The 57,671-nt window shown below is 52.0% G+C and carries 49 protein-coding genes (2 of these 49 cut by a window edge); 24 read left to right on the top strand and 25 right to left on the bottom strand.

What is annotated here, in order from left to right; all coding sequences use genetic code 11:
• Positions 1-244, bottom strand: the start of a protein-coding gene (gene aat, locus Q0796_RS03300; protein WP_298440266.1) for a leucyl/phenylalanyl-tRNA--protein transferase. The gene continues 470 nt to the left of window position 1, outside the view; only the first 244 of its 714 coding nucleotides appear in the window; the start codon lies at positions 242-244; the stop codon falls past the left edge of the window.
• A 46-nt stretch (positions 245-290) separates the two neighbouring features.
• Between aat and Q0796_RS03295 the strand changes: the two genes are divergently transcribed.
• Positions 291-764 carry a glycine zipper 2TM domain-containing protein gene (locus Q0796_RS03295; RefSeq protein WP_298440264.1) on the top strand — a complete coding sequence of 158 codons (474 nt, stop codon included), beginning with the start codon at positions 291-293 and terminating at the stop codon, positions 762-764.
• Here the strand turns inward: Q0796_RS03295 and cydC are convergent, their stop codons facing one another.
• The 4 genes from cydC to ald all read right to left on the bottom strand — a co-directional run bounded on the left by cydC (position 765) and on the right by ald (position 6,373).
• Positions 765-2,426 carry a cysteine/glutathione ABC transporter ATP-binding protein/permease CydC gene (gene cydC, locus Q0796_RS03290; protein ID WP_298440262.1) on the bottom strand — a complete coding sequence of 554 codons (1,662 nt, stop codon included), beginning with the start codon at positions 2,424-2,426 and terminating at the stop codon, positions 765-767.
• Complete coding sequence (gene cydD, locus Q0796_RS03285) at positions 2,419-4,113, bottom strand: cysteine/glutathione ABC transporter permease/ATP-binding protein CydD (RefSeq protein WP_298440259.1); 1,695 nt, start codon at positions 4,111-4,113, stop codon at positions 2,419-2,421. The genes cydC and cydD overlap by 8 nt, the downstream gene beginning before the upstream one ends.
• Positions 4,114-4,184: 71 nt before the next feature.
• Positions 4,185-5,144 carry a thioredoxin-disulfide reductase gene (trxB, locus tag Q0796_RS03280; RefSeq protein ID WP_298440258.1) on the bottom strand — a complete coding sequence of 320 codons (960 nt, stop codon included), beginning with the start codon at positions 5,142-5,144 and terminating at the stop codon, positions 4,185-4,187.
• A gap of 110 nt (positions 5,145-5,254) precedes the next feature.
• Positions 5,255-6,373, bottom strand: a complete 1,119-nt coding sequence (gene ald, locus Q0796_RS03275) for an alanine dehydrogenase (protein ID WP_298440256.1) — start codon at positions 6,371-6,373, stop codon at positions 5,255-5,257.
• Positions 6,374-6,553: 180 nt separating this feature from the next.
• On the opposite strand from ald, the gene lrp reads away from it, so the two are divergent.
• From lrp to Q0796_RS03220, 11 genes are all read left to right on the top strand, one after another.
• Positions 6,554-7,057: a leucine-responsive transcriptional regulator Lrp gene (gene lrp / locus Q0796_RS03270; RefSeq protein WP_298440254.1), complete on the top strand. Its 504-nt coding sequence runs from the start codon at positions 6,554-6,556 to the stop codon at positions 7,055-7,057.
• Between the two features lie 182 nt (positions 7,058-7,239).
• Positions 7,240-9,804, top strand: coding sequence for a DNA translocase FtsK (locus tag Q0796_RS03265; protein ID WP_298440252.1), 2,565 nt, complete (start codon positions 7,240-7,242; stop codon positions 9,802-9,804).
• Positions 9,797-10,393, top strand: a complete 597-nt coding sequence (gene lolA, locus Q0796_RS03260) for an outer membrane lipoprotein chaperone LolA (RefSeq protein ID WP_298440250.1) — start codon at positions 9,797-9,799, stop codon at positions 10,391-10,393. The genes Q0796_RS03265 and lolA overlap by 8 nt, the downstream gene beginning before the upstream one ends.
• Complete coding sequence (locus Q0796_RS03255; RefSeq protein ID WP_298440248.1) at positions 10,390-11,718, top strand: replication-associated recombination protein A; 1,329 nt, start codon at positions 10,390-10,392, stop codon at positions 11,716-11,718. Before lolA ends, Q0796_RS03255 begins: the two co-directional genes overlap by 4 nt.
• Complete coding sequence (gene crcB, locus Q0796_RS03250; protein WP_298440246.1) at positions 11,711-12,085, top strand: fluoride efflux transporter CrcB; 375 nt, start codon at positions 11,711-11,713, stop codon at positions 12,083-12,085. The genes Q0796_RS03255 and crcB overlap by 8 nt, the downstream gene beginning before the upstream one ends.
• 13 nt (positions 12,086-12,098) lie before the next feature.
• Positions 12,099-13,388, top strand: a complete 1,290-nt coding sequence (serS, locus tag Q0796_RS03245) for a serine--tRNA ligase (RefSeq protein WP_298440244.1) — start codon at positions 12,099-12,101, stop codon at positions 13,386-13,388.
• A 118-nt stretch (positions 13,389-13,506) separates the two neighbouring features.
• Entirely contained in the window at positions 13,507-15,693 is a 2,187-nt protein-coding gene (locus Q0796_RS03240; RefSeq protein ID WP_298440242.1) for a sugar-binding domain-containing protein, read from the top strand.
• The gene (locus Q0796_RS03235) at positions 15,683-17,341 is read left to right on the top strand and encodes a glycoside hydrolase family 9 protein (RefSeq protein WP_298440241.1); all 1,659 of its coding nucleotides are present in this window, start codon (positions 15,683-15,685) and stop codon (positions 17,339-17,341) included. The genes Q0796_RS03240 and Q0796_RS03235 overlap by 11 nt, the downstream gene beginning before the upstream one ends.
• A complete protein-coding gene (locus tag Q0796_RS03230) occupies positions 17,338-17,820 on the top strand; it encodes a hypothetical protein (RefSeq protein WP_298440239.1) in 483 nt (160 codons plus the stop codon). The genes Q0796_RS03235 and Q0796_RS03230 overlap by 4 nt, the downstream gene beginning before the upstream one ends.
• Before the next feature lie 529 nt (positions 17,821-18,349).
• Complete coding sequence (locus tag Q0796_RS03225) at positions 18,350-18,724, top strand: HAMP domain-containing protein (RefSeq protein ID WP_298440237.1); 375 nt, start codon at positions 18,350-18,352, stop codon at positions 18,722-18,724.
• A complete protein-coding gene (locus Q0796_RS03220; RefSeq protein WP_298440235.1) occupies positions 18,705-20,981 on the top strand; it encodes a hypothetical protein in 2,277 nt (758 codons plus the stop codon). The genes Q0796_RS03225 and Q0796_RS03220 overlap by 20 nt, the downstream gene beginning before the upstream one ends.
• A gap of 10 nt (positions 20,982-20,991) precedes the next feature.
• Here Q0796_RS03220 and Q0796_RS03215 read toward each other — a convergent pair whose 3' ends face one another.
• The 8 genes from Q0796_RS03215 to Q0796_RS03180 all read right to left on the bottom strand — a co-directional run bounded on the left by Q0796_RS03215 (position 20,992) and on the right by Q0796_RS03180 (position 30,211).
• On the bottom strand, positions 20,992-22,263 hold the full coding sequence (locus Q0796_RS03215; RefSeq protein ID WP_298440233.1) for a DUF3131 domain-containing protein: 1,272 nt from the start codon (positions 22,261-22,263) through the stop codon (positions 20,992-20,994).
• A gap of 76 nt (positions 22,264-22,339) precedes the next feature.
• Positions 22,340-23,788 (bottom strand): DUF3131 domain-containing protein, encoded by a 1,449-nt coding sequence (locus tag Q0796_RS03210; RefSeq protein ID WP_298440231.1) that lies wholly within the window; start codon positions 23,786-23,788, stop codon positions 22,340-22,342.
• Positions 23,789-23,791: 3 nt separating this feature from the next.
• Positions 23,792-25,144, bottom strand: a complete 1,353-nt coding sequence (locus Q0796_RS03205) for a DUF3131 domain-containing protein (RefSeq protein ID WP_298440229.1) — start codon at positions 25,142-25,144, stop codon at positions 23,792-23,794.
• Positions 25,145-25,158: 14 nt separating this feature from the next.
• Positions 25,159-27,015, bottom strand: coding sequence for a cellulose synthase catalytic subunit (locus Q0796_RS03200; protein WP_298440226.1), 1,857 nt, complete (start codon positions 27,013-27,015; stop codon positions 25,159-25,161).
• A 25-nt stretch (positions 27,016-27,040) separates the two neighbouring features.
• Positions 27,041-27,481 carry an ATP-binding protein gene (locus Q0796_RS03195; protein ID WP_298440224.1) on the bottom strand — a complete coding sequence of 147 codons (441 nt, stop codon included), beginning with the start codon at positions 27,479-27,481 and terminating at the stop codon, positions 27,041-27,043.
• Positions 27,481-28,668 (bottom strand): NDP-sugar synthase, encoded by a 1,188-nt coding sequence (locus Q0796_RS03190; RefSeq protein WP_298440222.1) that lies wholly within the window; start codon positions 28,666-28,668, stop codon positions 27,481-27,483. The genes Q0796_RS03195 and Q0796_RS03190 overlap by 1 nt, the downstream gene beginning before the upstream one ends.
• A gap of 10 nt (positions 28,669-28,678) precedes the next feature.
• Positions 28,679-29,005, bottom strand: a complete 327-nt coding sequence (locus Q0796_RS03185) for an STAS domain-containing protein (RefSeq protein ID WP_298440220.1) — start codon at positions 29,003-29,005, stop codon at positions 28,679-28,681.
• Between the two features lie 12 nt (positions 29,006-29,017).
• Positions 29,018-30,211 carry a SpoIIE family protein phosphatase gene (locus Q0796_RS03180; RefSeq protein WP_298440218.1) on the bottom strand — a complete coding sequence of 398 codons (1,194 nt, stop codon included), beginning with the start codon at positions 30,209-30,211 and terminating at the stop codon, positions 29,018-29,020.
• A 176-nt stretch (positions 30,212-30,387) separates the two neighbouring features.
• Between Q0796_RS03180 and Q0796_RS03175 the strand changes: the two genes are divergently transcribed.
• Positions 30,388-31,218 carry a hypothetical protein gene (locus Q0796_RS03175; protein ID WP_298440216.1) on the top strand — a complete coding sequence of 277 codons (831 nt, stop codon included), beginning with the start codon at positions 30,388-30,390 and terminating at the stop codon, positions 31,216-31,218.
• Here Q0796_RS03175 and Q0796_RS03170 read toward each other — a convergent pair.
• Complete coding sequence (locus Q0796_RS03170) at positions 31,156-32,154, bottom strand: hypothetical protein (protein WP_298440214.1); 999 nt, start codon at positions 32,152-32,154, stop codon at positions 31,156-31,158. The genes Q0796_RS03175 and Q0796_RS03170 overlap by 63 nt on opposite strands.
• Before the next feature lie 214 nt (positions 32,155-32,368).
• Between Q0796_RS03170 and Q0796_RS03165 the strand changes: the two genes are divergently transcribed.
• The gene (locus tag Q0796_RS03165) at positions 32,369-33,547 is read left to right on the top strand and encodes a hypothetical protein (RefSeq protein WP_298440212.1); all 1,179 of its coding nucleotides are present in this window, start codon (positions 32,369-32,371) and stop codon (positions 33,545-33,547) included.
• Between the two features lie 53 nt (positions 33,548-33,600).
• Here Q0796_RS03165 and pyk read toward each other — a convergent pair whose 3' ends face one another.
• Together pyk and Q0796_RS03155 are read right to left on the bottom strand one after the other, a co-directional pair.
• Positions 33,601-35,037 (bottom strand): pyruvate kinase, encoded by a 1,437-nt coding sequence (pyk, locus tag Q0796_RS03160; protein WP_298440210.1) that lies wholly within the window; start codon positions 35,035-35,037, stop codon positions 33,601-33,603.
• Positions 35,038-35,223: 186 nt separating this feature from the next.
• Positions 35,224-36,078, bottom strand: a complete 855-nt coding sequence (locus tag Q0796_RS03155) for a MurR/RpiR family transcriptional regulator (RefSeq protein ID WP_298440208.1) — start codon at positions 36,076-36,078, stop codon at positions 35,224-35,226.
• Between the two features lie 255 nt (positions 36,079-36,333).
• On the opposite strand from Q0796_RS03155, the gene zwf reads away from it, so the two are divergent.
• The 5 genes from zwf to Q0796_RS03130 all read left to right on the top strand — a co-directional run bounded on the left by zwf (position 36,334) and on the right by Q0796_RS03130 (position 42,197).
• A complete protein-coding gene (zwf, locus tag Q0796_RS03150) occupies positions 36,334-37,797 on the top strand; it encodes a glucose-6-phosphate dehydrogenase (protein WP_298440381.1) in 1,464 nt (487 codons plus the stop codon).
• Between the two features lie 2 nt (positions 37,798-37,799).
• Positions 37,800-38,507 carry a 6-phosphogluconolactonase gene (gene pgl / locus Q0796_RS03145; RefSeq protein WP_298440206.1) on the top strand — a complete coding sequence of 236 codons (708 nt, stop codon included), beginning with the start codon at positions 37,800-37,802 and terminating at the stop codon, positions 38,505-38,507.
• A gap of 2 nt (positions 38,508-38,509) precedes the next feature.
• Entirely contained in the window at positions 38,510-40,315 is a 1,806-nt protein-coding gene (gene edd, locus Q0796_RS03140; protein ID WP_298440380.1) for a phosphogluconate dehydratase, read from the top strand.
• A 9-nt stretch (positions 40,316-40,324) separates the two neighbouring features.
• On the top strand, positions 40,325-40,957 hold the full coding sequence (locus tag Q0796_RS03135; RefSeq protein WP_298440204.1) for a bifunctional 4-hydroxy-2-oxoglutarate aldolase/2-dehydro-3-deoxy-phosphogluconate aldolase: 633 nt from the start codon (positions 40,325-40,327) through the stop codon (positions 40,955-40,957).
• Between the two features lie 145 nt (positions 40,958-41,102).
• A complete protein-coding gene (locus Q0796_RS03130) occupies positions 41,103-42,197 on the top strand; it encodes a hypothetical protein (protein WP_298440202.1) in 1,095 nt (364 codons plus the stop codon).
• Between the two features lie 61 nt (positions 42,198-42,258).
• On the opposite strand, the gene gap is transcribed toward Q0796_RS03130, so the two are convergent.
• Positions 42,259-43,263 (bottom strand): type I glyceraldehyde-3-phosphate dehydrogenase, encoded by a 1,005-nt coding sequence (gene gap / locus Q0796_RS03125; RefSeq protein WP_298440200.1) that lies wholly within the window; start codon positions 43,261-43,263, stop codon positions 42,259-42,261.
• 212 nt (positions 43,264-43,475) lie between these two features.
• Entirely contained in the window at positions 43,476-44,243 is a 768-nt protein-coding gene (locus tag Q0796_RS03120) for a DUF2989 domain-containing protein (RefSeq protein WP_298440198.1), read from the bottom strand.
• A gap of 250 nt (positions 44,244-44,493) precedes the next feature.
• On the opposite strand from Q0796_RS03120, the gene Q0796_RS03115 reads away from it, so the two are divergent.
• From Q0796_RS03115 to Q0796_RS03105, 3 genes are all read left to right on the top strand, one after another.
• Positions 44,494-45,918 carry a glyceraldehyde-3-phosphate dehydrogenase gene (locus Q0796_RS03115; protein ID WP_298440196.1) on the top strand — a complete coding sequence of 475 codons (1,425 nt, stop codon included), beginning with the start codon at positions 44,494-44,496 and terminating at the stop codon, positions 45,916-45,918.
• Positions 45,919-46,138: 220 nt separating this feature from the next.
• Positions 46,139-46,351 (top strand): hypothetical protein, encoded by a 213-nt coding sequence (locus Q0796_RS03110; RefSeq protein ID WP_298440194.1) that lies wholly within the window; start codon positions 46,139-46,141, stop codon positions 46,349-46,351.
• On the top strand, positions 46,351-46,620 hold the full coding sequence (locus Q0796_RS03105; RefSeq protein ID WP_298440193.1) for a DUF1315 family protein: 270 nt from the start codon (positions 46,351-46,353) through the stop codon (positions 46,618-46,620). Before Q0796_RS03110 ends, Q0796_RS03105 begins: the two co-directional genes overlap by 1 nt.
• 63 nt (positions 46,621-46,683) lie before the next feature.
• Here Q0796_RS03105 and ansA read toward each other — a convergent pair whose 3' ends face one another.
• Together ansA and sppA are read right to left on the bottom strand one after the other, a co-directional pair.
• A complete protein-coding gene (ansA, locus tag Q0796_RS03100) occupies positions 46,684-47,694 on the bottom strand; it encodes an asparaginase (protein ID WP_298440191.1) in 1,011 nt (336 codons plus the stop codon).
• A gap of 105 nt (positions 47,695-47,799) precedes the next feature.
• Positions 47,800-49,623, bottom strand: a complete 1,824-nt coding sequence (sppA, locus tag Q0796_RS03095; RefSeq protein WP_298440379.1) for a signal peptide peptidase SppA — start codon at positions 49,621-49,623, stop codon at positions 47,800-47,802.
• Positions 49,624-49,794: 171 nt separating this feature from the next.
• Between sppA and Q0796_RS03090 the strand changes: the two genes are divergently transcribed.
• Together Q0796_RS03090 and Q0796_RS03085 are read left to right on the top strand one after the other, a co-directional pair.
• Positions 49,795-51,819, top strand: a complete 2,025-nt coding sequence (locus tag Q0796_RS03090) for an NADPH-dependent 2,4-dienoyl-CoA reductase (RefSeq protein WP_298440189.1) — start codon at positions 49,795-49,797, stop codon at positions 51,817-51,819.
• 107 nt (positions 51,820-51,926) lie between these two features.
• Entirely contained in the window at positions 51,927-52,301 is a 375-nt protein-coding gene (locus Q0796_RS03085) for a VOC family protein (RefSeq protein ID WP_298440187.1), read from the top strand.
• Positions 52,302-52,357: 56 nt separating this feature from the next.
• Here Q0796_RS03085 and Q0796_RS03080 read toward each other — a convergent pair whose 3' ends face one another.
• The 5 genes from Q0796_RS03080 to ubiG form a co-directional block, all read right to left on the bottom strand.
• Positions 52,358-52,603 carry a 2Fe-2S iron-sulfur cluster-binding protein gene (locus Q0796_RS03080; protein ID WP_298440185.1) on the bottom strand — a complete coding sequence of 82 codons (246 nt, stop codon included), beginning with the start codon at positions 52,601-52,603 and terminating at the stop codon, positions 52,358-52,360.
• A complete protein-coding gene (nrdB, locus tag Q0796_RS03075; RefSeq protein ID WP_298440182.1) occupies positions 52,600-53,736 on the bottom strand; it encodes a class Ia ribonucleoside-diphosphate reductase subunit beta in 1,137 nt (378 codons plus the stop codon). The genes Q0796_RS03080 and nrdB overlap by 4 nt, the downstream gene beginning before the upstream one ends.
• A 10-nt stretch (positions 53,737-53,746) precedes the next feature.
• The gene (gene nrdA / locus Q0796_RS03070) at positions 53,747-56,020 is read right to left on the bottom strand and encodes a class 1a ribonucleoside-diphosphate reductase subunit alpha (protein ID WP_298440181.1); all 2,274 of its coding nucleotides are present in this window, start codon (positions 56,018-56,020) and stop codon (positions 53,747-53,749) included.
• Between the two features lie 331 nt (positions 56,021-56,351).
• Positions 56,352-57,011, bottom strand: coding sequence for an HAD-IA family hydrolase (locus tag Q0796_RS03065; protein WP_298440179.1), 660 nt, complete (start codon positions 57,009-57,011; stop codon positions 56,352-56,354).
• A protein-coding gene (gene ubiG, locus Q0796_RS03060; RefSeq protein WP_298440177.1) for a bifunctional 2-polyprenyl-6-hydroxyphenol methylase/3-demethylubiquinol 3-O-methyltransferase UbiG crosses the window boundary here: on the bottom strand, positions 57,011-57,671 show its 3' portion. Its footprint extends 56 nt past the window's final position; 661 of the gene's 717 nt are visible here — the last part of the coding sequence; its start codon lies beyond the right edge, outside the window — the gene reads right to left on this strand; its stop codon occupies positions 57,011-57,013. Before ubiG ends, Q0796_RS03065 begins: the two co-directional genes overlap by 1 nt.

The following is a 57,671-nucleotide window of genomic DNA, read 5'->3' as shown; positions in this document are numbered from 1 at the left end:
GGCGGGTCGAACGGGATAGGTGGATCTCGGCGGGGGTAAACACCGCTCGCTGCTTGGGGCACCACCACAGGATCGGATCTCCGGGATTGAACCAGGGAAAAATCCCATGTCGATAGGCGTCAACTAACCGAGCGGGCGCTAAATCTCCCCCCACGGCTAATAAGCCGTCAGGATCGGCAAGGGCGTAGTCTGGCGAGGGAAACCCCTCTTGGTGGTAGTCTAAGTATTGAATCGCATTAAGCATGATAGTGATGCAGACTGAGGTAACAACTGATGCATAAGGAGATGGTATGACATTCGTTTTACGGTCGATAGTATTAATCGCGTTATTGCTGCCTACCGTGACGCTGGCGGGTTATCAGCGCAATCAAGCGGTACCAGTACAGCAGGTGATTTATGGCGAAGTGATCTCGGTACGGCAGATCAGCACTCAAGAACTGCAGCAAGACAGGCATTCCGGCTGGAAAACCTTCGGCGGCGCTTTAATTGGTGGTGTGATTGGCCATCAGTTTGGCGGCGGTTCGGGCCAAGATGTTGCTACCGTATTGGGGGCGATTGCAGGCGCTGGATTGGCGGCGAATCGTTATCCTGATACGCGCATTATTGAACAGCAATTGATTGAGATGATGATCCGGTTAGAAGGGGATCAACAGCAGGTGATGGTGGTGCAGGATTGGGATCCAACCATGGCCTTCCAAGCAGGCAACACCGTACGGGTGGTGTACCTACAAGGAGGCCAAGTTCGAGTTGATAACGCGATGTAATTAACTGGCGCTTAAACGGCCGCTGTTCATGGTAAGTACGCGATCCATATGTTTCAGCGCCGCGGGTTTATGGGTAACGTACAGCAACGAACGTGTTGGACGATGCTGCAGCAACTGAGCAATGATGCTGGCTTCGGTTGCGTCGTCTAACCCCTCGGTGGGTTCATCCAATAACAGTAATGGCGCCGGATGCAACAGGGCTCGCGCAATGCCTAAACGGCGCTGTTCGCCACCACTGAGCAGACGCCCACCATCGCCAAGCCACTGGCCGAGCCCATCCCCTTGCAACAAAGCATCTAACTGCACCGCAAGCAGCACCTTTCGCAGTTCTTCATCGGTGGCACTGGGCTTAGCCAAACGCAGGTTGTTGGCTAAGGAATCGTTGAACACATGCACCCGCTGGCTTACCACACAGATCATCTCTCTGAGCGCAGCTTCACTGTATTGCTCCAGCGGTTGTTGATTCAGCATCAGCTGACCATGGCTCGGGCTTAATTCACGGGTAAGCAACTGCAACAAGGTCGATTTGCCGCAACCCGTTTGGCCAACCAGCGCGACTTTCTCGCCAGGCTTGAGCGTTAGGTCGATGTCGTTCAATACGGGTTCGGGGTTCGCGCCATACTGAAAACAGACACGATTCATTGTCAGCGTGATCTCATCTGCGGCAGGCAGATCACCAAAGCTCAGATCCGTTGGTTGTTGCAAGATTTCATTCAAGCGTTTGGCGGCACTGCGCGTTTGACCAAGGTGCTGAAACGCGCCAGCCACAGGGGCGACGGCTTCAAAGCTGGCCATGGTCGCAAACACCAACAGCGCTAAGATTGGGCCAACCTCACCCTGATTCAGCAGCACTTGATAACCCAACGCCAGCAACCCCAGTAACACCCAGCCATTAAACAACACCATTGCAGCCTGCGATGCGCCAGTCAGGTTCGCCATGGCTTTCTGATTGGCGAGCAACGCTTGTTCACTGGCTTTAATGGCGCGCTGTTGCTTGTTAATGGCGCCAAACACACGCAGTTCATTGTGGCCTTGCAAATACTCCAACATCTGTTGGCGCAAAGTCATCTGCTGCGCGGCGATCTGTTCCCCAGGGGATTTACCCAAGCGATAAAACAGCAGCGGCAACAGCAGCATCAGTGTCAGCAAGATAGCCCCAAGGGTGAATCCGGCCGCAGGGGCAAAGTAGCCAACCAGCAACGACACCACCACAACTGTAACGCTGCCAGCGACTACGGGGGTAATTAAGCGCAGGTAGACGTGATCAAGGCTATCGATGTCCGCCACCATGCGATTCAACAGATCCGCTTGGCGGATCCCCCGCAGTTGCTCACCCCGTAATGGCCCTAAGCGGCGGAAGAACCAACTGCGTAACGTTGCTAACAAGCGGAAGGTGGCGTCGTGGCTAACGACTCGTTCCGCCCAGCGGGCAACGGTACGGCCAATCGATAGGCCACGCACGGCACCCGCGGGCATCAGATAGTTGAAATCGGCACTGCGGGCGATCACCAGACCGGCCACGGCACTGGCACTGATAAACCAGCCGGAGATCGACAGCAGGCCAATAGAGGCTAATAGGGTTAACAGCGATAGGGATAAGCCCAGTGCTAAACGGCGCCACTGTTGTTGATACAGGTGCAAAAACGGCTTTAATTCATCCATTGTTTTGCTCCTTGATAGGGGTTAATTGCAGTACCTGATCGGCCAAGGCCAACTGCTCTTGGCGGTGGCTGATGGTGATCACGGTTTTGCCTTGGCTGAACTGATGCAGGCTTTGCTGTACCAGTTGCTCACTACGATGATCCAAGCTGGCGCTGGGTTCGTCCATCAATAGCAGTGGCGCCGGTTTCAGTAAGGCGCGGGCGAGGGCGATGCGCTGTGCTTGCCCAACAGAGAGACCCACGGCGTTGTCATTCAATGGGTAGTGCAACTGTTGCGGTAACTGCTGAACAAATTCACTGGCGTGTGCTTGCTCCAGTGCTTGCCATAGTTGCTCCTCGGTTGCATTCGGTGCAGCCAAACGCAGGTTCTCGGCAATGGATGCGGCAATCAAGAGCGGATTTTGCCCTAGCCAAGTGATGTGAGTTAACAGGTAGCTACTGTCGATATCGCGCACTTCATGGCCATTGATGGTTAAGCTGCCGTGGTAAGGCAACACGCCCATAAGCGCTTGCATCAACGAGGTTTTACCGCAACCGGTAGGCCCTGCGATGGCCATCACTTGCTGCGCCTTGGCATCAAAATTAATGGGGTTGGTGAGCGCGGTGCCATTCAAGGCGCAGATCACCGCGTTAGTTGCGGTTAATTGCAACGGTTGACTCAGATCGGGAGCCGCCGCTTCACCTTGATCGGGTTCTGGGGTCTGCAAGAAGTGCTGGATCGCATCGGCTGCGCCAACGGCTTCGGCTTTGGCGTGGTAGTAGGTGCCTAAATCACGAAACGGTTGGAAGAATTCCGGCGCTAAAAATAACACCAACAAACCGCTGAATAAGCTAACCCCACGGCCATAGTGGCCAAAGTCTAATTCGCCTAAATAGCTGAAACCGAAATAGACAGCGATGATGGCGATGGATACCGAGGCGAAGAACTCCAAAACCGCAGACGACATAAAGGCCATACGCAGCACTTCCATGGTGCGCTGACGGAACAGATCCGAGGCGTGATCCATTTTATCGGCTTCGGCATCAAGGCGGTGGTATTGCCGTATGGTGGCGATCCCCGCTAACCGATCTAAAAAATGGCCCGATAAACGCGCTAACGCTAAAAAGTTACGCTTGTTGGCGTCTGCTGCGCCCATGCCCACCAGCGCCATAAACAGCACGGTCAGTGGTGCGGTGACCACAAACACCACAACGGCAGCCCAGTTGGTGGGCAGGATCAGGGTGATAATGATGATTGGAATGATCATCACCAAGCGCATCTGCACCAGATAGCGGCTGTAGTAGTCGTTGATTTTTTCGACTTGCTCAAACAGCACACTGGTCCAACTGCCTGCAGCCTGCTGCTGAATATGAGCGGGCCCAAGGCGGGCAAACTTATCCAACAATTCGCTACGTAGGTGTTGGCGGATCATCGCCCCAGCGGTAAAACCAAAGCGTTCTTTGGCCCAGACACAGGCGGCGCGTAGCGGGCTAATCAAGATTAAGGCTGCGAAATGCGGTAGAAACAGATCAATGCTTTGTTGTTCAATGATCAAGCCATGCAGCATCGCCGCCAGCAGCCACGCTTGGATCACAATCATGAGCGCATTAGCAGAGCCTGCCAAGATGGCAAGATAGAGCCAGCGGCGGCTCAGGTAGGCGTATTGTCGCAACCATCGCAGGTTACGCTGTTCGGATCGTTTATCCATACAACTCAAATAAAAGTGGGGGCCGAAGCCCCCAGAAGAAAGAAGGTGTAACTGTTAGTACAACAGCTAGATTAGCTCTGCTGCAGCGCGTCGAGGTATTTTTCGGCGTCGAGCGCAGCCATGCAGCCGGTGCCGGCTGAGGTGATCGCTTGACGGTAGATGTGATCCATTACATCCCCGGCAGCAAAGATCCCTTTCACTGAGGTTTGTGTGGCGTTGCCTTCTAGGCCGCTTTCCACTTTTAGGTAGCCATCTTTCATCTCTAACTGGCCGTTAAAGATCTCGGTATTCGGGCTGTGGCCAATGGCGATGAACACCCCATCAACGGTCAGCTCTTCAACGGCATCGCTGTTGGTGTCTTTAATGCGAGCACCGGTTACGCCCATCTGATCGCCAACCACTTCATCCAGTGTGCGATCGGTGTGCAGAACGATGTTGCCGTTCTCCACTTTATCCATCAGGCGTTTCACTAAGATTTTTTCCGCGCGGAAGCTATCGCGGCGGTGCACCAAGTGAACTTCAGAAGCGATGTTGGACAGGTAGAGGGCTTCCTCTACGGCGGTGTTACCACCACCAACAACGGCAACCGGTTTATTGCGGTAGAAGAACCCATCACAGGTGGCACAGGCAGACACGCCGCGCCCCTTAAAGGCTTCTTCCGATTCCAACCCTAAGTAGCGCGCGCTGGCGCCGGTACAGATGATTAATGCGTCACAGGTGTACTCGCCGCTGTCACCTTTGAGGCGAAATGGACGGCTAGAGGTGTCCACTTCATTGATGTGATCGAACAGGATCTCAGTTTCAAAACGTTCCGCGTGCTGCTGCATGCGTTCCATCAATGCCGGGCCGGTTAGATCGGCGGCATCGCCGGGCCAGTTTTCCACTTCCGTGGTGGTAGTGAGCTGACCGCCTTGCTGCATGCCGGTGATCAGTACCGGCTTAAGGTTGGCTCGGGCCGCATAAACGGCAGCAGTATAACCTGCAGGGCCGGAGCCAAGGATCAGTAGAGGGCTGTGTTTTACGTCGCTCATCGGTAACTCCATGATGTCGGATAAGGCGTTGGGGGGATTGTAAGGAAAACCCTTAATAAAAGAAACGGGAGCCTATGCTCCCGTTATATCGATTAAACCGATGAGGCTAATCAGGCTTTCACTAACGCTTCGGCGTTATGGCATTCGTAACCCAAGGCTTCGGCCACTTCAGGGCAGGTTACTTTACCGTCCATTACGTTTAAGCCCTTCATCAGGTGAGCGTCGTCCAGCAGGGCTTTTTTGTAGCCTTTCTCTGCTAATGCAATGATGTAAGGCAGGGTGGCGTTGTTCAGCGCAAAAGTGGAAGTGCGCGGTACCGCCCCTGGCATGTTGGCCACGCAGTAGTGCACTACGTCGTCAACAATGTATACCGGATCTTGGTGGGTGGTGGCCTTAGAGGTTTCCGCACAACCGCCTTGATCGATGGCAACGTCAACAATAGCAGCACCAGGCTTCATTTTGCTGATGTGATCACGGGTGATAAGTTTAGGAGCCGCAGCCCCTGGGATCAGCACGCCGCCGATAACCAGATCCGCTTCAATAATGTGTTTCTCTAACGCTTCTGCGGTGGAGTAAATCACTTTGGCGCGGTTTTCAAATTGTGCGTTCAGCGAGCGCAATACGTTTACGCTGCGATCTAAGATGGTCACGTCGGCTCCCATGCCAACGGCCATCAAGGCCGAGTTACGGCCAACCATGCCACCGCCAATAACCACAACCTTGGCCGGTTCAACACCGGGTACGCCGCCCAGCAACATGCCGCGACCTTGGTTGGATTTTTCCAGTGCCTGAGCGCCGGCTTGGATGGACATGCGACCAGCCACTTCAGACATTGGCGCCAACAGTGGCAAGCCACCGCGATCATCGGTAACGGTTTCGTAGGCGATGCACACGGCGCCACTGTTGATCAGATCTTCAGTTTGCGGCGCATCAGGGGCAAGGTGAAGGTAGGTGAATAAGATCTGGCCTTGACGCAACATCGCGCGTTCAACAGCTTGTGGCTCTTTTACCTTTACGATCATCTCGGCTTCAGCAAATACCGCTGGTGCGTCCGCGAGGATCTGTGCACCGGCATCAATGTAATCTTGGTCGGTACAACCAATGCCGATCCCGGCTTGAGTTTGAACAATTACTCGATGGCCGCGTTGGGTCAATTCACGCACGCTCGCGGGCACCATGCCAACACGATATTCGTGGTTTTTGATCTCTTTTGGAACGCCTACAATCATCTGCATCCTGCCTTTTAACTATTCGTTATATTAATGTGACCGCTAATCACAAATTATGTGATGTTTTACTTGGTGTTAGCAGCAAAATCAGTATAATCTTCGTGTGGGAGTTTTTCTCGCAATATATTCGCGTATATATGGAATTTTATACTGCCGTTCGCAAAGCCTAAGGAAGTAAATATGGCATATAACAAGAAAAAGCCGTTGAAAGAACTTGATAGAATCGACAGAAACATCCTGAATGAACTACAGAAGGATGGGCGAATTTCCAATGTAGAGCTGTCCAAACGAGTTGGCCTAAGCCCAACACCATGTTTAGAGCGTGTTAAACGATTGGAACGACAGGGCTTCATCCTTGGCTACACGGCTCAGGTTAACCCGCACTACCTTGGTGCCTCATTGTTGGTTTACGTTGAGATCTCGCTGAACCGCGACAACCCAGAAGTATTTGACCAATTCAATCAGGCGGTAATGCTGCTAGAAGACGTGCAAGAATGTCATCTGGTCTCCGGGGATTTCGATTACCTGTTGAAGACCCGCGTAAGCGACATGACAGCCTACCGTCGCCTGTTGTCTGAGACCCTGCTGAAGCTGCCTTCCGTAAAAGACACCCGCACTTACGTGGTAATGGAAGAAGTAAAACAGACCAGTCGAGTTCAAATCTCCACGCCAACGCTGAACTAAGCGTACTGTGGTTTATAAAAAGCGCCCAATTGGGCGCTTTTTTGTTGCTTCAACCCGCAGCGAGCGGTGGCGTCGATGCAAGCTGCTGTTAGGTTTGGTAAAGTGAGTGTTCTGTATTTAGTTATTCGCTTGCGGGAAGACGTCATTATCCCCACCCAAGCCATAAAGGATAGGACCGCAACTTGTCAGATTCAAAACTCAACCCACTCAATTGGGTGCAACGGTTGTGCCATGTTGGGCTTATCACCACGTGGGTATCCTCTTGTTTTGTCTTAATTGCCTTAGCGACCTATTACCCCACCGATCCCGGCTGGAGCCAAGTGGCGTGGGGCACTCAAACCCTAAATGCCATGGGGCTGGCAGGTGCTTGGGTTGCGGATGTACTGCTGTTCACCTTTGGCCTTACGGCTTACATGATCCCCTTTGTGGTGGCCGCCATTGGTTGGTTAACCTTCCATCAGGTGCGTTATCTCGACAGTCTGGATTATTTCTCGATCAGCCTGCGCATCATCGGTTTTTTAATGGTGGCGTGCAGCGTGGCGGCTTTGGCGGCGTTAAATGCGGACGACATCCACTATTTTTCAGCCGGTGGTTTGATTGGCGATATCATTGCTGAAGCGATGCTGCCCATTTTTAATTTCATTGGTACCACGCTGATCTTAATCAGTTTCATTGCTTCGGGCTTTACCCTTGTTACCGGGATCTCGTGGGTTACGGTGGCCGAGGTGATTGGCGCCTTATGCATCGGTGCCGCGCTGTGGCTGTACCGCTTGCCTTCCCATTTTTCCAATGAGCAAGAAGACAGCGAAGACACCCAAGAGTTCTTGGATGTGGTGGAGGAGTTTCAAGCACCAAAGCCGATTGCTAAGCCAGCAGGGACCGCGGCTAAACCGGGGCAAAGTGCACCACCATCGCCGCTGGTAAAGGCCGATAATTTGGATGAACTGGACGGGCTGGCACAGCACAGTTCAATACAGTCCGATGCCCCAGCGGAAGCCTTTATCCCGCCTTGGGCGACAAACGATGCCGCCGAGTCCACGGCCATCGAGCCCAGTTTTAGTGCCATTGAACCGGAGCCTGAACTCGAGCCAACCACAGCCGTTCCGCCCGCCATTGATCCGATCGATGCGGCTATCGCCGATGAAGCGGTTGCTGCGACGGCTCCAGCGGCACCGGCAATTGAAAGCTATCTGGCCGACGCAATCGCTAAGCAGCACCCACAAGGGCAAAGTGCGCCATTGTCGGTACCAACGGCACCAATGCCAACCTTGGAGCTGCTAGACCGACCAAACAAAAGCTTAAATCCGATCAGCCGAGAAGAACTTGATGGCATTGCCCGTTTAGTGGAAGCGAAGCTGCTCGATTTTAACATTCAGGCCCACGTGGTGGATGTGCACCCCGGCCCTGTGATCACGCGCTTCGAGCTGGATTTGGCCCCCGGCATTAAGGTGTCCAAGATCTCTAACCTGGCTAAAGATCTGGCGCGAGCGTTATCGGCAGTCTCAGTGCGGGTGGTTGAAGTGATCCCGGGCAAATCGGTGATTGGTTTAGAGCTGCCGAATAAGCACCGTGAAATTGTCTACTTGCGTGATGTGATTGGTTCGCCTCGATTTGAAGATGCCGCCTCCAACTTAACCATGGTGCTTGGGCAAGACATTTCTGGCCAAGCGGTGGTTGTGGATCTGGCCAAGATGCCGCACTTATTGGTTGCTGGTACCACTGGCTCCGGTAAGTCGGTTGGCGTAAACGTGATGATCTTAAGTCTGTTGTATAAGTCGACGCCAGAAGACGTACGGCTGATCATGATCGATCCAAAAATGCTCGAACTTTCAGTGTACGAAGGGATCCCGCATCTGCTGTGTGAAGTGGTGACCGACATGAAGGAAGCGTCTAATGCCTTGCGTTGGTGTGTGGGCGAGATGGAACGACGCTACAAATTGATGTCGGCCTTAGGGGTGCGTAACCTCAATGGTTACAACGCCAAGGTACTTGCGGCCGCCGCCGCGGGTGAGCCGATTAAAGATCCGTTTTGGACGCCAGAACAATCGATGGAAACCGAAGCGCCGAACTTAGAAAAGCTGCCTGCGATTGTGGTTGTTGTCGATGAATTTGCCGACATGATGATGATTGTTGGTAAGAAAGTCGAAGAACTGATTGCCCGTATTGCTCAGAAAGCGCGAGCGGCGGGCATTCACCTGATTTTGGCCACCCAGCGACCATCGGTGGATGTGATCACCGGCTTGATTAAAGCCAACATCCCCACTCGGATTGCATTCCAAGTCTCCAGCCGCATCGATTCCCGCACTATTTTAGATCAGCAAGGTGCCGAACAGTTGCTGGGGCAGGGCGATATGTTGTACCTGCCGCCAGGCACCAGCGTACCAACGCGCGTTCACGGTGCCTTTGTCGATGATCACGAAGTGCATGCGGTGGTGGCCGACTGGAGCGCCCGCGCCAAGCCGGTGTACGTGGATGAGATCCTTAATGGCGAAAATGGCGGCGAAAGTGTCTTGCTGCCAGGCGAAAGTGCCGAAACCGACAGCGAACAAGATCCCCTTTATGATGAAGCCGTTGCCTTTGTGATTGAAAGCCGTAGAGCGTCGATCTCTAGCGTGCAGCGTAAATTAAAAGTTGGTTACAACCGCGCGGCGCGTTTGGTTGAACAAATGGAAACATCGGGCATCGTAAGTAAACCTGCCCACAACGGAAACCGCGAAGTGCTGGTTCCAGGAAGAAGTAATGATTAAAACTTTTGCCATTGCGGCGTTGCTCCCCCTTGCCGTCAATGCACAGCAGCCTTCGGAGCTGCTGCAACAAAAATTGGCCGCCGTGCCACAGTTTCAAGCAACATTTGACCAGCAAGCCTTTGATTTTGATGATCAGCTTGTGCAGCAAAGCCAAGGCACGGTGGCACTGAAAGCACCGCTGAAGTTCTCTTGGCTGCAACAAAGCCCCGATCAATTGTCGTTGGTGTCCGACGGGGTTGCCGTCTGGTACTACGATCCTTATGTCGAGCAAGTCACCATCAGTGCCATTGCCGATGTGCTGGAGCAAACCCCGCTGCCGTTGTTGTCGAGCCGAGATCCCGCCTTGTGGGCGCAGTGGCAAGTAAGCCAGCAGCAGCAATGCTTTGTGCTTAATCAACCACAGCAGCAAGGGGTAGAGATGCAAGTGTGCTTCAATGGTGACGCCATCAATAAACTGCAGCTGATTGATGCCCAAGGCAATCGCACCGTGATGACGTTAACGGATTTTAATCTGGCTGCGCTGGCCGACGATAACTTTAACTTCACGCCACCAGAAGGCACGTTCATTGATGATCAACGTCAGCAATGAGTAACCTCGGTTTTGATTTCTCCCCAGATTTTCGGCCTCTTGCGGCGCGGATGCGACCGCGAAACCTGAGTGAGTACATTGGCCAAAGCCACTTATTAGGCGACGGCAAGCCGTTACGCCGCGCCCTTGAAGCGGGCAAGCCGCATTCCATGCTGTTGTGGGGACCGCCTGGTACTGGCAAAACCACCTTGGCCGAGATTGTTGCCAGCAGTTGTAATGCCCATGTCGAGCGGATCTCTGCGGTCACCTCGGGAGTCAAAGAGATCCGTGCCGCGATTGACCAAGCTAAGCAAGTGGCGTCGATGCACGGTCGCCGCACCTTATTGTTTGTGGATGAAGTACATCGCTTCAATAAATCTCAACAAGATGCGTTTTTGCCTCACATTGAAGATGGCACCGTAATTTTCATTGGTGCCACAACTGAAAACCCCTCGTTTGAAGTAAACAATGCACTGTTATCGCGGGCGCGGGTGCACTTAATTAAAAAGCTAACGGTTACTGAGATTGTCAGCATCATTGAGCAAGCGTTGACCGACGGCGAGCGTGGCCTTGGTAAGCAACAACTGCAACTCAATGACGATGTCTGCCAAGCCTTGGCTAAGCACGTTGACGGCGATGCCCGTCGAGCGTTGAACCTGTTAGAGATGATGGCTGAGCTAAGCGATGATCAACAGCTCAGCCTTGAGCACCTTGCCGAAGTGGCGGGCGAGCCCGTGGCTCGGTTTGATAACAAAGGCGATCACTATTACGACCTGATCTCTGCGGTGCACAAATCCGTTCGGGGCAGCGATCCCGATGCGGCGCTGTACTGGTTTGCCCGCATTCTTGCCGGTGGCGGCGATCCCCTTTATGTGGCACGGCGCTTACTGGCCATCGCCTCTGAAGATATCGGCAATGCCGATCCACGCGCGATGGAAGTGGCACTGAATGCATGGGACTGCTTCCATCGAGTTGGCGCGGGCGAAGGCGAACGCGCCATTGCTCAAGCGGTACTGTATTTGGCGTGCGCACCGAAAAGCAATGCGGTCTATACCGCTTTTTCGGCAGCAAAACAGCTGGCCAAAGAAACCTTGGATCTTGAGGTGCCGGTGCATCTGCGTAATGCGCCAACGTCGTTATTGAAAGAGATGGGGCACGGTGCCGAATACCGTTATGCCCATGATGAACCCAATGCGTATGCCGCTGGCGAAGTTTACCTGCCAGAGCCACTGGCTGGGGTACGGATCTACCAACCAAGCGAGCGTGGCTTGGAAAAGAAGATCAGTGAAAAACTTAGGTTTTTAGCGCAGGTCAATCTAAATAGTGAGATAAAACGGTATGAATAATCTGCTGGCAGTTGCCTGCGGTGGTGCCATAGGCGCAAGTTTGCGATATGGCGCTTCTTTATTAGCGGTTCGGCTATTCGGAACTGGCTTTCCGTTTGGTACACTGCTAGTTAACAGTGTTGGTTCCTTCTGTATGGGAGCCTTATACGCATTTACCATGGCTGCCGATGTACCACCGAGTGTGAAAGCTTTGGTTGGGGTAGGCATGTTAGGCGCGTTAACCACTTTTTCCACTTTTGCCAATGAATCCGTGTTGCTGATGCAGCAGGGCGAGTGGGGCAAAGCGACGTTAAACATATTGTTGAATGTGGTTGTGTGTCTGGGCATGGTTATGCTCGGTCAGCAAGCTATTTCGACAAACAGTTAATTAAAAGAGCGATATGTTAGATAGCAAATTTTTGCGTGCCGACCTGGCGCAAACCGCTGAGCGATTGGCCACCCGTGGCTTTATCTTGGATGTTACCCGTCTGACCGAATTGGAAGAGCGCCGTAAGTCGCTGCAGGTGGAAACCGAGCAGCTTCAAGCCGATCGCAACAGTCGCTCCAAGTCGATTGGCCAAGCCAAAGCCCGTGGCGAAGATATCGCTCCACTGTTGGCCGAAGTGTCCAACATGGGTGAACAACTGGATCAAAAGAAAGCCGATTTGAACACGCTGATTGCTGAGATTGAAGAGGTGGCTGCGGCCGTACCGAATCTGCCAGCAGAAGATGTGCCAGTGGGTGCCGATGAAGACGAAAACGTTGAAGTACTGACCTGGGGTACCCCAAAACAGTACGACTTCGAAGTAAAAGATCACGTTGATCTAGGTGAAACGCTGAATGGCTTAGATTTCGCCATGGGCGCGAAACTGTCCGGCGCTCGTTTTACCGTAATGCGTGGCCAAATTGCTCGCATGCATCGTGCCTTGGCAGCGTTCATGTTGGATCTGCACACCACCGAGCACGGCTACACCGAGATGTACGTGCCTTACTTGGTTAACCCAGATAGCCTGTACGGTACTGGCCAGCTGCCTAAGTTTGGTGAGGATCTGTTCCACACTGAAAAGCTGTCTGAAGATTCCGATCGTCGTTTATCGTTGATCCCTACCGCAGAAGTACCACTGACTAACTTTGCTCGTGATGAGATCATTGACGAAGCCCAGCTGCCAGTGAAGATGACGGCACATACCCCATGTTTCCGCTCCGAAGCGGGCAGCGGTGGCCGTGATACTCGTGGTTTGATCCGTCAGCATCAGTTCGACAAAGTGGAACTGGTTCAGTTGGTGAAGCCGGAAGACTCCATGGCGGCGTTAGAGCAGTTAACCGGCCAAGCAGAAAAAGTACTGCAACTGCTGGAACTGCCTTACCGCAAGGTGATCCTATGTACCGGTGACATGGGCTTCGGTTCAAGCAAAACCTACGATCTGGAAGTTTGGGTACCAAGCCAAAATAAATACCGTGAGATCTCTTCTTGCTCCAATATGGGCGATTTCCAAGCACGTCGTATGCAAGCTCGCTTCCGTCGTACTGGCGCGAAAAAGCCTGAATTGCTGCACACTCTGAATGGTTCTGGTTTGGCGGTTGGCCGTACCTTGGTTGCCATTATGGAGAACTACCAGTTGGAAGATGGTCGCATTGAAGTGCCACAGGCACTGCAAAGCTACATGGGTGGCCTTACCCACATCGGTTAATTCACGGCATCAACGTTGAATTACGACTAAAAAAGGGAGGCGCATTGCGTCTCCCTTTTTGCTATCTGCACCGGCTGAACTAGCTTTAAACATATCGTTTCTTTCGCTATGGATGGCTATGAAACCGTTGCAGTTATTGCTTGCATTACTTACTGCTGTTTTGCTTTTGAGCGGTTGCCAATCTGCGGTAACTCAGCCCGCGCAGGGGTTACCGGATCTGAATGGCCCGTGGCGTTTTCAAGTTGCACAGGCAGGGCTCGATGATCTCGATCCGGTTGCGCGTCATTTTGACGACAGCGGTTGGGCATCGATCACCGTTCCAGGCAATTGGTATCAGCAAGGCTACGATGTGGCTGGCAAGCACTGGTATCGCAAACAGTTTCAACTCGCTTCTCTTCCCTCGTCGGGCTTGCTGCTTAATTTTTCTGGAGTTGATTATCGAGCGCAGGTTTGGCTAAACGGCCAGTTTATTGGTTCCCATCAAGGCTATTTCAGCCAATTCCAATTTGATGTGTCTGATGTGGCCGTGATCGGCCGCAATACGCTTAGTGTGCGGGTTGATAGCCCCCTAGAGCAGCAGCAAGACGTGAGCTGGTCTTTGCATAAAACGCTGATCAAAGGGGTGCTGAGCCACCACGATACCCGCCCTGGCGGTGCGTGGACCGATCGTGGCCAAGAGCGCAATACCGGTGGCATTTGGGGGCAGGTCAGTTTGCAGGCGAAACCCTCGGTTATCGTCCAGCAGCTAAAATGGCGCAGCGAGATCAGTGGTGACAGCGCCCAAGGACAGTTGCAGTTTGATGTCGATGGGCTTGAACCAAGCCAGTGGCGAGTCACCTTAACGGGCATTGGTTTTGAGGATGAGCAGCAGTTTGAGTTTGACGCCAGTGCAGGCAGGCAAACCCTGACCTTACCGTGGCGAGCATGGCAGCTGTGGTGGCCACGGGAATATGGCTTGGCTAACCGTTATCAACTCAGCCTTGCCGCAATCAGCGGCAACCGCGAAGAAACCCTGTTAACCACCGAGGTTGGCTTTCGCCAGATCCATTACGATGGTCAGCTTGGCCAGTGGTACTTGAATCAACAACGGCTGTTTTTGCGTGGCACCAATTACATCCCATCGCTTTATATGGCGGATGTGGACGAGGCGATGATCCGCCGAGATCTGGCGTTAATGGCGGCGGCGAACGTGAACATTGTGCGGGTGCATGCCATGGTTCTGCCACAGCGCTTTTATCAGGTGGCCAATGAACTGGGAATGATGGTGTGGCAAGACTTCCCGTTGCAGTGGGGTTATATCGATACCAAGGCGTTTCAGCAAGAAGCGCAGCGGCAGATGACCCAAATGTTGAGCCAGTTTGGCCATCACCCCAGCATTGTGGCGTGGTCGGCTCATAATGAACCGCCGTGGGATGCGGATTGGATGAAGTGGAAATACCCCGATTACGATCCCAATCAAAACAAAGCGCTGGATATGGCGCTGTATCAAACCTTGCAAGACCATGACCGCAGCCGCCCCTCTTTTGTGGCCTCGTTGACCAAAGAGCACCCGTGGTTGGGTTGGTATAGCGGCAACTGGCGTGATTACGGCAAACCAAGTCAGCAATCGCTCATCACTGAATTTGGCGCTCAAGCCTTGCCGGATCTGCCGGTGTGGAGTTCAGTCGTTAACGTGAATGCGGATCTGTCGCTGCCACAAGACTTTGAGCAGTGGCAATTTCATAATTTCCAAGCCAAAGAGAGTTTCGAAATTGCTGGGGTGGACAAGGGCCGTAATGTGGTTGAGCTGATCCACAACAGCCAGCAATATCAGGCGCGCCTGATCCGTTATGCCGCAGAGAGCCTACGGCGGCAAAAGTACCACCCAGTTGGTGGGATCTTCCAGTTTATGATGGTGGAGCACTGGCCTTCAGCCAATTGGGGCATTTTGGATTTTAACCGTAATCCGAAACCCGGCTATCAAGCGCTACAGGTGGCTTATCAGCCGGTTATGCCAAGCATCATGCACGACCAAGACCGATTTACCCCCGATGAGTCGGTGTCGATCCCCATCTACCTGCTTAATGATCTGCCTGTCCCATACCCAGATGCGTCGTTGCAGTTGCAGCTTATGAACGCAGGTCGCTTGGTTGCATCGGATAAACGTCATTTCGATTTAGCCCCAGACAGCGTTGCCCAACTGGCACCGTTTCCAAGCCAGCCGCTAACGGCGGGTGGCTATCAGCTCTACGCCAAACTGTTTGCCAGCAATGGCGAGTTGCTTGGTGAATCACAATTTGTATTTGAGGTAAGCGATGAACAGTAAAGCAAGGATGCTGCCACTGGCACTACTTATTCCAACAGTGATGGCGGCAGACGCGCCACCCAGTGTGGCCGTTGATGGGGTGGTGCGAGTGAATCAAGCGGGCTATCTACCGGGGCAGACCAATATGGTGTTTCCGCAGTTTGCCGGAAAGCTTGAGCTGATTGATGTGGTAAGCGGCAAAACCGTAGCCCAATTGAAAGCAGAACAAGCCAATCAGCCGCTGCAATTGCCCACCTCGTTGCCGTCAGGCTGGTATCAGTTACAAAGCGAGCAACAGCGTTCAGTGGTGTTTGAAGTGAGCGACAGCGTACTTGATACCACCCTAGAAACGATGTTGCGTGCTTACCGCTACCAACACGCGGGTAAGCCGATCCGAGATCCGCACAGCGGCGTGCAACGGCCGCCAGCGCATCTGCAAGATGGGGTGATCGCCCATGATGATCCCTTTCATCAAGCCGGTGACAGCATTGATGGCAGTGGCGGTTGGTACGACGCTGGGGATTACGGCAAATACATAGCAACCACCGCGATCACTGCGGCACGGCTGATGGACGCCGCCGGCGATAAGCAACAGGGGCCAGAGCAATCGCCCTTGTTGCAAGAGGCACTGGTTGGCTTGAATTGGATGACGCAGATGCAGCGCCAAGATGGCGCCTTCTACCGCAAAATTGGGGCGAAGAAATGGCCGGATTTAGTGCCGCCACATCTTGATCGGCAAACGCGTTACGTTTACGGCGTGGCGACGCCCGATACGGCCAAAGCGGTGGCGGCATTAGCGCAAGCAGCACGAATTTACCAAGACTGGGATCAGCAACGAGCTGCGGAATTTTTAGAGCATGCCGAGCAAGGCTGGAAATGGTTAGAGCAGCAGCCGGTGCAAGCGATTAACTGGCACCCCGGGGACGATGGCGGCTCTGGCCCCTACATGTATAACAAATGGGACACTCAGGCGTCGTTGCAGCACGATGAAGACGACCGTTTCTGGGCAGCGGCAGAGCTTTACCTCACCACGTTAAAACCGCAATACCTCTCTTATGCTGTGGCGCACATGCCAGCCTCCGTTGGCATTTACGAATGGAAGGATCCATCGGTATTGGGAATGTGGCACCTGCTGCTGAGCGGCAATGTGGACGCCTTGAGTGACCAGATCCAGTTGAAGTTCGAATCCCATTGTCAGTTGTTGCGTAACAACGCTTACAACAGTGAGTTTCAAGTTTCCAATCAGCGCTTTATCTGGGGCTCGAACAAAATGGTTGCAGAAGAGGGGATCCTGTTTGGTTATTGCTACCGACTGACCCAAAACCGCGAATATTTGCAACTTGCTTGGAGTCAGTGGAACTACCTGTTTGGGGTGAACCCCTTCAATCTGAGTTACGTCACTGGTATTGGTCAGAATGCGGTGCAGAACTTACATCACATTTGGGGGCGAGCGGTTAATTTTGTGCCCCCAGGCATGATGGTTGGGGGGCCGAATCAAGATGCTCAAGCGGGTTTTGCGCCTAAAGCCCAAGGGATGCGCAGTTACATCGACGAAGCGAAAGATTACTCCGTGAATGAGTTTGCGATTGACTACAACGCTTCAGCCATCGGCTTGGCGGCGTTGTTGGCCAATCCCGATGCCGTGCAATTGGCAGCGGCTCAGCGGTGATCACGCTGCCAATGTTGGCGCTGTTATGGGGCTTGCCCTTAGCGCCAACCGAGCAAGCCTATCGTGGCTGGCAACAGCAACAACCTAGTGTCAGCCAGCAAGGTTGGTTGGCTATCTCTACCTTAGGCACCACCGAACAGCGGGCTTTAGCGTTGGTGATTGCCAGTGCCAGTAGCAATGGTGCAGAGGCGCGGGCGCTCTGGCAGCAAGCCACGTTATTGCTTGAACAACAGCAGCAAAGTTGGCCGAAACTGCAACGGCAGTTAGCGCAGGAATATCAGTCGCAACAACGTTGGTTAAGTGGCGGAGCCGGAACGCAACTGGGGCACAACGATCGCCAACGCTGGCTACTGATGGAGTGGCTGGTGGAGGAAGTTGGGTTATTACGATACCAAGGGCCACCGCAACATGCGGTAGCACCGGTGCCACGCACCCAAATCACGCCGCCAAAGTATCAGCCGCGTTGGGGGGGTTCCTAAAGGCGCAAACGACAGGTTTTATGTTCGCAGCGATGTGCGGTGCACTTTCGGCCTTGGGGCTGAGCAGCTAAAGAGATGGCACGGTTATCTTCCATCTTTTGCCACAAGGCATCTCGCTGAGTTTTGCTGATAGTCGGTTGGTCGTTACAACAGCAACAACCTTTTTTCGCGGTAGTAAACGGAGCGGATTGGCAGCCCGAAAGCAGTACAGCGCCAATCAGCAGGGCGGTTCCTTTGCCCAACAACATCATGATGACTTCTCCCATACATCGTTGGGGCAAGTATAGACAAGGAGCACAAGATGCAGCGTCGCTTACTGGGAACAATCACGCAGCTAAAGCAGGGCATGTCTCGTAGGTTATTGTTTCGTATTGTCGTTATCGCTTTTGTTGGCCTAATTGCCACCACGCTAATGTTTTATTTTTTTTATGATCGGCTATTGGCGATGCTGGCTGAAGCACTTTCGGTGCAACTATTGCCTGAGGAGCTGGCTGTGGTCTCGAGCAGCTTACCTTCTCTGCACGGAGCAATGGCCGGCTGGTTACTGACATTGGTGCTGATCCAAACCGCCATCACCTTAGTCGGCGCGATCTGGCTAACCAGTAAGTTATCTGGGCCGGTGTACGCGATCCACCGGGCATTAGAGCAGTTAGCCGAGGGCAACTTGTCGGCGGAAGTGGATCTGCGTGAAGGCGATGATATGCGTGAGTTGGCCGAATCAATCAACGATTGCAGCGCCCGGATTCAAATCATGGTGATGGGGTTGAAGGAAAATCTCTTGGCGCTGCAACAATCACAGCATCGTTTTCCCGATCCTGAGCTCTCTGCCCGCTTAGCGGTGATCCAACAAAATCTGGAGTGGTTTGACACCATCAGTGCCGATTATGAAGAACCGGTCAGTTAATGCCATTTGGCTGGCTGCATTATTAGGGCTGGGGCTGCCCATCATGGCGGATGAGTTTTCAGAGCTAATGGCAGCGGGTTTTGGCCAAGCGCTAACGGCGTCACAGCAACAACAGGTTAAGCGCAAGATCCCTCTGGCGGGCGACTGGCTCTATTTGGCGGCGTTAGTTGAACTGGATAAGGGCGATTATCGCCAAGCGCAAAAGCTACTGCGGCAATACTTGGCTCTGCCGGATGCCAATGTTCACCGCTTAAAGGCGCGTTCTGTATTTAACGTGGTGCGGCGTTATCAGCAGCTTGATGGCTTCAGGGAGTATCTACAGCTGCTGCGGATCCGCGATCGTGACCAACCGCTGCAGTTGCAGCAGGCGCTCATTCAGTTTCTTCGCTCAGATGCCGACGATGTGCTGATGAACAAGGCAAAGCTGCTGCAGGCGCATTCGTTATTGGAGTTGGAAAACAACCCCGAAGCGGCCTTGCAGCGCTATCAACAACAAGCGCAACAGCTTGAGCGCGGTGAGGATCTGTATTCCGCCCAATTGGGGGTTATCTATTGCTTACACCGTTTAGGACGATTAAGCCAAGCTCGGCAAGCGGCAACGGCAATGCAACAGAGTTTGTCCGGCGGACTGTTTGCCCGAGATGATCTCTTAAGCCGAGCGTGGCAGCTGCGGCTCGATGCAACCATGCCGTTACTGCAACCCTATGCTTCGGTGACAACGCCGTTGCTGTGGGGCAGTGGCTCTCGGCTTGATCTCGACCGACCCGTTGCCAGCGGCCAGAATCATCGGCCGTTGTGGCTGCAATCAGGATTAACGCAGCTGTCAGGGCAGAGTCTGACCCTGTGGATCACTCGCCAGTCGGATTGGCGCTGGTTACAGCCAGACATTCTCCGGATGGCCAGCCGTGCTGGTTACACCCCAATGATATCGCTTTGGTATTTCGGAGATGAGATCAGCCCTGAGTTTGTGGTGGCCAATTGGGACGCTTATGTGTCGATGGTGAACAACCAATTGATCCCGTTATTGCAGCACTTACCTCAGGCGTACCTGCTGTTAGAGCCGGAATACAACAAAAACGGCATCGAAAACTGGCCGGAATGGGATCAGCGGATGTCTCAGATCATCGATCTCGTGAAGCAGAAGCTGCCCAACGTGAAAGTGGGGCTGGTACTGGGTGACTGGGACCAAACGGGGCAGCGACCCAGTTATGAAACCTCGTTAAACGCCATCGGCAAGAGTGACTTTATCGGTTCGATGTTGATGATCGCCAATTACACCGAATCGATCCACAGCGATCCCGATTGGTCGCCGTGGATCCGCAGCTTACGTTTAGGCCGCAGCTTGCAGCAACGGTTTAATAAGCCGTGGATGTTGGCTTATGTTGCCATTGCTTCCCAGCCTTATTGGCAGCGACGGCAACAGGTTGAGCTGGCCAAGCTGGAGGCATATCTGCCGCAGATGAAGAGCTACGGTTTGTTTGCCCTTAATTGGTTTTCGGCGGTGGATGAACCGGCGCAAACCGGTTGGTTTGCGGATGCGGAAACCAGCTTTGGCTTGCTGCAGGCTGATTATCAGCCGAAACCGGTATTTCAGCAGTGGCAGCAGCTAGCACAGCAGCCATCAATCGCGGCCAACTTAGCGCAGTGGCAAGTGAATGGTGGCCGTAATAGCGCCTCGTTTCAATTTGCCTTTGAATATTGGACCCAATGGCAACTGAGCGTTCGCTACCAACAACGCTTGCTGTGGCGTCAAAGCGGCGCAGGCTCAGAGGCGCTATTGGAGTGGCAAAACTTCAGTGGGTTTGGTGGCCACTTTGAGGTTGAATTAACGTGGCAGGGGCAACGCCATCAAGACAGCTTTAATTTGAACATTGGTTTGCGTAGCGAGCAGCGTCCCGCCCCACCTATGGCAACCCTAGAGCAGTGGCAACAGCTGCACCTCACTGCTATCGAGCAGCAAACCCACGTCAGTTTGGTTTTCGATACAGACCGACCGATAGATGATGGTTTGCAGTTGGGGTTGGTGGACAGTAATGGCGCGTTTCGCACTGCGCGCTTAGCCGCTTACAGTCAGCCTCATCCTGAGGGGTATCAAGTTGAGTTTGCGTTGTCTGAACTGGCCGCTGGGTGGCGTCGTTATCAAAATGGCACCGGTTTTATCTGGCGAGAACAGCCAGTTGGGCCGGTGCAGTTAATGATCAGCAATAATACGGCCAAGCCCATCGCAATCACCACAAAACAAATAGAACTGCATTAGTGCCGTCTATTTAAAGCCGAGGTTGGCATTTGCCTGGGTGATTAAACTCGCTGTCGCGCACCACTTCAAGGCGGGCATTGGGGTAGGGCAGGCTGAGTAATTTGCCGTGTTTCTTATACAACAGGCTTTCTAAGACGGCCGCGTTAGTTGGTAACGATATCGCTTTTTCGTAACCGGCACTGCGTTCATAACGCCCCTCAAACCAACCTTTCTCTTCATCGTGTAATGGCTCAACTAAGATCATCAGTTCTTCGGTGTAGGGGGTGTCCCAGAGTGCCCACATCAAGAAGGTGCCTTTAACCGACACCAAGGCCAGTTCATCGTGGAAGGTGCCATCATCGGCGATGGAGGGAAATGGGCTGCCGTGACCCCAAATAGAATCGTATAAGAACCACGGTTCCGTGCTTAGGATGTGTTCTGAGCGAGCGGTATGCAGCGCGTCCTCTTTAAAGCGTGCTTCTTGCAAGGCGTACAACTGCACACTTTGCTGGGCTAAATCGGCTTGCGTATGAGTTAAATCATTACTGTCGGTGTCGCTGGCTTTATCCCAGTTAAATTCAAGCCCCGCTAAGAAAAAGGGCGTTGGCACCAGTGGGTTTGGTACCCCATCAACCCGAGGATCGTTGCCATCAACCAGAAAGGGCAAATCGTACAAGTTGAACATTTGATACGGCAGCAACAGATCGGCTTTGCCGGTATCAAAGCCCCACAATGAGTAACCATAGGCGGCGTACTCTTCGTAGCCTAAGCGCCCATCTTGGCGCACCGTGAGTTTATCGTCTTCTTTCACGCCGCTTTGAATGGTGCCGTTCGGCGCCAATAGGGCACAAAAATCCCAACGTAAAATGGCTTTGTCGATGTATTCGCCATAGGCCGGGTAGAATCGTTTAAACAGGTTGAGCCAAATCAGTAAGCGGCCAATGTCTAAGCCAGACCAGCCGATTTCGCCAGGCTCGCCGGTAAGGCTGACCATTTTTCCGGTTTGGGTATGATAGATGCGATTGGGCACTCGGTTTTCAAACAGTTCCATGGTGTTGAGGAAATGCAAAATTGCCGATAAGCGCCCATCAAACGATAGATCGTCCACCAACTCTAATTGATAGGCGACATGAAGACTGGCCAGTGTTTCTGCCACATTGGCCATGCTGGCCGTTGGGTAGCGGTCAACGCCACTGACTAAGCCAGTGGTGGGATCGGTATTATTTACCGAGTATTGCCATGCGGTTTCGGCCCAACCCAGTTCGACTTCGCTGAGTGGGCCATGACGGCCAAACCAAAACATCGACGAATTACGAAATGACTTCCAGCCGTTGTTGGTGGTCGTGGCTATGGTCCCGCAACCGCTCAGGCTAATTACACTAGCGACAGCTGCTGCAATTATGCCGTGACGGCAAGCATTGCTGCATGTGCGGGCTAAATTCGTCATTAATTACCGCTTCCCAGCGACTTGGTGGATGCCAAGGGTGTTCAACAACCAACTTACCCTGTTGTTTGTACAGCAACGCGGCCATCAAAATGCCGTTGTTGTTTGAGGTATAGGTGTTGATCAGGCCAGTACCATTTTCGTAGATCCCTTCATAAAACCCTTTCTCTGGATTGTAGAGATCGGCAACGTGCTCAAAAACGATGTCGGTGTATGGGGTATCCCACAGTGCCCACATACCAATTGCGCCCTTAATCGCCACGGCAGCGTACTGAGGCAGGTATTCGCCTTTTTCCGAGATGGTGTTCCACGCGTAGCCATCGGTGTAGATGGTGTCGTAAACGAAGTAGGGTGCCTGATCTAACTGGTGCTCAGTTCGGGCGGTGATGATCCCCGTTTGCATGTAACGGGCTTCTTGCACGGCATAGATCCGCTGGGCAAAATCCGCCACCCAGCGATGGCTGAAATCCACATTTTCCGTTGTGTTATCCCAAGGGTGATCCCAACCAAACTCGATGCCATCCAAGACGTAGCTTTCAGTTACCACGTAACTGTGTGCAACCAGCTTGCGGGGATCTCGGCTGTCGTAGGGAATATCGTAGCCGTACATATTGATGACATCGTAAGGATCGGGCTTAGAGGCGCGTTCGGTATGAAAGCCCCATAACTGAAAGCCTTTTGCGGCGTATTCTTCGTAGCCAAGCCGCCCCTCTTGCAGGTATTCGGTGGGTTCACCTGGGCTGGCTAGGGCACCAAACATGGTGCCGTATTCATCCACAACGTTGCAGAAGTTCCATCGCAGGATCCCCGCATCAATCCCCGGTGCATGTTCGGGGTAGCGTTCTTTAATTACCCAAAGCCAGACTAAAAAGCGGCCAATGTCCAGTGCCGAATAGCCAATTTCACCGGGTTGGTTGGCGTAGTTCACCTGGGCGGCATTTTGGGTGTTGTAGGCTTTATTCGGGACTTCGCCACGGTACAGCTCCATGGTGTTTAGGGTTTTAATAAAGCGCACCATGCGGTCATCAAAAGTGAGTTTATCGATGATCCCCAGTTCACGGGCCGTAACCAACCCACCTAAATAAGAAGCGGTATCCCATAAGGTGGTCGATGGATACCCATCTACGGCATTTACTAGCCCCGTTGTTTCTTGGTAGTTATTTTCAAAGTACTTCCAAGCGGCATGCGCCATTTTTAATTCGCGTTCAGTTAGATTGCCGGTACGAGGGTTGGGTACACCCACATCCGGTGGCGATGGTGCGGCACGTTCTACCCCTAAGCCATCGCCTTCTTCAGTCGGGCGTGGCTCGGTTGCAACTGGCTCGATACTTTGGCAACCACATAAACCAGCGAGCAGTAACGCAAACAGGCTGTTATTGTTCATCGATTACTCCTCCTTTTGCGCTAAACGTACAGGCCCCTTATTGCTACCAACGTTCAGCAGTTGCCCTTCTTGGATATACAGCAGGGATTCTAAAATGATGCCGTTGGTATTGGCCGTTAAAGCTTTGTTTATCTCTTCGGTGACTTCGTACTTACCGGAATACCACCCTTTTTGTGCGTCAAACAGTTCACTGGCTTCGGCTAACAGCAAGCGGCTGTACTTATCACGGTACAGGGCGTACCAACCAAATGAGGCTTTGGTTGAGAGTGTTTTAAACTCGGACGCATCGGTGCCGTCGTCAGTAACGGCGTTCCAAGATTTCCCATCGGAAAATACGGTGTTATAAACAAAGTAAGGGGGCCGATCGATGTTGTCTTCACTGACTGACGTTAACATGCCAGTGCGTTCATAACGGGCTTGTTGAGCTTGATACACGCGCCAGGCAAATTCATGAGACACCCTATCCCAGCCAAACTCTAAGCCATCAAGAATGTAACTTTCACTGACCACGTAGTTGTGGGCTTTATAGCGGTCTGGATCGCGGCTGTCGGTGGGCACGTCCACCCCATCAATGTTTTCAAAGACCAAAAAGTCGGTGTATCGCAAGGCCTGAGATACGTCTTGCCCCATCAGGCTGAGTGATTTAGCGGCGTACTCTTCGTAGCCAATGCGTCCCTCTTGCACGTACATGGTTTCATCTACATTGAGCTCGTTATCGATGGTGGCGCCGTACATTAAACCGCGCTGCAACAGTGGTTCCATATCCCAGCGAGATAAAACGCGACTGACTTGCTCGGTATAGCGGGGGTATTGCCACGCCAGAATGTTGAACGGCACCAACAGTCGACCGATGTCGATGGCAGACCAACCAATGCCGCGCTTATTGACGCTGTTGTCGTAATTCACCATCGATAAGCTGCGAGTATCGTAAGCCTTGTTCGGCAGCTGTTGGTCGTACAGCGGCAGTTTGGCTAACGAGGTTAGTGCGTTGCTTAACCGCAGCGAGAACTCGGTTTCGGTAATGATCCCAAGTCGTTGGGCAGAGATAAGCCCCATTAAATAAGAAGAGGTATCCCATAAGGTGGTGGATGGGTAGTTGTTTACCGAATTCACCAGCCCTGTTGGTTGGGTATTGTTTTGAAAGTACCGCCATGCGATCTCTGCCCAGCGCTGCTCTTCCGCTGTTAATGGCCGAGGCTTGGGGGCAGGGATCTCTTCGCTGTAGACCAGCGCTGTGGCGAGATCCTCTTTAAATTGTTTCTGTTCAATCTTGAACACGATGCCAAAGGCAACGGTTAAGCCCAGCAGAAACACAAAGTGGTGTCGAGCATTGACTAGGTTTTGTTTAAACGACATGCCTGTGTCTCCAATTAAGCGGTGATTGGTTCTTGGGATTCACTGGGTTGTGGGTCGCTGGCGGGCTGAGGCGGTTGCCAGAATGCACAGGCCACCATTCCCGCCATTGCGATGATGTTGTTGGCACACCAGAAGGTGTTGATGATTAAGCCGGATAAGTTGAGATCGCCATACCAATGGAAGTTGTAATTGAGCCAACCCCAAACCAGCGCAACGGCGGTGATCACCATAACGGCGAACTGCGGTAAGACGAGGCGGAAGAAGTTCCCCTCTTGTCGATCCTTGGGTGTGCTTGGGAATTTGATCTGTTCGCCTTTTACTACCGTCCATATTGCCCGCAAATTAACGGGGAAGAAGGCAAGGTAGTTGGATTTTCCTTTAAAGCCGGCAATGCCCCAGGTGGCAGCCATGGTGGCTAACTCGTTGGTAATGATGAACGGGATCAAATGCAGGTAGAACTCTTTGGAGTAAGCCGCAACCGGAGCGATACCGCTAAACAGATAGATGACCGGCGCCAGCAGGAAGATGATGTTCCAAAGGGCGCCAAAATAGCTCCACACTGTCGCGGCGTACATAACCTGCTGGGGGCGACTCATGCCTTTACGAAACACGGGGTTGTCGTGGGCAGAGATGTCGATGGTGCCGCCAGCATACTTAAAGCGTTGCACCATCCACGTTTGCAGATCCTGTGGTGACAGCATCTTGGATTCCACTTCAGGGTGCAGCACCGAGCGCCATTGCCGATCTTCGTCAGAGTGCAACACAATCGAGGTATAGATATCTTCCGACACATGGAATTTGTAGGGGGTGAACTCGGTGTCCAGCACGGTTTGCTGATCCATCAAATCCACTAAGTCTTGATCAATGCCTTCCTCGCCGGTGAGCTTCTGAATGGCTTTGTCTTGATCCTGACGCTGCTTATCGATGTTTTCTGCGTAGGTTTTTAGTGCCGCTTCCATTACGGCTTCGCGGCGGTGAATGGACCCTGCACCGCAGCAAAAGGAGGCGTTTGCCCAGTTACGACGGCGTTGGATGACGTCGTAAAACATCTGTGGGTCATTGACGAATGGATCCTGACCTAAGGTGACGGGTCCATACACTTTTTCAAAGAGTGCGGCCACTTTAGCGGCGCCATTACCCAGCCGTGATTGGGTCCATTGAGTCAGGGATTCGCCTTCCGGCAGATCAAAGAACCATTGCGGAGTTTGTACCCAAGCCACGTCAGGATCGCGGAAGTAACCAAGGGTATTCACCATCATGGTTGGTAGGGGTCTGGTATCGGCATCGCAGATCACAATGAAGTCACCATCGGTCTGTTCCATGGCGTTACGCAAATTACCGGCTTTAAAGCCGATGTTGCCTTCACGGGTGATGTAGTTAACCCCCAGCTCTTTGGCAAGCTCTGCCATGGCTGGACGACTGCCGTCATCCAAAATGTGGATTTTGGTGTCGATGTAGTGGGGGTAGGTCACCTTTAAGGCATCAACGATGCTAAGTCGGACCAGATCTTCCTCTTCATCGTAAGAGGGGAAGAACATATCCACGCGGATTGGCCGATCCTCTTCTAAGGCTTCGTGCAAACAATCGTTAATGGTTTGCGGTGGGCTTTGTTTAGGAACATCACGCACTTTCCACAGGTTTACGCTAAATAGCACTAAGCCGATGTAGGCGCAGCTTTCAGCCAAGGCTAATGGGATAGCAAACCACAGCGCTTCTGGATTCAGCGAGCTGGTCCAACGCCATGTGATATACCAGCCACCAATCACCAAATTAACGGTGATCAGAAACTGCCACAGCATCTCCAATAAAGGGTTATACGGCAGTGGCTTAGGCGGCTTGCGGTGTTCAAACTGCTCGAAGTAGAAGGCCATAGGGTTGCATCCTTGCAAGTAACAACTAGGCGGCGACGTTCTTGATCATCCGAAAATGATTTTTGCCGTCCTCTTGGAAATACAAAATCTCGTCCATCACTTGATTGATGATGCCGAAACCTCGTCCACTGGTGGTCCAGGTTGATGGGTCGTCGGGATCCATTTCGGGGATCTCAACGTTGTCGAGTTCTTTAACCATCTCTTCTGGCATACGGGTGCCGTTATCAGAGATGGTGATGCAGACTCGGCTGCTGTTGTATTGAAATGCAGCCCAAAGGGTATTACCCGGTTGATCGGAATAGGCATGTTCAACGGCATTGTTGCCAATCTCTACAACGGCAAGTTCAACCATGTCGATGTCTACCGCAGGCAGTACCGTGAGGTGATACATCCCTGATATTGCTTTAGCAATTAAGGCTACGGTCTCGTAGCTGGCATCGCCGGAAAGCGCTAATTCCTTGTCCATTAGGAATTCCTTGTTGAAGATTTGACGTTGGTATTCATTCCCGTGGATACGTTGATGAATTCACGACTGATCTCGTCAGGTACGTATCGTTCGCGGGTATCTTGCAAAATCCATTGGGCACCGATCTCATCCAAAGTGAAGTGGTTGCCTTGATGGTCGATGCAGTGTTCGCCGTGGAGAATGCGCTCATCCACGTTGGCGGCACCGGAGACAAAGGTGTAATCATCTAAGATGGAATGTTTTAAGGTGGCGCCGGCTTGGATATAACAATTTTGGCCAATCACCAGCGGGCCACGCAGTACTGCACCGGTTTCAATCCGGCTGCCGTTGCCAATCACAACGGGCCCTTTGATATCCACCATTTCTAAATCGATTTGGCAGTTGATCCCAACGTAGACCCCAGGTAGTTCCTCTTTACCTGGAATGGGGTAGCCGCTGATGTGGCCATTGAGGATATCGGCGGTAACTTGCCAGACGTCGCTGATGTTACCGACATCAAGCCACTGAAAATCGAAGTCCTGAGCATAAAATGGGATCCCACGTCGGACGAGCTCGGGGAAGAGATCGCCGCCGATGTCCCAAGATTGATTGGCTGGAATGAAATTGAATATTTCAGGTTCAAAGATGTAGATGCCAGTATTCACCATATTGGAACAGGCACTACCAACCGCGGGTTTCTCCTGAAAGCCAACCACCCGTTGCTGTTCATCAACAGAGACAACGCCGTAGCGAGTGAGCATCTCATCGGGCATCTCTTTGGTAATGATGGTGGCTAAGCCGCCTTTACGGCGATGAAACTCCAGCGCTTTGCTGAAATCCAGATCAAACCAAGCGTCGCCGCACACGACCACAAAGGTATCGTCAAAGAAATGAGCATATTCTTGCACTTTACGCATTCCGCCCGCACTGCCTAAGGCTTTGCCAATCAGTTTGTCGCCCACCTTTTCGCCTTCGTAGGAGTAGCACAGGTCAACCCCATACTGGATCCCATCGCGGAAGTAGTTTTCTAAAACCGGCGCAAGGTAACTGGTGTTAACAGCCAACTCGTTTATGCCAAATTTACGCAGCTGCAGAATTATCGATTCCATCAGTGGTCGACGTAAAATTGGGATCATTGGTTTAGGGATATTGATGGTGATTGGTTTCACCCGAGTCCCTTTACCTGCACCAAGAATCATTCCACGCATAAATATGCCCTCAGCTTTCCATTGCACTGTCTACGGTTTCATGACATTGGAAGATGCGATCCATGCGGGTAAGGCGAAAGAGTTCTTTCACCGCCTTTTGTAAGCCCACCACGCGGATCTCGCCGCCGTTCAGTTGCTTCAATACGGCAACCACGGCGCCTAAACCGCTGGAGTCCATGAAGGTGACTTCTGACAGATCAAGCACGATGCGCTTTTCATCCTTGGTTAATTCGCTTTCAATTGCGCTTTTAAACTTTGGGGCAGAGGCCGCATCCAAGCGTTTCTCTTGTAGGCGCACCACTACTCGGTCGTCGACTCGCGAAGTTACTAGTTCCATAGCTATTTCCTCTTACTGTCCTTGCCACTCGATCGCTAATAGCGATACGTCGTCGTCAAATTGGTTGCTTTGGTTCCAACCAATCAGTTGTCTATCTACTTCAGCCACCTGTTCTTCAATGGTCATGGTCTTGCAGTTTTCTAGCACCTTAATCAGCCGTTCCGATCCGTATTCCTCTTTGGCTGGGTTAAAGCATTCAGTCACACCGTCAGAAAACAGGAATAAGCGATCGCCGGGCTCCATGAAGAAATCAAACTGATCGAATTCAACGTCTGGCAGCATCCCTACCGGGAATCCGTCGTTGGTTCGTTCAATGGTTTTGCCGGTGCTGGCTTGATGCAATAAGCCGGGGTGACCCGCCTGACATACGGTTACTTTGCCGCTGCGGGTATCGAGTAAGGCGTAGATCATGGTGAAGTACTGGCTGCTGGAGCCCGGTGCCATAAAGCGTTCATTCAGCTTGGCAACCACTTCCATCGGTTCCAGCACTTCGTAGTGCGGAGGGTTATTGGTAAAGCGCTTCAGTAAGCTGGCACCTTTGTGACTGGGCGATAACGCGTACTTTAAGGTGAATGACAGCAATGCCGAGGGAATGCCGTGGCCTGAGACATCCAGCAAGTAGAAGGCAACGATGTGCTCATCAAGCCGCTGGTAATCAAACATGTCGCCACCCAGGAAGGCGCAGCTGTTGCACATCCACGCAAACTCAGTGCCTGGGAACCGTTTTTGGGTCGGAAGCAGATTGCTGTGCATCTCTGCGGCCACCATCAGATCTTTTTTGATCTGGTCGTAGGCGACGTTGAGCTTTTCGTTTTGGCGGTTGAGTTCGTTATTGAGGTCGATAATGCGCTTGCCCACGCTCATGCGAGCATTGAGCTCTGCAAGGGGAGATTGCTTAGCGAGGAAATCATCGGCGCCCAACTCTAGGCCTTCAATGATCTCTTGTTCTTGGTCGCGAGACGACAACAAAATGACGTAGACGAAACGCCCAAAATCCTTTTGTTTCACCAGACGACAAAGTTGGTGGCCATCCATAACCGGCATCGAGACATCCGATACCACCAGCTGAACATCTTCGTGTTGGTTTAGCAGTGCTAAACCTTGGGCACCATGTTCAGCATCCAGTACGTGATATCCGTATCGAGTTAAGGAAGCTTTAAGCACTTGTCGAACGTCTCTTGCGTCTTCGATCAGCAGAACTTTCATTGGGAAATCCGTTTCCTAAAGCACATCAGGCTGTGATAACTCTAACGCTAGTTGACATTGTTTTATCCGGCAAATAATCGACCTGAGTGTCCTACAATAAACAGGCAATGGATGGCTAAGAGGCGATTATGGTGGGTGTAAATCGCAAGTTTTGGGTGCGAATTGGCGTATGGACGGTGCTAATTGCAATCCTTTGGTTTGTCGCAAGTCAGTTAAAACAAGATCAGCGGCGCGTTGCCCATATGCAGCAACGATTGGCGCAACAACAACAAGCGTGGCAATTGATTGACGCGTGGCAAAGCGCGGCAGCCACAACGGAAGTTAATCAACGCCAGTGGTTCCAGGGGCAGTTAGCGCTATTGGAGTACTGGCAACAGCAACGACGCTTAACCACCGACTTTGATCAGCAAGGTTTGCATCAGCTGTATTTGGCCCAACTGACATTAATTGCCAGTAAAGGCGAGCTAGGCATGGCTCAGCTGGCATCCATGGTTTTAGAGCAGCAACCAACGCCAGTACGACCACAGCGGAGTGGTAAAACCAGCAAGGGCATGACCCGTAAGCAACAGCAGCAGTTGTCATCACTGGAATTGATGATGGAAGACCTGGCCTTGCAATTAACCTTGTTACAGCAGCGTGTTGATCTGCAAACCCAGCAATTGGCACAACAGAAGATGCAGTTGCTGGCGGTGAAAAGTGCTCAATTGAGCCCAGCATCGGAGCCCCTAAGCGCAGATTTGGTGGGCTTATTTGTGGATACCTTGCCAGCGAATGCCAAGGTGGAGGTACTGAACATTCGCGATCGTTACACGCAGGGGATCAGTCTACCGGAAGGGAAGTACCTGCTACGGGTTTCGGCGCCGGGTTTTGACACCATTAATCGCTGGGTACAGCTTTTGCCCAAACACAATCGTTACTGTGTGTCGCTGGCGGATGACCTGAGTTTAAAACGCCCAGGACCAAGCGAGCATCAAAGCACCATCTTTAAAGCGCCCTGTACCTGGTGAATCGGGATTCCACGGAAAGCGATTGCCGGAATAGTTGTTGTACTGCAGCGTGAAGGTGCCCGGACGCCAATCAAAGTAGCCAAAACCGTAAGTGAAATCCGGATTCCACGGCTGCTTCTGCGCATCATCGGGGTAATAGAACATCGCCCAGTTAACGTACCAGTTGCCGGTAATGGTGTACTTACACCCAAGCTGCACACTTTGATGGCCAGCCAGATATTCCGAGCTGGCGAGATCGAAGAACTCAGGGGTGTAGTTGTAATTCAGATCACAGCCCATTGATGCATCATCAAACGCCGATGCCCAGTTGATCCACGATTGCGCGACCGGAAACTTCCAACCGAGGCTCCACGTGCCTCGATTAAAGTGAGTCGACTTTTCGCCATCTTCGGGGCTAAAACGGTTACCACCGTAGTTAGAATAAAGCAGGCTAAGAGTGTATGGCCGCCAATCACTGTAACCAAACACATAGGTGTAATCGGGTTCCCAAGGTTGCTGAAGATCGCCGCTGAGATAATGGGAAAGGGTTACGGTGGCAAACCAATTGCCTATGGGATTGTATTTGATTGTGGCCGACAAGTTCTTGTTGATCCCCTCAACTCCGCCAACGTTGTTGTCTGGGTTGGCGGCAATCACACTTTCGCGCAGTGGATAGTTAAGCGCGAAACTGCCAGAAAACCCCTGATACCAAGGCCCATCATGTTCCACTAGATCCCCCAATGGCACATCAAAAGAGCTGGATACGCCATTCCAAATCAGCTCGGCTTCACTGGTGTCGGTTGTGCGCGATAACGTGGTTCGTTTACTGCGCTTGCGGATCACGCTGCTGTCTTGCTTCGGCGCCCGCTCGGCACTGCTACGATAATATTTTGATTCCGATCCAAGCACGGGATTGTGATGAAAAGCCAACAACAACAAGCTGATAACTGTTGGCACCCAGTTCCTTTGGGAGTGATCGTTAATGGTTAAAATGACGATGTCCTTGGCGAAAAAATTTATTGTGGCCTAGCGTTGATATTAGTCGATATCTTCATGGATGACCGAGGTCGCAGTTATGGAAAACTTGCTTAACCAACTAATTCAGCAGAATAAAATGCTTGAAACGAGTTTGGATTTGACCAGCGGGAGCGATTTGCAGCGCGTTACTGAGATGGCAGATCAGCTTTTATCAGAGCAGCATTCCCTGTTTGAGCTCCGTCAGAAGGAGGTGGATCCCCGCTGGCATAATCATTTAGGAATGCAGATAGCCATTAAGTTGGCGGCATCACGCCGTTGCGTAGAGGCGATCACAACCCCGAGTGAAATCTCAGTGGTGTTTGCCATGTACGGCGAAACAGAACGGATGCAACGCCCCAGTGAACACCCCCACGGAGAAGACTTTATTCGGCGTAAGGTGGAGCAGTTAGACTGGTTGCTGGCGGGCTTACCCCACCTGAGTTGGTATCTGGAGATCGTTGATGACGGTTGTCCGAATGGCAGCGGCGAGATGGCGCAACAAATTGTGGCGCAAATGGGGCTGACTAAGCAGATCCGCATTCATAAATTAGCCGATGGAATCGCCGCAAACGCTTTGGTTTGCGAAGGGATGAAGGACGACAGTGACAGTCAGAAGGGTGGATCCATTGCTTACGGTTTATCCTTGGCGGCTAAGCGCAATCGCAGTGACAACCATTATGTGTGTTTTACCGATGCGGATTTATCCACGCACTTAGGGCAGGTTGGGTTGTTGATCGAACCCATCGCTAATGGGGTGGCAGACATAAGCTGTGGCTCGCGCCGTGAACCTCACTCGGTGGTGTTAAAGCAAGGCACCCGTAATGAGCGGGGTAAGTTGTTTATCTACCTATGGCGTCAGCTGATCCCACAACTGTCTTTCTTGGTGGATACCCAGTGTGGTTTTAAAGCGTTTCGGGCCAGCGTACTGGCAGAGGTGTTGTTCAACCGAGTTGAAAACAAATTCGCCTTTGATATCGAACTGTTGTTGAAAGGAGAATTAGCCAACCCCGGCAGGATCAGCAAGGTGGCAGTAGGGTGGATCGATTCGGATGCGCTATCGACCACAACAGATATTGGCCCCTATCTGAATATGCTTAAGGCCATTGTGATTATGTATCACAACTATTTAGAGCTGAACGAAAAGGCCAGTGGTTACGCCAGCTTGATCAGTACCATGGATGAAGAGGGTTGGCAGCAGATGCTCACCACACTGGAGCCACAGCTTGCGAAGTACACGTTAACGCAAGTGCTGCAAAGCAACGAGTTCCAGCCGGAGCGATTAGCGGAGTCTGCCCAGCCCACAAATCGGCTCAGGCAAACGGTAAAGTGCTAAATTCTGGATACAAAAAAGCCCGCAGCTGCGGGCTTTTTTAGTTAGCGAAGCAATTAAGCAACGGTAACGATCTTACAGGTGTTGGTGCCACCAACGGTTTCCATGGTATCGCCCATAGTAACGATAACCAGATCACCACTGGCAACCACACCCGTTGCTTTCACGCTTTCCAGAGCGGCAGAAACCAGAGTTTCAGCGCCGAAAGCGGTAGAGTCAAAGTGTACTGGCTGCACGCCACGAACCAGTGCCAAACGAGCCAGAGCTTCGTCGTGACGAGCCAATGCAACGATTGGCAGGTTAGAGGTGATGCGGCTCATCAGTTTCGGGGTAGTACCGGATTCAGTCAGAGCAACAATCGCCTTCACACCTGGCAGGTGGTTAGCGGCGTACATGGTCGCCATCGCAATGGTTTCTTCGCTGCCGTTGAAGGATTCATCCAAACGGTGCTTAGACACAGTAACGCTAGGGTGCTTTTCGGCGCCCAAACATACCTTAGACATTGCCAGTACGGTTTCTTCTGGGAAGTCACCAGCCGCAGTTTCAGCAGACAGCATAACCGCGTCAGTGCCATCAAGCACGGCGTTCGCTACGTCCATAACTTCAGCACGAGTTGGCATTGGAGAGGAGATCATGGTCTCCATCATCTGAGTTGCAGTGATCACAACTTTGTTCAGCTGACGAGAGCGAGAGATCAGTTTCTTCTGTACGCCAACCAGTTCTGGATCGCCAATCTCAACGCCTAAGTCACCACGGGCAACCATTACTACGTCAGAGGCTTTGATCACATCATCCATTGCATCTTGGTCAGCAACGGCTTCAGCGCGCTCGACTTTGGCAACGATGCCTGCGTGCAGGCCAGCTTGAGCCGCCAGTTCGCGAGCGTAATCCAGATCAGCACCGGTACGTGGGAAAGAGACAGCCAAGTAATCACACTTGATTGCGGCAGCGGTAATGATGTCCGCTTTGTCTTTCTCGGTCAGCGCAGGGGCAGACAAACCGCCGCCCAGCTTGTTGATGCCTTTGTTGTTAGACAGTGGACCACCAACGGTCACTTCGGTGTAAACCTTGTTGCCGTCTACAGACAGAACGCGCAACTGCACGCGACCGTCATCCAACATCAGGATGTCACCTGGTACTACGTCTTTAGGCAGCTCTTTGTAATCCAGACCCACTTGGTCTTGATCGCCTTCGCCTTTGCCTAAATCAGAATCCAGCAGGAACTTGTCGCCGATGGCCAGTTGGATTTTGCCGTCTTTGAAAGTAGAAACGCGGATCTTAGGACCCTGCAAATCACCCAAAATAGCAACGTGCTTGCCGTGTTTCTTCGCAAGTTCACGTACGTGAGTTGCGCGAGCCACGTGATCTTCTGGGCTACCGTGGGAGAAGTTCATCCGTACCACGTTGGCGCCAGCCAAAATAATTTTTTCCAGATTACCGTCGCGATCGGTCGCAGGACCTAAAGTGGTGACGATTTTGGTTCTTCTAAGCATGTTGCTCTCCGTTTTACCGTGTCAACTGGACTAAAGTTGAATTAAAAGTTCGAAAATGAAAAAAAACTACAACCTGTTAGTGTCAGCCGCCGTGCTCTTTAAGTTCAGAGCTTGTCGTTTGAGTTATTTTAGTTGGCTTAGCTGAGCGATGGGGCGGCAATGAGAATTGCCGCCATTTGGAATTGATTATAAGGAGGAATTTTTCTCGAAACGTGATTCACGTAACGCTTCTTTAACGCGTTTGAGATTATCTCGGAAGCGGATGCCTCTGCGGAGTGTAAAACCGGTGGCTAAAACATCAATGGCCACCATCTGTGCCAAACGCGATGCCATTGGCATGTATAAGTCGGTGTCTTCCGGTACATCCATGGTCAATGCAACCGAGGCTTCACGAGCCAGTGGGCTGTCTTTGCTGGTAATGGCAATCACGTGAGCGTGGTTTTCTCGTGCCAGCTTAGCCACTTCAACTAAGGTTTTGGTACGGCCGGTATGAGAGATCAGCACTACAACTGTACCTTCACTGGCGTTGATGCAGCTCATGCGCATCATCAGCGCATCGTCAAAACACATGACCGGTACGTTGAAACGGAAAAACTTATTCTGCGCATCGTGTGCAACGGCCGAAGACGCACCTAAACCAAAGAAGTAGATCTGTTTTCCTTGGGTTAAAAGATCTACTGCACGATTGACGACTTGAGCATCAATCGATTGCTTGGCTGAGTCCAGCGCGGCCATTGATGATTCAAAAATCTTGCTGGTATAGGACTCTGGGCTGTCGCTTGATTCTACGTGGCGAGAAACATAAGGGGTGCCGTTGGCGAGGCTTTGGGCGAGATGCAGTTTGAAATCGGGAAAGCCCTTGGTATCAAGGCGGCGGCAGAAGCGGTTAACCGTAGGTTCACTAACGTCAGCCATTTTGGCGAGCGTGGCAATGCTGGATTGAATCGCGATCTGCGGCTCTGCCAGAATCACTTCAGCTACCTTACGCTCAGACTTGCTGAAGTTAGCTAGGTTCTTTTGAATTTTGTCGATTGTATTCATATTTATAGTGACTCAGATTCAATAATTTCCGTAGATGACACAACTGCATGTAGGAGTGCACTCGCTATAATCATCCCAGACTAGGTTGCGCAACAGCGTAGAAACGCTTTTGATGTGAGTATCTTACAAACAAACCTGAAAGTTTGCTAGTAAACCGGCGGATAAAGCCTTGCTTCATGGCCTGTTTTTCATTTAAATGTAGTTAAATTACATCGGCAGCTGAAATGTTCCGTTAAGGAGAGGGCAGTGGCAACTATTTCCGATCTATCCGACAAACCTTGTGATTTTGTCTTATTTGGCACCAGAGGTGATCTGGCGCGTCGCAAGCTATTACCGGCACTCTACCAACTAGACCGAGCGGGTCTACTGCATCAATCAACACGCATCGTTGGCATTGCACGCCAGCAGTTGAGCCAAGATGAGTACATCAACTTAGTAAAAGAAGCATTATCTACCTTCTTAAAAGAGCCTCTTGATCCCGACAGCTGGGACACCTTCAGCGAACGACTCTTCTATTACGGCACCGACTTCACTGATGCCGCTGGCTACGCAGATCTGGCCAACCACTTAAATGCAGACAACGTGATGGTGAACTACTTCGCCACGCCGCCTTCTATCTATGGTGACATTTGTCGCTGCCTGCATAGCAACCAACTGATCAAAATAGATACCCGAGTGGTACTGGAAAAGCCAATTGGCTCCGATCTGAAATCCAGTCAGGTTATCAACAACCAAGTTGCTGAATTCTTCAACGAGAACCAAATCTACCGTATCGACCACTACTTAGGTAAAGAAACGGTACAAAACCTGATTGCGCTGCGCTTCGCTAACTCGCTCTTCGCCTCGAAGTGGGATAACCGGACGATTGATCATGTGCAGATCACGGTTGCCGAAGAAGTGGGCATTGAAGGTCGTTGGGGCTATTTCGATGAAGCAGGGCAGATGCGCGACATGGTGCAAAACCACCTGTTGCAAGTCTTAGCACTGGTTGCGATGGATCCACCGGTTAACTTAAAAGCCGATTCGATCCGCGATGAAAAGGTAAAAGTGCTTAAGTCACTGCGCCCAATTAACCAAGAGAACATCTACGACACCAGTGTGCGCGGCCAATACACAGGCGGCTACCTTAAAGGCGGCCAGGTGCCGGGTTACTTGGATGAGCAAGACGCAAACTGCGGCTCAAACACCGAAACCTTCGTGGCGCTGCGCGTTGATATCGATAACTGGCGCTGGGCCGGCGTGCCGTTTTACCTGCGTACCGGTAAGCGGATGCCAACAAAGCATTCCGAAATTGTGGTGCACTTTAAAAACCCACCGCACAACCTGTACCGTGATTCCTACCGCCAACTGCCACCGAATAAATTAACCATTCGTCTGCAACCGCATGAAGGGGTTGAGATCCAGATGATGAACAAGGTGCCAGGGCTAGATCAAACCACCCGTTTGCAAACCACCAAGTTGGATCTGTCCTTTAGCGACACCTTCAAAAATGCCCGTATTGCTGATGCTTACGAGCGACTGTTGCTGGAATGTATGCTGGGCAATCAGGCGCTGTTTGTGCGCCGCGATGAAGTGGAACACGCATGGACTTGGTGTGATTCGATCATCAATGCTTGGCAGCACACAACTGAAGCACCAAAGAACTACCCTGCCGGCACGTGGGGGCCAGTGGCCTCGGTGGCGTTGATCACCCGTGACGGCCGTTCTTGGGAGGAGTAATCATGAGCACAATTGCGATGCCAGTATTTAAATCCTTTGCCAATGGCGACGCCTTGGTCGAGAAACTGGCCGACAAGATTGCCCAACAGTTACAACACGCCATTGATGAGCGCGGCCGCGCTTCGCTGATTGTAAGCGGAGGCAGTACCCCACTGCCGCTGTTTCGTAAGCTCAGCGACATTGGCATTGAGTGGGCGGAAGTCAGTGTTTCTCTTGCCGATGAGCGCTGGCTGCCGGTTGATGATGCCGAAAGCAATGAACGTCTAGTGCGGAATCATTTGCTGCAAGGCAAAGCAGCTTCAGCCCATTTTTGTGGTTTAGTGACAATGCACGCCACCCCAGCCGAAGGGATCGGAATGGCCACTGAGCGCTTAGCGCACATGCCAAAGCCGTTTGATGTGGTGATATTAGGCATGGGTAACGATGGTCACACGGCGTCGTTATTCCCCTGTGCCGCTGAACTGGATAATGGCCTCAGCAGTGAGCAACTGCTGGTGCCAATGCAGCCAACCACCGCCCCCCATGCGCGCATCTCATTCAGCTTAAAAGCGTTGCTTAATGCTCGTCAGATCTACCTGCATATTGCGGGTGCCAGCAAAAAGCAGGTGCTTGACCAAGCGTTATCCAGCCGCGACATCAAAGCGATGCCTATTCGTGCTTTCTTAGATCAACATCGCACCCCGGTTGATGTTTATTGGAGTGAACAGTAATGATGAACCCAACCATTGCGAAGGTAACTAACCGCATTATTGAGCGCAGTAAAGCGACTCGAGCGGAATACCTAGCACGTATGGATCAGCAGCAGGCCAAAGGGCCACTGCGTGGTCAACTTTCTTGCAGTAACTTGGCTCACGGCTTTGCTGGCTGTGTTGGTGCTGATAAGCAAGATCTGAAACAACTGAATAAATCCAATGTGGGCATCATCACCGCCTACAACGACATGTTGTCGGCGCACCAGCCTTACGCCACGTACCCTGATGCGATTAAAGCCTCTTGTCGTGAAGTGGGCAGCGTGGCACAGGTGGCCGGTGGCGTGCCGGCGATGTGTGATGGGGTAACCCAAGGCCAGCCAGGCATGGAACTCAGCCTAATGAGCCGTGAAGTGATCGCCATGGCGACGGCGGTTGGCCTGTCTCACAACATGTTTGACGGCACCTTGCTGTTGGGGATCTGTGACAAGATCGTTCCAGGCTTAACCATGGGCGCACTAAGCTTTGGTCATCTGCCAACGCTGTTTGTGCCAGCAGGGCCAATGCCATCGGGCTTGCCTAATAAAGAAAAAGCCGCGGTGCGTCAGCAATACGCCAAAGGCGAAGTGTCTGACGATGCCTTGTTAGAAGCGGAATCGGCGTCGTACCACAGCCCAGGCACCTGTACTTTTTACGGTACCGCGAACTCGAACCAGCTGGTGATTGAAGCGATGGGTCTGCAGTTGCCTGGCTCCTCCTTTGTGGCACCGAACGATCCACTGCGTACGGCCTTGACCGACGCGGCTGCCAAACAAGTGTGTCGTTTGGCACAGCAGAAGCAGGGCCGTTTGGCTGACATCTACAGCGAAAAGAACGTGGTTAACGGCATCGTTGCATTGCTGGCTACTGGCGGTTCAACCAACCTGACCATGCACTTGGTTGCCATGGCTCGCGCGGCTGGGATCATTGTTGATTGGCAAGATTTTGCTGAGCTGTCGCAAGCCACACCATTGTTAGCGCGGGTTTACCCGAATGGTCAGGCCGACATCAACCATTTCCACCAAGCAGGTGGTATGGCGTTCTTGATGGCACAGCTGCGTGACGGTGGCTTGATCCATAACGATGTACAGACTGTGGCAGGGGAAGGGCTGGATCTGTACTGCCAAACCCCAGCTCTGGTTGAGGGTGAATTGCAATGGCTTGCTGGCCCGCAACAATCTGGCGACGACGAAGTATTGCGCGCCATTGATAACCCATTCCAAGCGACTGGCGGCATGCAATTGCTGCAAGGAAACTTGGGCAGCGCGGTAATGAAGGTTTCTGCAGTCGCGCCGGAACATCAAATTATTGAAGCGCCAGCGGTGGTGTTTGAAGATCAATACGCCTTAGACGGCGCCTTTAAAGCGGGTGAGCTGGATAAGGACTGTGTGGTTGTGGTGCGTTACCAAGGGCCTCAAGCCAACGGCATGCCAGAGCTGCATAAACTCACGCCACCACTGGCGGTATTGCAAGATCGCGGCTTTAAAGTCGCCCTGGTTACCGATGGCCGCATGTCGGGCGCTTCCGGTAAGGTGCCTGCGGCCATTCACATTAGCCCAGAAGCACTCAATGGTGGCTTGCTGGCTAAGGTACAACCAGGCGACATGATCCGCGTTGACGCCACCACGGGCGAAATCAGCCTGTTGGTGGACGAACAACAACTGGCTCAACGTCAGGCAGTGAAACCGGATCTAAGCACAAATGATTTTGGTACTGGCCGCGATCTGTTCAGTCAGTTCCGTACCATGCTGGCCAGCCCAGGGATCGGCGCATCAGCGCTGTTGAAATAAGGAACGAACATGAGCGATTTATGGCAAATGCAGCCTGCTGAGGTTTTTGCTCGCAGCAAGGTTGTGCCAGTAATGGTGATTCAAAACTTAGAAGAAGCGGTACCGCTGGCTCAGGCTTTGGTTGAAGGTGGCATTAAGATCTTAGAAGTGACACTGCGAACCGAGTGCGCTATCGAAGCAATTCGTCAAATTCGCCAAGCGGTTCCTGAAGCATTAGTTGGTGCGGGCACGGTCTTGTGCCCAGAGCAGCTGGACGCGGTGATTGAAGCTGGCGCGCAGTTTGCTATTAGCCCTGGCACCACACCAACGCTACTGGCGGCGGCGAAGCAGCGTAATATTCCGCTGATCCCAGGGGTTGCCTCAGTATCAGACATGATGATCGCTTTAGAGCACGGTTATGATCACCTGAAGTTCTTTCCTGCTGAGTCAAATGGTGGGGTTAAGGCGCTTAAGGCGATGTCTGGGCCGATGCTGAAACTGACCTTCTGCCCAACAGGTGGGATCAGTCTGGCGAACTACCACGACTACCTTGCATTGAATAATGTGAAGTGTGTTGGTGGCAGCTGGGTTGCTCCAACCGATGCGGTTGAAGCCGGTGACTGGGCGCGTATTACTGAGCTGTCGAAGCAAGCCTTGGCTTAAACTTTAGCACCGATAGATACGTTAACAGACGAAAATGGTCAGCTCATTGCTGGCCATTTTTTTGTGAGCGCTTTGAATAATAATAAAAGGCTTTAATACTGCGACTACCCTTACAGATTGGATAATCTGATGGGAAGCATTCAAGATGAAACGTTGGGATCTTATGTTGGTAACCAGTTTATGGTTATTGATGTTTTCTGCTCGCGCTGTTGCGGTACAACTGCCACTTTCGGTGCAGGGGTTGAACTTAGAGCAGTCACCAGAAATGTTATTGTCTGAATTGGAAAATTTGGCTAAAAAAGCGCCGGTTTATCGAGTTGGAAATCAGATTTCCGGCGTTGGCGTTACATTCGACGAGCACCTTTGCCCAGGCAATGAAGCAACGGTAAATACCTACGCTGAAGTATACAGTTTAGAAAATATACCAAGCACTGCAGAACTATTTGACCGACTGAGGCAGCTGTCACGCCCTAAAATCGTTATTAGCAAACTGAGCCGTACGATGTTGTTGCAGCGTATCGAAAAATACAATGCATTATCTAAAGATGAGCAAGAGAAGTATTCTGACGATTGTAAAGTTTACCATGCGACAACATTTGTTGGTGAATATGGCGGCGCATCATTGGCAGAACTAAGGCAGATGGCTCAGGGCCACTGGGAGTTTCCACACCGGTTTTACCTGCTGGAATTATTCGAAGTTAGTGTAACCGCCAATGTGAGTGACATATCCAATATTAGGGTTACTTTGTCTGGTAAAGAGATGAAGCCGAAAAGGATAGACCTTCAAGCAAACCTAAAACAGCGAATCAATGGCCAAGTCTCTAGCAAGCGATTAGTAGATAAAATCGTTGAAAAATTAGGACAGCCGCTGGAACTGTTGCAGGACTATAGTAAATCAAAATTGTTGTACGTTGCTGGACCGAAAGGCGTTCCACCAGAGTTTGAGTCGTATTCTCGGATGAAATTCAATCGCGCAAAAATTTCGGAAAATTACGACGCATGGAATGCATATAACAAGCGCTATATCAAAGAACCGCCATCGGATGTCGCCATTTTAACTGTTTTGGTTGAAGTGAGAAGCGAAATGGTAAAGCAATACCGCATGATGCTGATGGATGCCGATCACGACTTAGTTAATAAAAAAGCGGTGAAGAACTACATCGACGGCCTAAAGAAAATAGAAAGATATGTTCCTTACAAACACAGGGTTGAAATAACGTCTCAAGCTATCGATATATAGCCTGTTTTTTTCGATAAAAAAAACGCTGGCCTTGGCCAGCGTTTGTTAATTTTAAACGAGATTAGGCGTTCATCAACACAACAGCGTTGTCGAGCATGCGGTTAGAGAAACCCCACTCGTTGTCGTACCAAGCCATAACTTTCACCAAGCGACCGTTTACACGGGTCTGAGTGGCATCGAAAGTAGAAGACATTGGGCTGTGGTTGAAGTCGATAGATACCAGCGGCTCGTGGTTAACGGCCAGTACTTCGCTCATGGCGCCAGAAGCGCACGCTTTTTCAACGATGGCGTTTACTTCTTCAACGGTGGTATCGCGAGAGGCAACGAAAGACAGATCAACCAAAGATACGTTGATGGTAGGCACACGTACGGCACCACCGTCGAACTTACCAGCCAAATCAGGCACAACTAGACCAACTGCGGCAGCGGCGCCGGTTTTGGTTGGGATCATGTTTACGGCAGCGGCACGGGCGCGGCGCAGATCGCTGTGGTAAACGTCAGACAGACGCTGATCGTTGGTGTAAGCGTGAATGGTGGTCATCAGACCAGATTCAATGCCCAGTTCGTCGTTCAAAGGCTTAGCAAACGGTGCCAAACAGTTGGTGGTACAAGACGCGTTAGAGATAACGGTCATGTCAGAGGTAACCACGTCATGGTTAACGCCGTAAACAACGGTCGCATCTACTTCTTTACCAGGAGCAGAAATGATTACCTTCTTGGCACCCGCTTCGATGTGCTTAGAGGCAGTCGCTTTGGTGGTGAAGATACCGGTACATTCAAATACTACGTCTACACCCAGCTCTTCCCAAGGCAGAGCGGAAGGATCACGCTCAGAGAAAGTTTGAATGCGATCGCCGTTGATGGTGATTGCGCCTTCTTCGTGCTCAACCTTCGCATTGAAGCGGCCATGTACGGAATCGTACTTGGTCAGGTGAGCGTTGATCGCGGCGTCGCCAAGGTCGTTGATGGCGACGATTTGGATTGGGTAATCCTTTTCGCTTTCATACAACGCGCGTACTACATTGCGGCCGATACGGCCGTAGCCGTTAATTGCGATCTTAATCATGGTGATTATTCCTATGGACTAGTAACTGTGTAGTAAAATTACAAGAATGTATGCTTCAGTCAAGGGTTTAAGTCACAAACTGTAAGTAATTAGACGAGATTGGGTCACACAAATTGGCTAATTCAAATCTAGACCAGATTTTCTGATGCTGGGGCTCGCCATCGTCACATAAATTAAAGCGCCGATTGGGCAAAAAATTTGGTGAAATTGAGTTACATCTTCCACTGCTCAGGGTCGAATTCACCGTCATTCAGTAATCTTTTTACCTTGTCTGATTCCTGCTCAATTTGTTGCAATTGATCGATGGCAACACGGTAGTGCTTGGCCAGTGCCTCGGCGCTGATCTGCTGGCTATTGCTCAGCAAGGCAAACACCAATGCTTGCGCTTGTTGCCCTTGTTGTTTGTAACTGTTGGCCGCCAGTTCAAATAGCTCCTGATCATATCGGCTACTGAGCTCCACGCCGGTCAGCAGTCGCTTTACATAGTGGTGACTTTTATTGGGCTGCTGTTTGGCGAAATAGATGGCGGCCAGCTGCATCGCTTTACGACTGGTCACCAAACCGGCTTGTTCAGCCTGTAAGAATCGCTGCTGTGCCTGGGGGTTTTTATCGCGAGTCCAGTGATATAGCGCTAATAGTGGGTCGCTGCTGTCTCGGCTTTGCTGTTTTAATGTTTCAAGGCTTTGGATGGATAGGGTGTACCAATGGCCACGGTTGGTGTCGCCTTGAGTACCGGGTTTATCCACCATATGAACCACATTAGACATGCAGCGATTGTAATCTTCTGCGTGGGTGAGCAGCTGATACATGTTGTCTGCACCGCCATCGCGATGGTTGATGTAACGCGAATGGATAAACTCTGAACGGGTGCGCCGGCACCAGCTTTCTTGCGCGACATCGGTGCACATCTGCGGTTGGGCTTCGCAGATCTGGGCAACATTCAGATTAGGGTTACAACCGCTTAAAACAACAGCAGTCATTAACAAACCGAGCGGTTTCTTCATGAAATAAAACTACCAAATATGCCTGTGAATGTGGATAAAGTTGTTGTTTTGCAACAGTTTGTCCATTTCCACTGGCTGGAAACGGTGGAACATTTTTTTGTAGAATAGCGGCGCTTTCTACCGCCGTCACCTTCAGAGCGAGACGGTGTGATAAAAAACAATATTAACCCTATTACCTGTAGCGCCAAATGAAAGCATTGGTGCTTCTTTGTAGGAACTGCGCATAATGACCGCTGACAAACATCTTCAAAGCTGGCAAGAGCGATTCGAACTGGCCGAAGCGATGCAACCAATTATTGGCAAACTGTACCGTAACCAAGGTGTGGAAGTGCTGATTTACGGTCGCCCGCTATTGAACGCCTCAACCATCGACATCACCAAAGCACACCGCTTGGTGAAGAAGTATGAAGGTGCCAAGCTGCGCTTGCGCGAAAGTTTTCCGTTTGTGGAAGCGCTGAGCCGCTTAGATGTAAAGCACGCCCGTGTTGATATTGGTAAGTTGGCGATCAACTACTGGCGCAACCACAGCGACGGCAGCGAAATCGAAGCTTACATGACTGAGCAGCTGGCTCCAGCCATTGGCAAAGAGATGGAACAGCGTGATGTTGTGCTTTACGGTTTTGGCCGCATTGGCCGCCTGCTGGCGCGACTGTTGATTGAACGCACCGGTGTTTCCAATACCATGCGTTTGCGTGCCATCGTGGTGCGTGGCGGCCGTGAAGGCGACTTAGAGAAACGCGCCAGCTTGCTGCGTCGTGATTCCATCCACGGCCCGTTCAACGGCTCAATTGAGATTGATGAAGAGAACAACGCCATCATCGCGAACGGCACCTACATTCAGGTGATCTACGCGAACTCCCCAGATCAAATCGATTACACCGAATACGGCATTGATAATGCATTGGTGGTTGATAACACCGGGATCTGGAAAGACGAAGAAGGCCTAGGCCAACACCTGCAATCTAAGGGCACCGCTAAGGTGCTGTTGACCGCGCCAGCCGGTGGTGAGATCAAGAACGTGGTGTACGGCGTGAACGACGCTGACGTGCTGGATAGCGACACCATCTTGTCTGCCGCTTCGTGTACCACCAATGCCATTACTCCGGTATTGAAAGCGGTATACGACAAGTTTGGCATCAACAACGGCCACGTAGAAACCGTACACTCCTACACCAACGATCAGAACCTGATCGACAACTACCACAAAGGGGACCGTCGCGGTCGCAGTGCACCACTGAACATGGTGTTAACCTCTACCGGTGCGGCTAAGGCTGTTGCCAAAGCGTTCCCAGTGCTGAAAGGTAAGTTGACTGGTAACGCTATCCGCGTACCAACCCCGAACGTGTCAATGGCGATCATGAACCTGAACTTAGGTCAGGAAACCAGCCGTGACGAAATGAATGAATACCTGCGCCAAACCGCGCTGTTCTCTGAGTTGCAAAACCAGATTGATTACACCGCTTCAACCGAAGTGGTATCAACGGATTTGGTGGGTAGCCGCTTTGCAGGCATTGTCGATTCCGAAGCCACCATCGTTGATGGTGATCGTGCGGTACTGTACGTCTGGTACGACAACGAATTTGGCTACAGCTGCCAGGTTGTGCAAGTGATGGCGAAGATGCTTAACGTAACCGGTGTTGTGCTGCCTTAAGCCAACAGCTGTTGCACAAAAAACCAGCCGGCAGGCTGGTTTTTTTTGTGCCTAATAGCGTGAAAACGTATAGTGATCAGCACGTGATAACAGCATCAGGGAACGAGCAATGGCGTTGATCCACTGCGGCGCATGCAGCAAGCAAATATCAAATAAGGCCGGGGTTTGTCCCCACTGTGGGTTTACCATCTCGGATGATCCAGAGAAGCAAGCGCAAGCGATGCGTATTCGCGCAATTCGAACGCAGCAACAGTTGATGAATCACAGCTTTATTGCGTTGCTGCTGTTTGTTGCTGGCTTTGCCATTTGGTGGTGGGGTGGTTCGCCACAGACCAATTGGCGTCAACCGGTTGGGGTTGGCTCTATGGCCGCTGGGTTTGTTTTCTATCTGATCACCCGCGTTCGCATTGTATTGAACAAAAGAGGTAAGTGATGGATTGGCAAGGGATGGTCGACAGCTTGACCCCAGAGATGCGTGAGCGCCTTCAGGGCGGCGTGGAAACCGGTAAGTGGCCGGATGGCACACGTTTAAGCGATAAGCAGCGAGAGAGCGCCATGCAGGCGTTAATTGCGTGGCAGGCAAAATACGCCGATAACACGGATCACCTTACGGTGAATAAGCAAGGTGAGATCAACCACCTGTCTAAAGCACAGCAAAAACGGCAGTTTGATCCCAACCACATTGATGCCAAGGTGGAGTGACAGACGTTGTCGACAACATAAAAAACCGGAGCCAAGGCTCCGGTTTTTTGTTTTAGGCTGCCATTACTGGCTAAGTTCGCCCCGCAACGGTTGCTGCACCAGTTGGCATCGTTCTGCAAAGCTCAGTGGCTGTGACAGCAAATAGTGCAGCTTGGTGAGTGCCGCTTCGGTGGTCATATCAAAGCCCGATAACACCCCTGCCTGAGACAAGGCATTACCGGTAGCGTAGCCGGCCATATTCACTTTGCCTTGCAGGCATTGAGTCAGGTTTAACACCAAGATCTCACGTTGATGGGCCTCTTGCAGTAGCTGCAGCAGATCGGGGCGTTCTGGCGCATTACCAACTCCAAACGACAGCAAGATCAAGGCTTTGACTGGCTGTTGCAAAATGTTGGCGATCACCTCGGTGCTGATCCCAGGGTAGAGGGTAACCACGCCAATCGCTTGGGTGCTGATGTTGGCCACGCTGAGTTTTACGCCAGCGGCGGCTTCCAGTGCTGGCTCACCCGTGCGGATCTCGATACCGGCATTCAGCAGCGGCGGTAAGTTCGGACTGCCAAAGGCGGCAAAGCCGTCGGCATGCACCTTGGTGCTGCGGTTGCCGCGCAGTAAGACGTTATTGAAGAACAGGCACACTTCGGCAATTTGGTAATTGGCGGCAATGTAGAGCGAGTTCAATAAATTGGTTTGCCCGTCTGAGCGCAACTCAACCAGTGGGATCTGTGAACCGGTCACAATCACGGGCTTGCTCAGGCCCTGCAACATAAACGACAGCGCAGAGGCGGTAAACGCCATGGTGTCGGTGCCATGCAAAATAACAAAGCCATCGAAGCGATCGTAGTTGTCGGCCACGTCGTCAGCGATCCGCTGCCAATCGCTGGGATCGGTATTGGACGAGTCAATCAGCTGATCATACTCATGGATCTCAAACTCGGGCATTTCATCGCGGTGGAACTCTGGGTTGGCCTTAACGCTTTGGGTTAAGAAGCCAGCCACTGGCGCGTAGCCTTTGTCGGTACGCTGCATACCGATGGTGCCGCCGGTATAGGCGACATAGATGCGTTTACGTTGCATGAGTAGCGTTCTGTTGGAAGGAACAATGGCGGCGATTATAGCGTTGCGAGAGGGAAAAGAAAGCCCAGCAAATTGCTGGGCTTAGTCTTGCGCTAGGGATGTGAGTTAACGAACGTTACTGCATTCCATGCACAGGTAGTAGAGGTTGTTTGGATCGTCTAACTGCATCTGCTCAGCAATTGGTTTCAGCAATCCTTTCAGTTGCCACAACAGTTTGGTTTCGCTGTTTGGTGCTGGCAGGTATACCGCCACGTTGTTCATGACTTCACGCAGCAGCTCTTGCTCGGGGCTGAGCTCGTGACCAATCACTTTGGTGTCGTAATCGCTCAGATCCGCCAGCGAAGCCGCCGCGATCACCGCCTGTTCCAAGCTGCCCAGCTCATCCACCAGTCCCAGCTCCAGTGCATCAGCACCGCTCCAGATCCGGCCTTGGGCAATGGCGTCGACTTGTTCCAATTCCATCTGTCGTGATTTGGCAACCAACGAGATAAAGTCGTGGTAACCCTTATCCATTAAGCGTTGCATGATTGGACCAATCTTATCGTTCAGCGGCTCGATAAAGCTGATCTGACGAATGTCGCTGGTGGCGACCCCATCTTGATGCACGCCGATGTATTCCGCGGCATTTTCGAAGGTTTGGAACATGCTGATGATGCCAATTGATCCAGTGATGGTGTCTTTTTGGGCGAAGATCCGATCGGTACTGGCAGATATCCAGTAGCCACCAGAGGCCGCCACTGAGCCCATTGAGGCCACAACTGGCTTACCGGCTTCTTGTAGGGCTAATACCTCTTGGCGGATCTGCTCCGAGGCGTATGCGCTACCGCCACCGCTATCAACACGCAGCACAACCGCTTTAACTTGGTCATCTTGTCGCGCTTGACGCAGGAGCTTTGAGGTTGAAACGCCACCAATGGTGCCGGAGGGTTGGTCACCATTTAAGATGGTGCCTTTAGCCACAATAATGGCGATTTTATTTTGCTGCAGCGGATTCGCGGTTGGGGCCACCATGGCGGCGTAGTCTTGCAGGCCAATGGCGTTTAGCTTGCTGTCGTCTTCTTCGTCAGCACCAAAGGTCTGCATCAAGCTGTCGCGCATGGCGATGTCGGTGGCCAAGGTGTCAACCAAACCGGTTGCCAGCGCCATGGCGGCCGGATCGTTGCCATTTTCGTCCAGCAACAGGCTGATGTTGTCCAAGCTTGGCGCCAGTGCGCGGGGATCAATTTCACGATTGCTGCTGACGGTATCTACGTAGCTTTGCCACAGATCATCAATTACGGCTTGAGCCGCTTCACGGGCGGGGGCTGACATGTCGTTGCGGGTGTAAGACTCGGCAAACGACTTATATTTGCCAACGCGATACAGGTGGGTCGTCACCTTCAGGTTTTGCAGCGCCTCGTTGTAGTAAAGGCGGCTCATGCCAAAGCCTTCAATGGCAACGCCACCGCCAGGATTGATGGTGATCTCATCGGCGTAAGAAGCTAGGTAATAGTTACTTTGATCAATGCCGCCGCCAAAGAACAGCAGCGGTTTGCCGTTTTCTTTGTAGCGCGCTAAGGCGGTGCCGATATCTTCCAGCTTGGCAATGCTGGCCTTAAAGTTACCGGGTTTTAAGACAATGCCTTTGATGCGGTCGTCTTTACCGGCCTGATCAATGCTGTGCAGCAGATCAGCCAATAAGATCTCTTGGGGGCGATCACTGTCTTGGCCCGTTAACGCCTCAAAAGGATCAACCGGAGTTAACTCTTCAACCACGATGCCGTCTAAAGCGATCACCAATGCCGCGCCATCTTGTACGGTTGGCGCGGCGCTATCACGGCTAAAGCCAATGACAATCAGCGCCAGTACGGTGAAAAACAAAACGTTAAGAACAATACGGCGGAACGTATTGATAACAGAGAATATTAAACGAAAGAATCGTCCAATCATCGAAGGCGTTTTTGCCATAAAGTGAGATTCCGTTAGAGAGTTGAATATTATGCTAACGCATTGGAATACGACAAGGGAATGGTAATTGTAAGTGCGTATAACTGGGGTGAGCTTGAGTCAATGCTCTACTGGCGATACTCTGGAACAAATGATTAAAACAGGTGTTTAAGGATGAACAACAATTACCCACATATGCTGGCGCCACTCGACCTTGGTTTTACCACTTTAAAGAACCGAGTGTTGATGGGCTCGATGCACACCGGGCTTGAAGAGGAGCGTGGCGGTTACGACAAACTTGCGGCGTTTTTTGCTGAGCGCGCAAAGGGCGGGGTTGGCTTAATTGTGACCGGCGGCATCGCCCCAAACTACGCTGGCCGAGTTCATGCCTTTGCAAGCCAGTTGTCGTTTCCGTGGCAGGTAAAGCATCACCGTAAAATTACCGAGGCGGTGCACGCAGCCGATGGCAAAATCTGCATGCAAATTTTGCATGCCGGTCGCTACGCTTACCACCCGATTTCCGTCGCACCAAGCAAAATTAAAGCGCCGATTAACCCATTTAAACCCTTTGCTCTGTCCAGCCGTGGCATCAATAAAACCATCAAAGATTACGCCAACGCGGCACGGTTAGCGCAAAAGGCGGGTTACGATGGCGTTGAGGTGATGGGCTCGGAAGGTTACCTGCTTAATCAGTTCTTATGCCATCGCACCAATAAGCGCAGCGATAAGTACGGCGGCAACATCGAGAACCGAGCTCGATTGGCGTTAGAGGTGGTGAAATCCATTCGCGCAGCAGTCGGGAAAGAGTTCATCATCATTTTCCGCCTGTCGATGTTGGATCTGGTTGAAGGGGGCAACAGTTGGGATGAAGTGGTGCAGCTGGCCAAATGGTTAGAGCAAGCGGGCGTTACCATCATCAATACCGGCATTGGCTGGCACGAAGCCCGAGTACCCACCATTGCCACCAGTGTGCCACGAGCAGCGTTTGCTCAGATCACCGAACGCCTACGTAAAGAGGTGACGGTACCGTTGGTGGCGACCAACCGCATCAACACTCCTGAAATTGCAGAGCAAGTATTAGCCAGTGATCAGGCCGATATGGTGTCGATGGCGCGGCCATTTTTGGCTGATCCCCATTTTGTTGCCAAAGCGGCTAATGGCCAGCGTGAGCAGATCAACGTATGCATTGGTTGTAACCAAGGCTGTTTAGATCACACCTTTAAACTGAAGCGCGCGACCTGTTTGGTTAACCCGATGGCGTGTTATGAAACCGAACTGAGGCTAGATCCCGTTGCTCAGCCTAAAGCCGTCGCGGTCGTCGGCGCCGGCCCCGCAGGCATGGCGGCCGCGTGTTATGCCGCCGAACGTGGCCACAAGGTCACTTTGTTTGAAAGCAGAGATGAGCTGGGTGGGCAATTTAATTTAGCGGCGCAGATCCCAGGTAAAGAAGAGTTTCATGAAACCTTGGCCTATTTTCGCCATCGCCTAGGGGATCTGGCGGTTGAGGTGAAGCTGGGCAGCCACGCCAGCGTCAGTGATTTAGCCGGTTTCGATGCGCGCATCATCGCCACTGGGGTGAAGCCTCGTACGCCACCCATTAACGGCATTGAGCGGGACAACGTAGTGACCTATCAACAGGTGCTGCGTAAAGAGGTGACCGTTGGGCCGCGAGTGGCCCTAATTGGTGCCGGTGGCATTGGCTTTGACATGGCCGAGTATCTGTCTGAAGCACATGATTCGGCCACGCTGGATCGCAGCAAATGGCTAGCGCAGTGGGGGATCGACATCCATTACCAGGAGGGGGCTGGTTTGTCTGAGCGAGATCCCTCAGCGTTTGATTCCGCCCGAGAGATCCACTTACTGCAACGAAAAACCACGAAGCCGGGAAAAGATCTGGGCAAAACCACCGGCTGGATCCACCGGGCGGTATTAAGCGATCGTGGCGTTAATTTTGTGACCGGTGTGAGTTACGAAAAAATTGACGAGCACGGGCTGCACATTCGCCAAGGCGAGACAACCTCTGTGCTTGAGGTTGATACCGTGGTGCTGTGTGCTGGGCAAGAGTCCAACCGCGATTTAGTGGCAGAACTGGAAGCGCAGCAGTTAAGCTTTAGCTTGATTGGCGGGGCTGAATTGGCGGCGGAGCTGGATGCCAAGCGGGCGATTCGCCAAGCGGCTGAGGCGGCGATGGCGTTATAGCGCTGACTGCAATCTTGTAATGGCCGCGGTTCGTGCATAGGGTAAAGAGAGGCTGTCGCAAGGCAGCCTTTTTTGTGTCCACCTTTCACTGAAAAAAGGAAATTGTCATGATTGGGTATGTCACCGTTGGAACCAACGATCTGGATCGCGCCGCCGCGTTTTTTGATGGCCTGTTTGCCAGTATCGGTGGTAAGCGCTTTATGCAAGAGGAGCAATTTATTGCTTGGCAGGTGAACAGTGAGCAATCGGGGATCGCTGCCACCAAGCCATTTGATGGCCAGCCAGCCACCGCAGGCAATGGCACCATGGTGGCCTTGGCGTTCGATTCCCCAGCGCAAGTGGATGCTTTTTACCACAAAGCGATCGAATTGGGCGCCCAGTGCGAAGGCCCTGCAGGGCCTCGCGGTGGCGGCTTCTATGCGGGGTATTTTCGCGACTTAGACGGCAACAAATTTAATGGTTTTTGCATGACCTCGACTTAGGCGAAGTCGGAACGAAAAAAGCAGGCGATTGCCTGCTTTTTTGTTTTGAGCGGAGCTTAGTAGCTCACTTTGAGGTCGCTGGTGGGGGTGCAGCAACAGGGCAAAATTTCATCTTCTGCGATCCGCGCCAATGGTTGAGCCAAATACCGCACCGTGCCACACAGCACCTTTGTTTTACAGGCACCGCAAAAACCTTGCTGACACTCGCTATAGAGGCCGTTGTCTTTGAGCAGATGCAGCAAAGGTTCCCCTTCCGGGTGAGTTTGCTGCTCGCCAGAGGGCAGGGTAACGGTATGGTTCATAACGTGAACTCAGCCAAATCTTGTTCTTCGATTTGATTATCGATCTGGTTGGTCAGATAGGAGCTAACTTCCACCTCTTGTGGGGCAACCTGTACCGCATCAGATTCCAACCATTTGCTCATCCACGGCAGTGGGTTTGAGCGCTTGTCGAAGATCGTAGGTAAGCCAATCGCTTCCATTCGTTGATTGGTAATAAACTCAACGTAATCTTCCAAAATGGTTTTGTTCATGCCCAGCATCGAGCCATCTTTGAACAGGTATTCCGCCCACTCTTTCTCTTGCTCGGCGGCACGGCGGAAGATCTCTATCGACTCTAAGTGGCACTCCATGCCAATGGCAGCCATCTCTGGATCGTCTTTGCCATCCAGCATCAGGTTGATCATGTGCTGGGTGCCTTGCAGATGCAGCTGTTCATCGCGGGCAATCAGGCGGATGATTTTGGCGTTGCCTTCCATCTTCTCTTGTTCTGCAAACGCAAACGAACAAGCGAACGACACATAAAAGCGCACCGCCTCAAGCACGTTGACGGACATCAAGCACAGGTACAGTTTTTTCTTCACGTCACGCTTACGCAGGGTAACGGTTTCACCATTAATGCTGTGCTCGCCTTCGCCGTATTGTTGGTACAGCTGAGTGATGTCGATCAGCTCATCGTAGTAACGGGAAATGTCGCCCGCGCGCTTTAGGATCTGCTCGTTTACCACGATGTCATCAAACACGTCGCCAGGGTTACCAACGATGTTGCGAATAATGTGGGTGTATGAACGAGAGTGAATGGTTTCGTAAAAAGACCAAGTCTCAATCCAAGTTTCAAGCTCTGGCAGCGACACTAACGGCAGCAACGCCACGTTAGGGCTGCGGCCTTGGATCGAATCCAACAAGGTTTGATACTTCAAATTGGAAATGAAGATGTGCTGCTCGTGGCTAGGGAGCGCATTGAAATCAATGCGATCTTTGGCCACGTCGACCTCCTCTGGACGCCAGAAAAACGACAGCTGTTTTTCAATCAAACGTTCAAAATGGGGGTGACGTTGCTGATCAAAACGGGCGACGTTAACCGGATTCCCAAGGAACATTGGCTCTTTGAGCGCATCGTTGGCGACCCGTGAAAAAGTACTGTATTTGTGTGTCATCGTTATTCCCTTAAATCTTGCAAGCGCCGCCGGCGCAGTCGTCATCACTGCTGTCGTTGCTGGAGTCGGTTTGGCCGTCGCGGGTGTTCTGGTAGTACAGGGTTTTCAGGCCGTACTTGTACGCCAGCATCAGATCCGTCAATAAGGTTTTCATTGGCATCTTGTTGTCGGCGTAACGGGATGGGTCGTAGTTGGTGTTAGCTGAGATCGACTGATCGACAAATTTCTGCATTAACCCAACCAGTTGCAAATAGCCGGTATTGCTCGGAATATCCCACAGCAGCTCGTAGTTGCTGGCCAGCGTTTCAATGCCCGGCACCACTTGCTTCATCACCCCATCTTTCGAGGCCTTCACGGAAACCAAGCCCCGTGGTGGCTCAATGCCGTTGGTGGCATTCGAGATCTGTGATGAGGTCTCCGATGGCATCAATGCCGACAGCGTTGAGTTACGCAGTCCGTGCTTCACAATTTGGCTACGCAGGGATTCCCAATCCAGATGCAGCGGTTCGTCACAGATCTCATCCAAGCTGGATTTGTAAGTGTCGATAGGCAGCACGCCTTGGCTGTAGGTGGTTTCGTGGAACGATGGGCAAGCGCCTTGCTCCTGGGCTAACTCATTGGAGGCTTTCAATAGGTAGTATTGAATGGCTTCAAAGGTTTTGTGGGTGAGCGCATTGCCGCTGCCGTCACTGTAGCGTTTGCCATTTTTAGCTAAGTAATAGGCAAAGTTGATTACGCCCACGCCCAAGGTACGGCGGTTCATGGTGCTGATCTCTGCCGCTTTTACTGGGTAGTCCTGATAATCCAGCAAGCTATCGAGGGCTCGTACCGCCAGCTGCGCTAACTCTTCTAATTCATCCAGCGAATCAATCGCGCCGAGGTTAAAGGCCGATAGCGTACACAGCGCAATTTCACCGTTTTCATCGTTCAGATGCAGCATCGGCTTAGTCGGCAGCGCAATTTCCAAACACAGGTTGGATTGCTTAATCGGTGCCACGGCCGCATCGAATGGGCTGTGGGTGTTGCAGTGATCCACGTGCTGAATGTAAATACGGCCAGTGGAGGCGCGCTCTTGCATCAGCAGGGAAAACAGCTCAACCGCTTTAATGTGCTTTTTACGGATGGCCGGATCTTGTTCGTACTGCAGGTACAACCGTTCAAAGGTTTCCTGATCCGCAAAGAACGCGTCGTACAAACCGGGCACATCGGACGGCGAGAACAGGGTAACGTTGCCGCCATCAATTAAGCGCTGGTACAGGGTACGGTTGATCTGTACACCGTAATCCATGTGACGAATGCGGTTGGCTTCGGTGCCGCGGTTGTTTTTCAGCACCAACAGATCTTCGACTTCAAGGTGCCACAATGGGTAGAACAGCGTCGCTGCACCGCCCCGTACGCCGCCCTGAGAGCAGGATTTTACCGCGGTTTGGAAGTGCTTAAAGAACGGCAGTAACCCCGTGTGGAATGCTTCGCCGCTGCGGATCGGGCTACCAAGGGCACGAATGTTACCGGCGTTAATGCCGATCCCTGCGCGTTGGCTAACGTATTTCACGATGGACGCCGAAGTGGCGTTAATGGAATCCAAGCTGTCGCCGCATTCAATCAGCACACAAGAGCTAAATTGACGGGTTGGGGTACGCACGCCGCTCATGATCGGCGTTGGCAACGAGATCTTGAAGGTGGAAACCGCATCGTAAAACCGTTTTACGTAATCCATGCGAGTGGCGCGCGGGTAGTTAGCGAACAAACAGGCGGACACCAGAATGTAGAGGAACTGGGCGCTTTCGTACATTTCGCCGCTGACGCGGTTCTGCACCAAGTACTTGCCTTCCAACTGCTTCACGGCGGCGTAAGAGAAGTCCATATCACGCCAGTGATCGATGTAGTCGTTTAACTCGTTTAGCTCGTCGCGGCTGTAATCCGCCAAGATGTGCTGATCGTAACGGCCTTGCTCCACCAGTTTGGTGACATGGTCGTACAGATGAGGCGGCTCAAACTGGCCATACGCTTTTTTACGCAGATGGAATACCGCTAAACGTGCCGCCAGATATTGATAATCTGGGGTGTCTTCACTGATCAGATCCGCCGCCGCTTTAATGATGGTTTCATGGATGGCTTCGGTTTTGATGCCATCAAAGAAATGGATGTGAGCGGCCAGCTCGACTTGCGACACCGAGACATTGTGCAGATCTTTTGCTGCCCAAGTGATGACGCGGTGGATCTTCTCTAGATCGATGGATTCTTTACTGCCGTTGCGTTTGGTAACGAGTAGGGAGCCATTCATAGCGTGATAATTATTTTCCGTGTGTGTTTGCCGACAACAGTCCATGTCCGGCCGGTAGGAGTCACCTTCTAGTGACAACATGAGTATAGTGCTTGGGTTACGCCGCAGGCACTATATATAGTGTGTGCGATTCGTGGGGGTACAAGATAGGGCGGTTCGAGCTGAGGATCAAGGGTGGTCGCTGTGAACATACTGTGTATAAATCGCCGCGCCCGGAGGGCGGTTAGTAGCGCCTTACGCGCTAACGCAGAAGTGGTTTGAGCTTGGTGATTTGCAAGAAAAAAAATGCCGCATCGATAAAATATTTTTTATCGATGCGTTTGCTGGATCGTTAACCGCGCAATAGCTGAAGCAGCTGTAAGAGATTGTCTAAGTGATGATCAGCAGGCCAATTTTGCGGCTGATCTTCCGTACTCAGGTAGCCCCATAATGCGGCAACCGTGGTCATATTGGCGTTGTTGCCAGCCAAGACATCTCGCTCGGCATCACCAATATAGAGGATATCAGCGGGAGCCACGCCAATTTGCTTGGCCGCATAAAACATCGGCGTGGGATCCGGCTTGGCCACTCCGCAGGTATCGCCACTGACGGTGCAGCTGCGATTGGCAAACTGGGGAAAGTAGGTCAGCAATGGCGTGGTGAGCGCTTCTGGCTTATTGGTGACAATGCCCCAAGGGATCCCTTCGTCATCGAGCCACTCAATCAACTCTGCCACACCGGCATACAGCGTGGTGTGTTGGCACACATTTGCTGCGTATGCGCTGAGCAGCGCTTGGCGGATTGGGGCAATGTCAGTGCGGTCATAATGATCCCCCATGCCCGCTCGCAGTAGGCCTGCGGTGCCATGGGAGCTCACTTGAGCCGCAACGGCAGCACTTATTGGCGGGTAGCCAAACTGCGCTAACGCGACGTTGGTGGCATGACCCAGATCGGGCGCGGTGTCCAATAGCGTGCCATCCAGATCAAACAGGATCCCTTGATAGTGGCTCATTAACCTTCCTCTGGTTTTTGGGCGTGCAAAATGTAGTTAACCCGCAGCGAATCAATCAAGCGTACGGTCTTAGTCAGTGGGTTGTAGAACAAGCCGCTGGCGTTTTTCATGACCAAACCGCTTTGCTCGCTCCAACGGCTTAGCTGGGAAGGGCGTAGGTATTTATCGAAGTCGTGGGTGCCCACGGGTAAGGCTTTGACAATGCGCTCGGCGCCGATAATGGTCGTTAGATACGCCTCGGGAGTTTTGTTGATGGTCGACATAAACAGATGACCACCAGGCTTAAGCATCTTAATGCACGCCTCAACCACCGATTGTGGGTCCGGCACGTGCTCAAGCATCTCTAAGCAGCAAACCACATCGTATTGCTGAGCAAACCCGTCGGCGTGTTGTTCCGCAGTGCTGTGCAAATAGTCCACATCCACATTGGTTTCCAAAGCGTGCAAACGTGCCACTTCAAGGGATTCTTCCGCCATATCTAGGCCAGTTACCTTGGCGCCGCACTTAGCCAAAGCTTCGCTGACTAAACCGCCGCCACAACCAACATCAACCGCCTTTTTGCCGAACAAACCACCACAGTGCCGTTCAATAAATGAAACCCGTACTGGGTTCATTTTATGCAACGGACCAGAGTGGCCTTCTGGATCCCACCAAGTGGCG

It is taken from the genome of uncultured Ferrimonas sp., assembly GCF_947489035.1.
Taxonomy (GTDB): Bacteria; Pseudomonadota; Gammaproteobacteria; order Enterobacterales; family Shewanellaceae; genus Ferrimonas.
The sequence above is the reverse complement of the archived record's forward strand: the minus strand, read 5'-3'. Positions and strand labels throughout refer to the sequence as shown.

Coding starts and splice junctions, on each gene's coding strand:
- Q0796_RS03295 (WP_298440264.1), top strand. CDS start 291: ATGACATTCGTTTTACGGTCGATAGTATTAATCGCGTTATTGCTGCCT.
- cydC (WP_298440262.1), bottom strand. CDS start 2,426: ATGGATGAATTAAAGCCGTTTTTGCACCTGTATCAACAACAGTGGCGC.
- cydD (WP_298440259.1), bottom strand. CDS start 4,113: ATGGATAAACGATCCGAACAGCGTAACCTGCGATGGTTGCGACAATAC.
- trxB (WP_298440258.1), bottom strand. CDS start 5,144: ATGAGCGACGTAAAACACAGCCCTCTACTGATCCTTGGCTCCGGCCCT.
- ald (WP_298440256.1), bottom strand. CDS start 6,373: ATGATTGTAGGCGTTCCAAAAGAGATCAAAAACCACGAATATCGTGTT.
- lrp (WP_298440254.1), top strand. CDS start 6,554: ATGGCATATAACAAGAAAAAGCCGTTGAAAGAACTTGATAGAATCGAC.
- lolA (WP_298440250.1), top strand. CDS start 9,797: ATGATTAAAACTTTTGCCATTGCGGCGTTGCTCCCCCTTGCCGTCAAT.
- Q0796_RS03255 (WP_298440248.1), top strand. CDS start 10,390: ATGAGTAACCTCGGTTTTGATTTCTCCCCAGATTTTCGGCCTCTTGCG.
- crcB (WP_298440246.1), top strand. CDS start 11,711: ATGAATAATCTGCTGGCAGTTGCCTGCGGTGGTGCCATAGGCGCAAGT.
- serS (WP_298440244.1), top strand. CDS start 12,099: ATGTTAGATAGCAAATTTTTGCGTGCCGACCTGGCGCAAACCGCTGAG.
- Q0796_RS03240 (WP_298440242.1), top strand. CDS start 13,507: ATGAAACCGTTGCAGTTATTGCTTGCATTACTTACTGCTGTTTTGCTT.
- Q0796_RS03235 (WP_298440241.1), top strand. CDS start 15,683: ATGAACAGTAAAGCAAGGATGCTGCCACTGGCACTACTTATTCCAACA.
- Q0796_RS03225 (WP_298440237.1), top strand. CDS start 18,350: ATGGCCGGCTGGTTACTGACATTGGTGCTGATCCAAACCGCCATCACC.
- Q0796_RS03220 (WP_298440235.1), top strand. CDS start 18,705: ATGAAGAACCGGTCAGTTAATGCCATTTGGCTGGCTGCATTATTAGGG.
- Q0796_RS03215 (WP_298440233.1), bottom strand. CDS start 22,263: ATGTTTTGGTTTGGCCGTCATGGCCCACTCAGCGAAGTCGAACTGGGT.
- Q0796_RS03210 (WP_298440231.1), bottom strand. CDS start 23,788: ATGAACAATAACAGCCTGTTTGCGTTACTGCTCGCTGGTTTATGTGGT.
- Q0796_RS03205 (WP_298440229.1), bottom strand. CDS start 25,144: ATGTCGTTTAAACAAAACCTAGTCAATGCTCGACACCACTTTGTGTTT.
- Q0796_RS03200 (WP_298440226.1), bottom strand. CDS start 27,015: ATGGCCTTCTACTTCGAGCAGTTTGAACACCGCAAGCCGCCTAAGCCA.
- Q0796_RS03195 (WP_298440224.1), bottom strand. CDS start 27,481: ATGGACAAGGAATTAGCGCTTTCCGGCGATGCCAGCTACGAGACCGTA.
- Q0796_RS03190 (WP_298440222.1), bottom strand. CDS start 28,668: ATGCGTGGAATGATTCTTGGTGCAGGTAAAGGGACTCGGGTGAAACCA.
- Q0796_RS03185 (WP_298440220.1), bottom strand. CDS start 29,005: ATGGAACTAGTAACTTCGCGAGTCGACGACCGAGTAGTGGTGCGCCTA.
- Q0796_RS03180 (WP_298440218.1), bottom strand. CDS start 30,211: ATGAAAGTTCTGCTGATCGAAGACGCAAGAGACGTTCGACAAGTGCTT.
- Q0796_RS03165 (WP_298440212.1), top strand. CDS start 32,369: ATGGCAGATCAGCTTTTATCAGAGCAGCATTCCCTGTTTGAGCTCCGT.
- pyk (WP_298440210.1), bottom strand. CDS start 35,037: ATGCTTAGAAGAACCAAAATCGTCACCACTTTAGGTCCTGCGACCGAT.
- Q0796_RS03155 (WP_298440208.1), bottom strand. CDS start 36,078: ATGAATACAATCGACAAAATTCAAAAGAACCTAGCTAACTTCAGCAAG.
- pgl (WP_298440206.1), top strand. CDS start 37,800: ATGAGCACAATTGCGATGCCAGTATTTAAATCCTTTGCCAATGGCGAC.
- edd (WP_298440380.1), top strand. CDS start 38,510: ATGAACCCAACCATTGCGAAGGTAACTAACCGCATTATTGAGCGCAGT.
- Q0796_RS03135 (WP_298440204.1), top strand. CDS start 40,325: ATGAGCGATTTATGGCAAATGCAGCCTGCTGAGGTTTTTGCTCGCAGC.
- Q0796_RS03130 (WP_298440202.1), top strand. CDS start 41,103: ATGAAACGTTGGGATCTTATGTTGGTAACCAGTTTATGGTTATTGATG.
- gap (WP_298440200.1), bottom strand. CDS start 43,263: ATGATTAAGATCGCAATTAACGGCTACGGCCGTATCGGCCGCAATGTA.
- Q0796_RS03120 (WP_298440198.1), bottom strand. CDS start 44,243: ATGACTGCTGTTGTTTTAAGCGGTTGTAACCCTAATCTGAATGTTGCC.
- Q0796_RS03115 (WP_298440196.1), top strand. CDS start 44,494: ATGACCGCTGACAAACATCTTCAAAGCTGGCAAGAGCGATTCGAACTG.
- Q0796_RS03110 (WP_298440194.1), top strand. CDS start 46,139: ATGCGTATTCGCGCAATTCGAACGCAGCAACAGTTGATGAATCACAGC.
- Q0796_RS03105 (WP_298440193.1), top strand. CDS start 46,351: ATGGATTGGCAAGGGATGGTCGACAGCTTGACCCCAGAGATGCGTGAG.
- ansA (WP_298440191.1), bottom strand. CDS start 47,694: ATGCAACGTAAACGCATCTATGTCGCCTATACCGGCGGCACCATCGGT.
- sppA (WP_298440379.1), bottom strand. CDS start 49,623: ATGATTGGACGATTCTTTCGTTTAATATTCTCTGTTATCAATACGTTC.
- Q0796_RS03090 (WP_298440189.1), top strand. CDS start 49,795: ATGAACAACAATTACCCACATATGCTGGCGCCACTCGACCTTGGTTTT.
- Q0796_RS03085 (WP_298440187.1), top strand. CDS start 51,927: ATGATTGGGTATGTCACCGTTGGAACCAACGATCTGGATCGCGCCGCC.
- Q0796_RS03080 (WP_298440185.1), bottom strand. CDS start 52,603: ATGAACCATACCGTTACCCTGCCCTCTGGCGAGCAGCAAACTCACCCG.
- nrdB (WP_298440182.1), bottom strand. CDS start 53,736: ATGACACACAAATACAGTACTTTTTCACGGGTCGCCAACGATGCGCTC.
- nrdA (WP_298440181.1), bottom strand. CDS start 56,020: ATGAATGGCTCCCTACTCGTTACCAAACGCAACGGCAGTAAAGAATCC.
- Q0796_RS03065 (WP_298440179.1), bottom strand. CDS start 57,011: ATGAGCCACTATCAAGGGATCCTGTTTGATCTGGATGGCACGCTATTG.